This is a genomic window from Rhizobium sp. Leaf371 (assembly GCF_001424045.1).
Lineage (GTDB): Bacteria > Pseudomonadota > Alphaproteobacteria > Rhizobiales > Rhizobiaceae > Ferranicluibacter.
Genome location: NZ_LMQB01000001.1, coordinates 115,344 through 173,014, shown reverse-complemented (window position 1 = coordinate 173,014; position 57,671 = coordinate 115,344). Strand labels below are relative to the sequence as shown.

General features: G+C 65.4%; 49 protein-coding genes, 3 pseudogenes and 1 riboswitch (1 of these 53 only partly in view). Of the genes and pseudogenes, 17 read left to right on the top strand and 35 right to left on the bottom strand.

Annotated elements, in window-relative coordinates; genetic code table 11:
* Positions 1-520: the 3' portion of a Ku protein gene (locus ASG39_RS00715; protein ID WP_062591882.1), read on the top strand. Its footprint begins 272 nt before the window's first position; the window shows 520 of its 792 coding nt (coding positions 273-792); its start codon lies off the left edge, out of view; its stop codon occupies positions 518-520.
* 33 nt (positions 521-553) lie between these two features.
* Here ASG39_RS00715 and ligD read toward each other — a convergent pair whose 3' ends face one another.
* Positions 554-3,094 (bottom strand): DNA ligase D, encoded by a 2,541-nt coding sequence (ligD, locus tag ASG39_RS00710; RefSeq protein ID WP_062591879.1) that lies wholly within the window; start codon positions 3,092-3,094, stop codon positions 554-556.
* 2 nt (positions 3,095-3,096) lie between these two features.
* Positions 3,097-3,942: a Ku protein gene (locus ASG39_RS00705; RefSeq protein ID WP_062591878.1), complete on the bottom strand. Its 846-nt coding sequence runs from the start codon at positions 3,940-3,942 to the stop codon at positions 3,097-3,099.
* Between the two features lie 406 nt (positions 3,943-4,348).
* On the opposite strand from ASG39_RS00705, the gene ASG39_RS00695 reads away from it, so the two are divergent.
* Positions 4,349-5,110: an SDR family NAD(P)-dependent oxidoreductase gene (locus tag ASG39_RS00695; RefSeq protein WP_062591874.1), complete on the top strand. Its 762-nt coding sequence runs from the start codon at positions 4,349-4,351 to the stop codon at positions 5,108-5,110.
* 132 nt (positions 5,111-5,242) lie between these two features.
* Here ASG39_RS00695 and ASG39_RS00690 read toward each other — a convergent pair whose 3' ends face one another.
* Positions 5,243-7,528 (bottom strand): FdhF/YdeP family oxidoreductase, encoded by a 2,286-nt coding sequence (locus tag ASG39_RS00690; protein WP_062591871.1) that lies wholly within the window; start codon positions 7,526-7,528, stop codon positions 5,243-5,245.
* A gap of 237 nt (positions 7,529-7,765) precedes the next feature.
* Between ASG39_RS00690 and ASG39_RS00685 the strand changes: the two genes are divergently transcribed.
* The 3 genes from ASG39_RS00685 to ASG39_RS00675 all read left to right on the top strand — a co-directional run bounded on the left by ASG39_RS00685 (position 7,766) and on the right by ASG39_RS00675 (position 8,640).
* Positions 7,766-7,957: a hypothetical protein gene (locus ASG39_RS00685; protein ID WP_132531531.1), complete on the top strand. Its 192-nt coding sequence runs from the start codon at positions 7,766-7,768 to the stop codon at positions 7,955-7,957.
* A 246-nt stretch (positions 7,958-8,203) separates the two neighbouring features.
* A complete protein-coding gene (locus ASG39_RS00680) occupies positions 8,204-8,404 on the top strand; it encodes a hypothetical protein (RefSeq protein ID WP_062591867.1) in 201 nt (66 codons plus the stop codon).
* A 2-nt stretch (positions 8,405-8,406) separates the two neighbouring features.
* A complete protein-coding gene (locus tag ASG39_RS00675) occupies positions 8,407-8,640 on the top strand; it encodes a hypothetical protein (RefSeq protein WP_062591865.1) in 234 nt (77 codons plus the stop codon).
* A 54-nt stretch (positions 8,641-8,694) separates the two neighbouring features.
* On the opposite strand, the gene yjfF is transcribed toward ASG39_RS00675, so the two are convergent.
* The 10 genes and pseudogenes from yjfF to tal form a co-directional block, all read right to left on the bottom strand.
* Complete coding sequence (gene yjfF / locus ASG39_RS00670; RefSeq protein WP_062591863.1) at positions 8,695-9,663, bottom strand: galactofuranose ABC transporter, permease protein YjfF; 969 nt, start codon at positions 9,661-9,663, stop codon at positions 8,695-8,697.
* The gene (locus tag ASG39_RS00665; RefSeq protein WP_062591861.1) at positions 9,660-10,682 is read right to left on the bottom strand and encodes an ABC transporter permease; all 1,023 of its coding nucleotides are present in this window, start codon (positions 10,680-10,682) and stop codon (positions 9,660-9,662) included. The genes yjfF and ASG39_RS00665 overlap by 4 nt, the downstream gene beginning before the upstream one ends.
* A complete protein-coding gene (ytfR, locus tag ASG39_RS00660; RefSeq protein WP_062591858.1) occupies positions 10,682-12,244 on the bottom strand; it encodes a galactofuranose ABC transporter, ATP-binding protein YtfR in 1,563 nt (520 codons plus the stop codon). The genes ASG39_RS00665 and ytfR overlap by 1 nt, the downstream gene beginning before the upstream one ends.
* A gap of 247 nt (positions 12,245-12,491) precedes the next feature.
* Positions 12,492-13,085, bottom strand: a pseudogene (locus ASG39_RS24365) (substrate-binding domain-containing protein); the annotation flags it as partial.
* A gap of 1 nt (position 13,086) precedes the next feature.
* Positions 13,087-13,466 (bottom strand): annotated as a pseudogene (locus ASG39_RS24360) (substrate-binding domain-containing protein); the annotation flags it as partial.
* 1 nt (position 13,467) lies between these two features.
* The coding region (locus ASG39_RS22970) for a substrate-binding domain-containing protein (protein WP_156468009.1) at positions 13,468-13,809 on the bottom strand (342 nt) is incomplete at its 3' end.
* Positions 13,810-14,003: 194 nt separating this feature from the next.
* Positions 14,004-14,717, bottom strand: a complete 714-nt coding sequence (gene araD, locus ASG39_RS00645; RefSeq protein WP_062591851.1) for an L-ribulose-5-phosphate 4-epimerase AraD — start codon at positions 14,715-14,717, stop codon at positions 14,004-14,006.
* A 7-nt stretch (positions 14,718-14,724) separates the two neighbouring features.
* Positions 14,725-16,233 carry an L-arabinose isomerase gene (gene araA / locus ASG39_RS00640; RefSeq protein WP_062591849.1) on the bottom strand — a complete coding sequence of 503 codons (1,509 nt, stop codon included), beginning with the start codon at positions 16,231-16,233 and terminating at the stop codon, positions 14,725-14,727.
* Between the two features lie 51 nt (positions 16,234-16,284).
* Positions 16,285-17,946 (bottom strand): ribulokinase, encoded by a 1,662-nt coding sequence (locus ASG39_RS00635; protein WP_062591847.1) that lies wholly within the window; start codon positions 17,944-17,946, stop codon positions 16,285-16,287.
* Positions 17,947-18,377: 431 nt separating this feature from the next.
* On the bottom strand, positions 18,378-19,334 hold the full coding sequence (gene tal, locus ASG39_RS00630) for a transaldolase (RefSeq protein ID WP_062591846.1): 957 nt from the start codon (positions 19,332-19,334) through the stop codon (positions 18,378-18,380).
* A 303-nt stretch (positions 19,335-19,637) separates the two neighbouring features.
* Between tal and ASG39_RS00625 the strand changes: the two genes are divergently transcribed.
* The 4 genes from ASG39_RS00625 (at position 19,638) to ASG39_RS00610 (ending at position 23,248) form a co-directional block, all read left to right on the top strand.
* A complete protein-coding gene (locus ASG39_RS00625; protein WP_062591845.1) occupies positions 19,638-20,606 on the top strand; it encodes a sugar-binding transcriptional regulator in 969 nt (322 codons plus the stop codon).
* Between the two features lie 95 nt (positions 20,607-20,701).
* Entirely contained in the window at positions 20,702-21,181 is a 480-nt protein-coding gene (locus tag ASG39_RS00620) for a pyridoxamine 5'-phosphate oxidase family protein (RefSeq protein WP_062591844.1), read from the top strand.
* Positions 21,182-21,340: 159 nt separating this feature from the next.
* Positions 21,341-22,051 (top strand): GntR family transcriptional regulator, encoded by a 711-nt coding sequence (locus tag ASG39_RS00615; RefSeq protein ID WP_062591843.1) that lies wholly within the window; start codon positions 21,341-21,343, stop codon positions 22,049-22,051.
* A gap of 51 nt (positions 22,052-22,102) precedes the next feature.
* Entirely contained in the window at positions 22,103-23,248 is a 1,146-nt protein-coding gene (locus ASG39_RS00610; RefSeq protein WP_062591842.1) for a Xaa-Pro peptidase family protein, read from the top strand.
* 42 nt (positions 23,249-23,290) lie between these two features.
* Here ASG39_RS00610 and ASG39_RS00605 read toward each other — a convergent pair whose 3' ends face one another.
* The 8 genes from ASG39_RS00605 to ASG39_RS00570 all read right to left on the bottom strand — a co-directional run bounded on the left by ASG39_RS00605 (position 23,291) and on the right by ASG39_RS00570 (position 30,791).
* Positions 23,291-24,283 (bottom strand): TRAP transporter substrate-binding protein, encoded by a 993-nt coding sequence (locus ASG39_RS00605; RefSeq protein WP_062591841.1) that lies wholly within the window; start codon positions 24,281-24,283, stop codon positions 23,291-23,293.
* 13 nt (positions 24,284-24,296) lie between these two features.
* Positions 24,297-26,081: a TRAP transporter large permease subunit gene (locus tag ASG39_RS00600; protein ID WP_244481116.1), complete on the bottom strand. Its 1,785-nt coding sequence runs from the start codon at positions 26,079-26,081 to the stop codon at positions 24,297-24,299.
* Positions 26,082-26,194: 113 nt separating this feature from the next.
* A complete protein-coding gene (gene thiD, locus ASG39_RS00595; protein WP_062591832.1) occupies positions 26,195-26,995 on the bottom strand; it encodes a bifunctional hydroxymethylpyrimidine kinase/phosphomethylpyrimidine kinase in 801 nt (266 codons plus the stop codon).
* Positions 26,992-27,666 (bottom strand): thiamine phosphate synthase, encoded by a 675-nt coding sequence (gene thiE, locus ASG39_RS00590; protein WP_062591830.1) that lies wholly within the window; start codon positions 27,664-27,666, stop codon positions 26,992-26,994. Before thiE ends, thiD begins: the two co-directional genes overlap by 4 nt.
* Positions 27,644-28,387: a hydroxyethylthiazole kinase gene (locus ASG39_RS00585; RefSeq protein ID WP_062591828.1), complete on the bottom strand. Its 744-nt coding sequence runs from the start codon at positions 28,385-28,387 to the stop codon at positions 27,644-27,646. The genes thiE and ASG39_RS00585 overlap by 23 nt, the downstream gene beginning before the upstream one ends.
* Complete coding sequence (locus tag ASG39_RS00580; protein ID WP_062591826.1) at positions 28,384-29,328, bottom strand: ABC transporter substrate-binding protein; 945 nt, start codon at positions 29,326-29,328, stop codon at positions 28,384-28,386. Before ASG39_RS00580 ends, ASG39_RS00585 begins: the two co-directional genes overlap by 4 nt.
* Positions 29,325-30,122, bottom strand: coding sequence for an ABC transporter permease (locus ASG39_RS00575; RefSeq protein ID WP_062591823.1), 798 nt, complete (start codon positions 30,120-30,122; stop codon positions 29,325-29,327). The genes ASG39_RS00580 and ASG39_RS00575 overlap by 4 nt, the downstream gene beginning before the upstream one ends.
* 117 nt (positions 30,123-30,239) lie before the next feature.
* Positions 30,240-30,344: riboswitch (TPP riboswitch) on the bottom strand.
* Positions 30,345-30,509: 165 nt separating this feature from the next.
* Positions 30,510-30,791: an addiction module antidote protein gene (locus ASG39_RS00570; protein WP_062591821.1), complete on the bottom strand. Its 282-nt coding sequence runs from the start codon at positions 30,789-30,791 to the stop codon at positions 30,510-30,512.
* A gap of 493 nt (positions 30,792-31,284) precedes the next feature.
* Between ASG39_RS00570 and ASG39_RS00565 the strand changes: the two genes are divergently transcribed.
* Positions 31,285-32,103 (top strand): inositol monophosphatase family protein, encoded by an 819-nt coding sequence (locus ASG39_RS00565; RefSeq protein WP_062591819.1) that lies wholly within the window; start codon positions 31,285-31,287, stop codon positions 32,101-32,103.
* 5 nt (positions 32,104-32,108) lie between these two features.
* On the opposite strand, the gene ASG39_RS00560 is transcribed toward ASG39_RS00565, so the two are convergent.
* The 10 genes from ASG39_RS00560 to ASG39_RS00510 all read right to left on the bottom strand — a co-directional run bounded on the left by ASG39_RS00560 (position 32,109) and on the right by ASG39_RS00510 (position 45,169).
* Entirely contained in the window at positions 32,109-33,497 is a 1,389-nt protein-coding gene (locus tag ASG39_RS00560) for an amidase (protein ID WP_062591817.1), read from the bottom strand.
* A gap of 10 nt (positions 33,498-33,507) precedes the next feature.
* Positions 33,508-34,512, bottom strand: coding sequence for an oligopeptide/dipeptide ABC transporter ATP-binding protein (locus ASG39_RS00555; RefSeq protein ID WP_062591814.1), 1,005 nt, complete (start codon positions 34,510-34,512; stop codon positions 33,508-33,510).
* Positions 34,509-35,489, bottom strand: coding sequence for an ABC transporter ATP-binding protein (locus ASG39_RS00550; protein ID WP_062591813.1), 981 nt, complete (start codon positions 35,487-35,489; stop codon positions 34,509-34,511). The genes ASG39_RS00555 and ASG39_RS00550 overlap by 4 nt, the downstream gene beginning before the upstream one ends.
* The gene (locus tag ASG39_RS00545) at positions 35,489-36,367 is read right to left on the bottom strand and encodes an ABC transporter permease (RefSeq protein ID WP_082476804.1); all 879 of its coding nucleotides are present in this window, start codon (positions 36,365-36,367) and stop codon (positions 35,489-35,491) included. Before ASG39_RS00545 ends, ASG39_RS00550 begins: the two co-directional genes overlap by 1 nt.
* Complete coding sequence (locus ASG39_RS00540) at positions 36,364-37,311, bottom strand: ABC transporter permease (protein ID WP_062591812.1); 948 nt, start codon at positions 37,309-37,311, stop codon at positions 36,364-36,366. Before ASG39_RS00540 ends, ASG39_RS00545 begins: the two co-directional genes overlap by 4 nt.
* A 298-nt stretch (positions 37,312-37,609) precedes the next feature.
* Positions 37,610-39,133: an ABC transporter substrate-binding protein gene (locus ASG39_RS00530; protein WP_062591811.1), complete on the bottom strand. Its 1,524-nt coding sequence runs from the start codon at positions 39,131-39,133 to the stop codon at positions 37,610-37,612.
* Positions 39,134-39,407: 274 nt separating this feature from the next.
* Positions 39,408-42,545, bottom strand: coding sequence for an efflux RND transporter permease subunit (locus ASG39_RS00525; protein WP_062591810.1), 3,138 nt, complete (start codon positions 42,543-42,545; stop codon positions 39,408-39,410).
* 9 nt (positions 42,546-42,554) lie between these two features.
* Positions 42,555-43,832: an efflux RND transporter periplasmic adaptor subunit gene (locus ASG39_RS00520; RefSeq protein ID WP_062591809.1), complete on the bottom strand. Its 1,278-nt coding sequence runs from the start codon at positions 43,830-43,832 to the stop codon at positions 42,555-42,557.
* A 141-nt stretch (positions 43,833-43,973) separates the two neighbouring features.
* Positions 43,974-44,729 carry an SDR family oxidoreductase gene (locus tag ASG39_RS00515; protein WP_062591808.1) on the bottom strand — a complete coding sequence of 252 codons (756 nt, stop codon included), beginning with the start codon at positions 44,727-44,729 and terminating at the stop codon, positions 43,974-43,976.
* Positions 44,726-45,169 (bottom strand): ester cyclase, encoded by a 444-nt coding sequence (locus ASG39_RS00510; protein ID WP_062591804.1) that lies wholly within the window; start codon positions 45,167-45,169, stop codon positions 44,726-44,728. Before ASG39_RS00510 ends, ASG39_RS00515 begins: the two co-directional genes overlap by 4 nt.
* Positions 45,170-45,265: 96 nt before the next feature.
* Between ASG39_RS00510 and ASG39_RS00505 the strand changes: the two genes are divergently transcribed.
* Positions 45,266-46,156: an SMP-30/gluconolactonase/LRE family protein gene (locus ASG39_RS00505; RefSeq protein WP_062591803.1), complete on the top strand. Its 891-nt coding sequence runs from the start codon at positions 45,266-45,268 to the stop codon at positions 46,154-46,156.
* Here ASG39_RS00505 and ASG39_RS00500 read toward each other — a convergent pair.
* A complete protein-coding gene (locus tag ASG39_RS00500; protein WP_062591802.1) occupies positions 46,120-48,225 on the bottom strand; it encodes an EAL domain-containing protein in 2,106 nt (701 codons plus the stop codon). The genes ASG39_RS00505 and ASG39_RS00500 overlap by 37 nt on opposite strands.
* A gap of 311 nt (positions 48,226-48,536) precedes the next feature.
* Between ASG39_RS00500 and ASG39_RS00495 the strand changes: the two genes are divergently transcribed.
* On the top strand, positions 48,537-49,301 hold the full coding sequence (locus ASG39_RS00495) for an MOSC domain-containing protein (protein WP_062591801.1): 765 nt from the start codon (positions 48,537-48,539) through the stop codon (positions 49,299-49,301).
* A 21-nt stretch (positions 49,302-49,322) separates the two neighbouring features.
* On the opposite strand, the gene ASG39_RS00490 is transcribed toward ASG39_RS00495, so the two are convergent.
* Positions 49,323-51,020, bottom strand: coding sequence for an FAD/NAD(P)-binding protein (locus ASG39_RS00490; RefSeq protein WP_062591796.1), 1,698 nt, complete (start codon positions 51,018-51,020; stop codon positions 49,323-49,325).
* A gap of 219 nt (positions 51,021-51,239) precedes the next feature.
* Between ASG39_RS00490 and ASG39_RS00485 the strand changes: the two are divergent.
* Together ASG39_RS00485 and ASG39_RS00480 are read left to right on the top strand one after the other, a co-directional pair.
* A pseudogene (locus tag ASG39_RS00485) lies at positions 51,240-52,300 on the top strand (SDR family oxidoreductase).
* 142 nt (positions 52,301-52,442) lie between these two features.
* Positions 52,443-52,922, top strand: coding sequence for a MaoC family dehydratase (locus ASG39_RS00480; protein WP_062591791.1), 480 nt, complete (start codon positions 52,443-52,445; stop codon positions 52,920-52,922).
* A gap of 59 nt (positions 52,923-52,981) precedes the next feature.
* On the opposite strand, the gene ASG39_RS00475 is transcribed toward ASG39_RS00480, so the two are convergent.
* Positions 52,982-54,718 carry a PAS domain-containing methyl-accepting chemotaxis protein gene (locus tag ASG39_RS00475; RefSeq protein ID WP_062591786.1) on the bottom strand — a complete coding sequence of 579 codons (1,737 nt, stop codon included), beginning with the start codon at positions 54,716-54,718 and terminating at the stop codon, positions 52,982-52,984.
* A gap of 270 nt (positions 54,719-54,988) precedes the next feature.
* Here ASG39_RS00475 and ASG39_RS00470 point away from each other — a divergent pair, with 270 nt between their 5' ends.
* From ASG39_RS00470 to ASG39_RS00460, 3 genes are all read left to right on the top strand, one after another.
* Positions 54,989-55,762, top strand: coding sequence for an amino acid ABC transporter substrate-binding protein (locus ASG39_RS00470; protein ID WP_062591784.1), 774 nt, complete (start codon positions 54,989-54,991; stop codon positions 55,760-55,762).
* Positions 55,763-55,897: 135 nt separating this feature from the next.
* Positions 55,898-56,578, top strand: coding sequence for an amino acid ABC transporter permease (locus tag ASG39_RS00465; RefSeq protein WP_062591782.1), 681 nt, complete (start codon positions 55,898-55,900; stop codon positions 56,576-56,578).
* A complete protein-coding gene (locus ASG39_RS00460; RefSeq protein WP_062591780.1) occupies positions 56,575-57,330 on the top strand; it encodes an amino acid ABC transporter ATP-binding protein in 756 nt (251 codons plus the stop codon). The genes ASG39_RS00465 and ASG39_RS00460 overlap by 4 nt, the downstream gene beginning before the upstream one ends.
* On the opposite strand, the gene ASG39_RS00455 is transcribed toward ASG39_RS00460, so the two are convergent.
* Positions 57,308-57,616, bottom strand: a complete 309-nt coding sequence (locus ASG39_RS00455) for a hypothetical protein (RefSeq protein ID WP_156467967.1) — start codon at positions 57,614-57,616, stop codon at positions 57,308-57,310. The genes ASG39_RS00460 and ASG39_RS00455 overlap by 23 nt on opposite strands.
* Positions 57,617-57,671: the final 55 nt, after the last annotated feature.

The window sequence follows — 57,671 nt, the reverse complement described above, 5'->3', positions numbered from 1 at the left end:
CACGATCGACATTTCCACCTTCGTGCCGCGCGATGCGATCGACTGGATCTGGTACGACAAGCCGCATTTCCTTGTGCCCGAGGACAAGGTCGGGGCTGAAGCCTTCTGTGTCATCCGCGAGGCGATGAGCCGCAAAAACGTCGTCGGCATCGCCCGGCTTGTCCTCTACCGCCGCGAGCGAGCCGTCCTGCTCGTGCCGAACGGCAAGGGCATTGTGCTGTGGACCCTGCATTATGGCGAGGAGGTTCGCGAGGCGATGGCCGAGCTCGACATGAAGGCGAAGGGCGACAAGGCGGAACAGGCGGCGATCGCAAAGCGGGTCGAGAAGGACAAGGGCGCCTGGAGCCCGACGCTGGTCCAGGACCCCGTCCAGAAGAAGATCAAGGCCTTCATCAAGAGCCGTCAGAAGAAGGACGGCAAGCCGGCGACGAAGGCACGCGCGCCCGTCAAATCCTCCGGCAACGTCATCAACATCATGGACGCCCTGAAGAAGAGCCTGCAGCAGGAAAAGAGCGGCTAAGCCGCCCTGCTCCGGCTTCGCTCACCCCAGGCCTTATGGCTTCGGAAGCACTTTGGCTGCCGCAAAGAACCCGTCCCAGGGGTCCGTCTTCAGCGCCGCCAGTCGCGCCGGCATGGTCTCGACCGTGAAATAGTCGGGTCCGATCGCATCCGACAGTTCCGACCATTCGAGCGGGGCGGACACGGCGGCACCCGGCCGCGCGCGTGTGGAATAGGGCGCGACCGCCGTCGCCCCGCGGCCGTTGCGGAGATAATCGATGAAGATGCGGCCGCGCCGCTTCGCCTTGGTGGCAACCGCGAGGTAGCGGTCGGGATCCTGTCTTGCGGCGTTCGTCGCCAGCGATTTGGTAAAAGCCTTCACGGGCGCCCAGCCGGCGGAGGGTTTCAGGGGAACGACCACATGCAGACCCTTGCCGCCCGATGTCTTGACGAAGGCCGAAAGCCCCTTCGCCTCGATCTCGCCCTTGAGCATCAGAGCCGCATCGATGATGTCCGCCCAGATCACATCCTCGCCGGGGTCGAGATCCATGGTGATCATATCCGGCTTTTCCCAGGCCCGTGTCGTTGCGCCCCAGGGGTGGATCTCAAGCGCCGCCGACTGGACGAGCGCGATCAGCCCGTCGAAGTCGGTGATGCGCAGCGATGGCTCTGCCGCCTTGTCTTTCGGATCCTTGATCTGGTCGATCGCCTTGTTGATGCCGCGCCAGGCATGCTTCTGGAAGAAGCGCTGCTTGCCGTCGATGCCATCCGGACAGCGGAGCAGCGACAGCGGCCGATCGATGACATAGGGCGCCATGAACGGCCAGACCTGCGCGTAGTATTCGGCGAGCCCCTGTTTCGTCACACCCTCCTTCGGCCAGTAGAGCCGGTCGGGATGTGTGAGCGTGACGGCCGCCTTGGGCAGCGGCGCAGGCTTGCGACCCTTATCCGCCGCCGGACTTTCCTGCCGCACCTCGCCCGCCGGCTTGTCCTCGCGCAGGCCACGGAACGACGCATGCCGCAGATTGCCGTCTGCGGACCAGGCGCGGAACTCGACCTCGGCCACGAGCTTCGGCTCGACATAATGCAGGCCGCGCCGGGCATCCGCCGTCAGCTTGTCGCGGAACGGACTGTCCTTGCGCTCGATCGCCGACAGGGCCTCGAACAGCGTGTCGGCCGTCGCATGGCTGAAACCGGTGCCGACGCGGCCGACGTGCCGCAATTCGCCATCCTCGTAGACGCCGAGCGCCAGCGCGCCGATCGAATGGTCCGAGGTCGAGGATGGCGAAAAGCCGCCGATCACGAACTCCTGCCGCTCCGAGCATTTCGACTTGATCCAGCTGCCATTGCGCCCCGAGACGTATTTTCCGGATCGCTCCTTGGACACCACGCCTTCCAGGCTCAAGCGGCAGGCATGCGTCAGCACGAGATCGCCATTGTCCTCGAAATGCTCGCTGAACCGGACCGTCGGGCTGTCGGCGAGAATGAGCTTCTGCAGCAGGGTCTTGCGGTCGATCAGCGCCGCATTCGTCAGATCATGCCCGTCGAGATGCAGGATGTCGAAGGCGTAATAGATGAACCGGTCGCTCCGGCCGAGGCTCAGATCCTCCTGCAGGGCGGAGAAATCGGAGGCGCCATTGTCCTTGTGCACGACGATCTCGCCGTCGATCGACGCGGTCTCCACCGGCAGGCCGGCGAATGCCGCGGCCACCTGATCGCCGAACCGCTCCGTCCAGTCGAGCCCGCTGCGCGTCAGCAGGCGAACCTGTCCCTTTTCGATGCGCGCCTGAAGGCGATAGCCGTCGAACTTGATCTCGTGCACCCAGTGGTCGCCCGAAGGCGCCTTCGGCTTCAGCGTCGCCAGCGCCGGCGCCACGAAATCCGGAAGCGCCGCCGTCTTTGCGCCCTTCGGCCAGGCATGCGCCTGCCCCACGGCCGCCGTCGTCACCTTGGCCGGCTTTGATTTCGTGCCCTGGCCCTTCGACATACTTTTGGAATTCCAGGTATCGTCGGGATTTTTCGCTACCTCTTTCAAGTCGCGCCCCGACGTCACCGACTCCGGTCGCTCCGTGAGAATGTCGAAATCTGCGTCCCGCGCCGCCTCGTCTTCGCTCTTGATCAGCAGCCAGTTCTCGCGCGTCTCGCCCGGCTTGCCGTGCATCCGCACCAGATGCCAACGCCCCTGAAGCTTCTCGCCCTCAAGCGAAAATTCCAGATGGCCCTTTCGATAGGCCTTGGCCAGATCCCCGATCGGTGTCCAGGTGCCGCGATCCCAGACGATCACGGTCCCGCCGCCATATTGGCCTTTCGGGATCACGCCCTCGAAATCGCCATAGGCAAGTGGATGATCCTCGACATGGACCGCAAGCCGCTTGTCCTCGGGGTTGAGGCTTGGCCCCTTGGTCACGGCCCAGCTCTTCAGCACACCGTCCATTTCCAGCCGGAAGTCGTAATGAAGCCGTGTCGCATCGTGCTTCTGGATGACGAAGCGCGCGCTTCCGTCAGCCGCTTTTTTCGCGCCGGCCTTTCCGGCTTCGCCCTTCGGCTCGGGTGTCGCATCGAAGCGCCGCTTGGCGTTGTAGGTGTCGAGGCTCATGGTCAGCTCGCCTTTTTCTGCCGGGAGCCCGAAGCCTTGCCCTCGCCCTTGCCGCCCGCTTTCGCCTTGGAGCCCCCGCCCTCAAGGCTCTGGCGAAGAGCTTCCTTGAGATCAACCACATTATCGGGCTTCGGTGGCGCCTTCTTCTCGATCGTCCGTCCTTCGATCTTCGCCTTGACCAGATCGGCCAGCGCATCATTGTAGCGGTCGCTATAGCTTTCGGGATCGAAACTGCCCGACTTGGTGCCGATGATATGGCCGGCGAGCTCCAGCATCTCCTCGTCGAAATCGATCTCGGGAATCGACTTGAAGGCGGTCTTGGCCGAGCGAACCTCGTAATCGAAATTGAGCGTCGTCGCGATCAGCGTGTCGTCCTGCGGGCGGATGAGGACGGTGCGGTTGCGCCGGAAGAGGATGGCCTCGGCGATGGCCGCGACCTTCTCCTCCCGCATGGTGCGCGCCAGAAGCGCCAGCGTTTCCGCGTCGTGGTCCTCGACGGGGGCAAGATGGTAGGGCCTGTCGAAATAGAGCGTATCGATCTCATCGAGCGCGATGAAGCGTGTCACGTTCAACACCTTGTCGCTGTCGGGCATCAAGGCGGCAAGGTCGTCGCCCTCGATCGCGATATAGTCGCCATTGTCGAGCGGATAGCCCTTGATCTGATCGTCACGCTCGACCGGCTTGCCGGTTTCGCTGTCCACGAACTGCCGTTCGACGCGGTGGCCGGTCTTGCGGTTGATGATGTTGAACGAGATCTTCTCCGACGCGGATATCGCGGTGTAGAGGCCGACCGCGCACGTCAGATCCCGCATTTTCAACTGGCCTTTCCAGCTCGCCCGTCGTGCCATCCGTCGTGTCCTCGCTACCTCGTCGCCCTCTATGCGACCCAAACGGAGTGGCGGGGGAGAGGTTCCGGCCGGAACATTCCCACCCGCATTCCGTTGACCGCCATCTCCAGATTGAGGGCGAGCCCGTTTGAGCCAGAATGGTTTTTCCATGCTTCATGCCGAGACCGACCATATGGCCATCCCGATCGCGATCACGTTGAACGGAAAACAGGAGCCGCTGAACGTCGCCCCCCTGGATCACGAGACCTCCGACACATCCGCCGCCTTTCGCTCGGAGCACAATCCTGTGCCCGTGTGCGAGCCGGGTGCCCGCTGTCCGATCGCTGCCAAATAAGGAGGCAGGGACGGCCAAACGTGAGCCGCAGCGTCTCGGCGCTGCGGCAGAGACTGGAATAAGGACATTTGCATGAATCGCTTCGAAGACAAGGTCGTCATCGTCACGGGCGCGGCCTCCGGCATCGGTGCGGCAACCGCCCGCCGCTTCTCCGAGGAAGGCGCCCGCGTCGTCATGGTGGACAGGGACGGCGAAACGCTGACCAACACGGCGCAGAGCTTCCCGAAAGACCGCACCCTGGTGCAGGTGGCGGACGTCTCACAATCCACCTCCGTCGATGCGCTGGTGGAAACCGCCGTCCATCGCTTCGGCCAGATCGACGTGCTCGTCAACAATGCGGGAACGACCGAGAGCGGCAGGCCGGAGGACATCACCGACGAGGCCTGGCGCAAGGTCATGGCGACGGATGCGGACGGCGTCTTCTACGGATGCCGTGCGGCGATCCCGCATCTCGAAAAGACCGGAGGGGCGATCGTCAACACGGCCTCCGTCTCCGGCATGGGCGGCGACTGGGGCATGAGCCCGTACAACGCCGCCAAGGGTGCCGTCGTCAACTTCACCCGGGCGCTTGCCATGGATCTCGGCAAGCGCGGTATCCGCGTCAACGCCGTCTGCCCGAGCCTCACCCGCACCGGCATGACCGACGATATGATGGACGACGCGCCGCTGCTCGAGACCTTCTACGAGCGCATTCCGCTCGGTCGCGCCTGCGAGCCCGAAGAGGTCGCCGCCGTCATCGCCTTCCTGGCAAGCCCGGATGCGAGCTTCATCACCGGCGCCAATATCGCCGTCGACGGCGGTCTTTCCGCGTCGAACGGCCAGCCTCCGCAATAGGCGTGAGCATGACGATCCGGCTCTTCGCCCATTGAGGTCGAAGCAGGGTCATCCTGACACCCCATCCTTCACCCGAAACAGCCCGCCTGCCGATCCGGCACGCGGGCGCTTCTCCGTGAGCCTCGGCCCGCCCTACCGGACGATGCGCACCGGCACCGACTTTGCCGCCGGCACCTTGCTGCGCTCGGCATGCTGCCAAAGCGGAATCAGCACGTTGCACTCGGGATAATAGGCCCCGCAACATCCGTCCGGAATGTCGTAGGGCACGATCTGCAACCCGTCGATGCGGCGCGCGACGCCATCGTCGGCCACGGTTTCGAGCGCGATCATCTCGCCAGCCCGCGCCCCGATCCGCGCCATCTCCTTCTTGTTGAGAAACAGCACCATGCGCGTGCCATCGACACCGCGAAAACGGTCGTCATAGCCGTAGACGGTGGTGTTGAACTGGTCGTTGGAGCGAAGCGTCATCAGCCGCAGCACGTCCGGCCCGTCCGGGGCGAAGCTTGCCGACAGCGATTTCGGCAGCTTGAACTCCGCCTTGCCGCTTTCCGTCCGCCAGATCCGGTCGCGCACCGGCAGCGGCTTTTCCATGCCGCCGGGCGTGTGCATGCGCGCGTTGAAATCGCTGAAGAGATCGGGATAGGTCGCCTCGATCGCGTCCCGCACGGTCGCGTAATCGTCCACCCAGCGGTCCCAGGGCACGCGCGGATTGGGTGCGAGCGAGGCTTTTGCGAGTTCGGCCACGATGCGGATTTCCGACTGCAGCGTGTCGGCGGCCGGCGCATGAAAACCCTTCGATCCGTGGAAGCAGGACGTGCTGTCCTCCATCGTCACGGTCTGCGGGCCGCTCGCCTGCCGGTCGATCTCGGTTCGCCCGAGACACGGCAGGAGATAGGCGACACGGCCGTTGAAGAGGTGACCGCGATTGAGCTTGGTCGCGATCTGCACGGTCAGGCGCATGCGCGGCCACGCGTCTTCCATCAGCCCCTGTTCCGGCACCGCGCGCAAAAAATTGCCGCCGAGACCGATGAAGGCGTCGACCGTGCCGTCGATGATCCCCTTGCACGCATCGACGGTCGCAAGCCCTTCCTCGCGCGGCGGCTCGAAGCCGTAGAGCTCCTTGAGCCTGTCGAGCGGCACCAGTTCGGGCTTTTCCGATATGCCGACGGTGCGCTGGCCCTGCACGTTGGAATGGCCCCGCACAGGACAGATGCCGGCGCCCGGCCGGCCGAAATTGCCGCGTAGGAGCAACAGGTTCACCAGAACCTGGACCGTCTGGACGCCGAGCTTGTGCTGGGTGAGACCCATGCCGTAGATGCCCATCACGCTTTTCGCGCTCATATAGACGCCCGCGGCCTGCGTGATCGCGGTGCGGCCAAGGCCCGATTCCCGCTCCAGCACCAGCCAGTCCTGCGCCCTGACATAGGCGATGAAGTCCTCGGCACCGGTCGTGTGCTCGGCAAGGAATTCGCGGTCGAGCACGCCCTTGCCGCCGCGCTGCAGATCGGCATCGTCGGCCTCCAGCAGGGCCTTCGCCATGCCGACGAGGACGGCGATATCGCCGCCGGCCTTCACCTGGTGATACTGGCAGGAAATCTCGGTCGCATGCTGCGTCAGCATCTGGACCGGGTCCTGCGGATTGACGAACCGTTCGAGCCCCCGCTCCTTCAGCGGGTTGAAGGTGACGATCCGCGCGCCGCGCTGCACGGCCTCCTGCAGCTGGTGCAGCATGCGCGGGCTGTTCGATCCCGGGTTCTGCCCAAAGAAGAACATCGCGTCCGCCGTGTCGAAATCCTCCAGCCGCACGCTACCGACCGGCTGCCCGATGCTTTCCAGCAGGCCGACGGAGGTGGATTCGTGGCACATATTCGAACTGTCCGGCAGATTGTTGTTGCCGTAGAGCCGCGCCAGCAGCGCATACATGTAGGACGTTTCGAGCGAGGCACGGCCAGAGGCATAGAACACGGTGCGCTTTGGATCGTCCGCCTGGATCGCCTTCATCTCCGCGCCGATCGCGGCATAGGCCTCTTCCCATGTCGTCTCGACATAATGGTCGGTGGCGGCATCGTAGCGCATGGGGTGCGTCAGCCGTCCGGTGGATTCCAGCTGGAAATCGTCCCAGCTGCGCATTTCGGTGACGGTGTGCCGGGCAAAGAGCGCCGGGGTGGCGCGGTCGGCCGTCAGCTCCCAGAAGGTCGCCTTGGCGCCGTTCTCGCAAAACTCGGCCGGATGCGGCTTGGCGGGCTTCGCCCAGGCGCAGCTGACGCAGGCAAAGCCGTCCGGCTTGTTCTGCTTGGCAAGCCCTGGCAGGATCGAGACCGGCCGTTTGCTCTGTCGCGCCTGGCGCATCAGCGACTTCACCGACCCCCATCCGCCGGCAGGCGCAGTGTAGGTGGTGATCTTGGGCACGTTGGACATGATGCAGGCTCCAGAGGCAGGAGCATCAGAAACGACCGGAGGCCACCCCGGTTCCGCATCGACAGCAACTTCGACCACCCTCCGCCGGGTAAAAGCCGGATCAGGCGAAACGCGCTGGCAGGAACCTTCGCCGCAGCCCGCGGTTCTCTTGGGAGGGTCGGCACAAAGGGCGCCGACGCAACGGCCGCCGTCCGTCGCGACGACGGCGCTTGCCCGAGCACAAATGGAGGAATGGCCATGCAGCCGATCAAGGAACCACGGGAAAAGGACGACTATGCCGAGCGCGCGCTCGACTGCCGCGAGGCGATCGGTGCCAAGGTGCAGCAGGTGACGGAAGCCGCCATGCATGCCGGCTGGAGCCGCGACGAGATCAAGGCGGCCTTCATCGACATCGCCGAACGCTGGCAGACCACAGACCACATCGTTTGAGATAAACCGCCCGGATGATGTCCCGCACGAACGAAAACCGGCGGCCCGCAGCGGACCCTACGCGCCGAAGGCGTCGCGACGCATGATGCGACGCTGCGGGTTTTGTCCAACCGGTTTTCGGTCCCGCGGCAGATCCTCGATACCGAGACCTAGCTGTCGCGATCCTGACCTCCAGGGCGGATGGCGGGAACGGGAACATCGGGGCACGCCGCTGGTTGACCTTGCAGATCTGAACAGGAGACCGACATGGCAGACGCATTCAAGAGCACCGGCGCCGCCGGCACGATCGACCAGAAACCGCGCTGGGAAGGCCCCGAGGAGAGCCGCCCGAGCGGCTATCTCCCGGCCACGGACGACCCGGACCGCCAGCCCGACGCCAATGGCGAGACGCTGGCCGAGCCCGAGCGGGCAAAGGCCACGGATGCCGGCAAGGTGAAGGGAGACTGAAAATGACGGACAATCCCAAACCCGCTGCAGAAACCGATGCGAAAGGCGCCTTCGTGCGCCCGACGATCGGGCGCGACAACAATGGCGTGACAAGCGCGAAGCCGACCGTGATCACGGGCTCGGACGATAGCACCGTCCACAGCGGCCCGAACGGCGAAAAGCGCGAGGGAAAGGACTTCGACCTCAACTACAAGGCGCGCGATGCGAGCGACGGCGAACCCGGCAAGGCCTCCTGAAAAACCATTCCCTTTGGCGTCGAACGGCTCCGTCTTTGGCGGGGCCGTGTCGTATCAGGCCAAGGCCCGGTTGTTGCGCGACAGATAGAGAATGCCCTTCTGCAGCAGGATGAAGGCGAAGAGGAGGAAGCCGATGAGGATCTTCGTCCACCAGCTCGACAGCGACCCGTCAAAGGTGATGTAGGTCTGGATCAGCCCCTGGATGAGAATGCCGATCAGCGTTCCCGCGACGAAGCCCGACCCGCCGGACAGCAGCGTTCCCCCGATCACCACCGCCGCGATCGCATCCAGCTCGACGCCGACGGTCGCCAGCGAATAGCCGGCCGAGGTGTAGAGCGAGAAGACGATGCCCGACAGGCCGGCCAGCAGGCCCGAAAGCGCATAGATCATGATCGTCGTGGTGCCCGTGGGAACGCCCATCAGCCGCGCCGTCTGCGCGCCGCCGCCGAGCGCATAGACATTGGTGCCGAAGCGGGTGCGATGCGCGATCAGGATGCCGAGCGCGAAGACCAGGAGCATGACCCCGCCGATCAGCGTCAACCGCCCGCCGCCGGGGAGCTTCAGGTAGAAGCTCTTCATCGTGGCATAGAACGGATGGCGGATCGGGATACTGTCGATCGAGAGCACGAAGGCCATGCCGCGCGCGAGGAACATGCCGGCCAGCGTCACGATGAAGGCGGGCATTTCCAGGTGATGGATGATCGCGCCCATCAGCGCGCCGAAGCTGGTGGTGATGATCAGCACCAGAACGAAGGCGGCCAGCGGATGGATCGCGGTGTTCTCCATCATGACCGCGAGAAAGACGCCGGTGAAGGCGATGACGGAGCCGATCGACAGGTCGATGCCGCCCGACAGGATGACGAAGGTCATGCCGACCGCCGCAATACCGAGAAAGGCGTTGTCCGTCAGAAGGTTGCCGATGACCCGCGTCGACAGGATGTTGGGGAACTGGAAGGCGCAGAGCGCATAGGACAGGACGAAGATCAGGATCGTCGCCGCCAGCGGGAGATGTTTGGCTTTCATTTCGCTTTGCTCTCCGCAGGCTTGGCCGTGGCATTCGCCCTCGAGAAGAAGGCAAGCGTGCCTTGCAGCTTCGGCGATTGCAGCACGAGGATGAAGACGATGATGGCCGCCTTGATGATCAGGTTGAACTCGGGCGGGAAGCCCGACAGCAGAATGCCGGTATTGATCGACTGGATGATCATCGCGCCGAGCAGAGAGGCCGCAATCGAAAAGCGTCCGCCGAGCAACGACGTGCCGCCGATCACGACCGCGAGGATCGCATCGAGTTCGAGCCAGAGCCCGGCATTGTTGGCGTCCGCACCGCGAATATCGGCGGCCGCGATGATGCCCGCAACGGAGGCGCAGAGACCTGAAAGGACATAGGCGGCGATGAGCAGCACCGGCGTGGAAACGCCCGACAGCGTGCTCGCCCGGCGATTGACGCCGACGGCCTCGATAAGCATGCCGAGCGCGGTGCGCCGCACCAGGAGCGCGACGAAAATGCCGGCCGTGATCCAGATGACCACGGGCATGGGCATGCCGAAGAGCGAGCCGCTGCCGATGAAGATCAGGCCTTCATCGTTGAAGGTGAGGATGGCGCCGTTCGTCACCATCTGCGCGATGCCGCGCCCGGCCACCATCAGCACCAGCGTGGCGATGATCGGCTGGATGTCGAGGATGGCGACGAGGATGCCGTTCCACAAGCCGCAGAGAACACCGACGCCGACCGTGATCAGCAGCGTGGCCGGCAGCGAATAGCCGGAGGTGATGGCGGAGGCCGCGACCGCCCCGCAGATCGCCATGACGGCGCCGACGGAGAGATCGATGCCCTTGGTGGCGATGACCACGGTCATGCCGATGGCGAGCAGCGCCACCGGCGCGCCGCGGTTGAGAATGTCGATCAGCGAACCGTAAAGGCGGCCGTTCTGGACCTGCAGGTTGAAGAAGCCGGGAAAGGCGATCGACACGAGGCCGAGGATGATCGCGAGCGCGATGAACTGCGGCAGGAGCCGCTTGCCGTAGAGGCCGAGCATGGACATTACGCGATCTCCCCTGCCGCCGCCCCGGCGGCGGCCGATAGCTGGGCGGGCGTCTTCGCCGTGCCGGCAATCGTGTTGACGATGCTCTCGGTGGTGATCTCGGCGCCTGTGAGTTCGGCCACATGCTCGTGATCGCGCAGCACGATGACGCGGTGGCTGTAGACCACGAGTTCCTCGATTTCGGATGAGATCACGATGAGCGACATGCCTTTTTCGCAGAGCGTTTCGATGAGCCGGATGATCTCGGCATGCGCCCCCACATCGATGCCGCGCGTCGGCTCGTCGAGAATGAGGAAGTCGGGATTGGTCGCCAGCCAGCGGGCAAGGATCGCCTTCTGCTGGTTGCCGCCCGAAAGCAGCCGGATCGGCTTTTCCGCATCCGTGGTGCGGATGTCGAGCGCCTTGATGTATTCGGCGGCCAGCCGGTCCTGTTCGGCGCGCGGAATGGGTCTGGCCCAGCCGCGACGGGCCTGCAGCGCGAGCGCGATGTTCTCGCGCACCGAAAGGTCGCCGATGATGCCGTCCGTCTTGCGATCCTCGGGGCAGAAGCCGAATTTCTGGCGAATGGCGGCGCGCGGCGACGACAGATCCGCGGCCTTGCCGTCGATCGTCGCGGTGCCGCTATCGGCGCGGCGGGCGCCGAACATGACCTCGGCCGTTTCCGTACGGCCGGAGCCGAGCAGACCGGCAATGCCGATGACCTCGCCGGCCTTGACGTCCAGATTGAACGGGTTGATGCGCCCCTTGCGGCCGAAATCGCGGAACTGGAAGCGAACCGGACCGTCGGCGACCTTCGCGGTGCCCGCCTCGTCGTGCACTTCCGCCGCCAGCTCGCGGCCGAGCATCATGGCGATCAGCTCACGCCGCTCGAGGCTTGCCGTGTCGCGCGTGCCGACCAGTTGGCCGTTGCGCAGGATCGTGACGCGGTCGGTGATCTCGTAGACCTGTTCGAGAAAATGGGTGATGAAGATAATGCCGAGACCCCGCGCCTTCAGCCGCCGCACGACGCGGAACAGCATCGCGACCTCATGGGCATCGAGGCTGGCGGTGGGCTCGTCGAGGATCAGCACCTTGCCGGAGACATCGACGGCACGGGCGATGGCGATCACCTGCTGGATCGCGACCGAGAAGCTGTCGAGACCGGCGGTCACATCGATGTCGAGTTCGTATTCGGCGAGCAGCGCGCGCGCCTTGCGATTGACGGCGCCCGTATCGATCAGGCCGAAGCGGCGCGGCTGGCGCCCGAGAAAGAGGTTTTCGGCGACGCTCAGATTGGGAAGGAGGTTGACCTCCTGATAGACCGTGCCGATGCCGAGGCGCTGCGCGTCGAGCGTGTCGCGCGGATCGATCTCGGCGCCGTCGAGCAGGATCGTGCCGCCATCGCGGTGATAGGCGCCCGTCAGGCACTTCACCAGCGTGGACTTGCCCGCGCCGTTTTCGCCGAGAAGCGCATGCACCTCGCCGCGCCGGAGCGAGAAATCGACCTGGTTCAGTGCCTTGGCACCCGGAAACACCTTGTCGATGCGGCTGGCGGAGAGAACGGTGCCGACGTCTTGCTGCATGATCCCCATTCCATATGTCAGTGAGGCCGATGAAGGGCGCCGGTCGATGGCCCTCGCGCAGACCGTTTCGGCAGCGAACCGCCGTTTCGGCACTGGACAGGAGCAGGCGCCCACTCTCGCCGTCCCGCAGGCCCTTGAGGCCGGATGACGGAGAGAGCGGGGCCGCCGCTGAATGCCGGAAACGATCGACCGGAACCGACCGTCGGTGTGCCGCACCGATCCGGAGAGAGGTGCGGCAAGGTTGCTCTTAGTAGCCGAGGCCCTTCTTGGCTTCGTACACCTTCTGCGGCTCGTCGGCCTGGGTGTAGAGCTTGGATTCCGTCTGGATCCACTTCGGCGGTTCCTTGCCGTCCTTCTTGAAGGCAGCGAGGGCGTCGAAGGCCGGGCCGGCCATGTTCGGGGTCAGTTCGACCGTCGCATTGGCTTCGCCGGCCGCCATGGCCTGGAAGATATCCGGAACGGCGTCGATGGAGACGACGAGGATGTCCTTGCCCGGCTTCAGGCCGGCTTCCTTGATGGCCTGGATCGCGCCGACGGCCATGTCGTCGTTATGGGCGTAGAGGGCGCAGATGTTCTTGCCGCCGTTCTCTGCCTTCAGGAAGCTTTCCATGACTTCCTTGCCCTTGGTGCGGGTGAAGTCGCCGGTCTGCGAGCGGACGATCTTGAGATTGTCGTGGCCCTTCAGCGCYTCTTCGAAGCCCTTCTTGCGGTCGATGGCCGGCGAGGAGCCGGTCGTGCCCTGRAGCTCGACGACGTTGCACGGCTTGCCGGCCGTGTTATCGACCAGCCACTTGCCGGCGACATTGCCTTCATGCACGAGGTCCGACGTGACGGCGGTCATNAGCTCGACGACGTTGCACGGCTTGCCGGCCGTGTTATCGACCAGCCACTTGCCGGCGACATTGCCTTCATGCACGAGGTCCGACGTGACGGCGGTCATGTAGAGGCTCTTGTCGGCATCGACCGTGCGGTCGAGAAGGATGACCGGGATGTTCGCATCCTTGGCTTCGCCGAGCACTTCGTCCCAGCCCGTCGCAACGACCGGCGCGACGAAGATCGCATCRACGCCCTGCGCGATGAACGAGCGCAGTGCCTTGATCTGGTTTTCCTGCTTCTGCTGGGCATCGGCGAACTTCAGGTCGATGCCGCGCTTTTCGGCTTCCTGCTTCGTGACCGTGGGTTGCCTGCAGCACGACGTCATCGACCGCGTGGACCGCGCTGTNGCGGTCGAGAAGGATGACCGGGATGTTCGCATCCTTGGCTTCGCCGAGCACTTCGTCCCAGCCCGTCGCAACGACCGGCGCGACGAAGATCGCATCGACGCCCTGCGCGATGAACGAGCGCAGTGCCTTGATCTGGTTTTCCTGCTTCTGCTGGGCATCGGCGAACTTCAGGTCGATGCCGCGCTTTTCGGCTTCCTGCTTCGTGACCGTGGTTTCGGCCGCACGCCAGCCGGACTCGGAGCCGATCTGCGAAAAGCCGACCGTCATGTCGGCAGCGGATGCGCTCGAGAAAACGCAGCCAGCGAGAACCGTTGCACAGCTAAGTGCCTTAACAAACTTCATGATTTCCTCCCAAAAATCGCTCCTCAGCGATGGCCGTATATAGTCATACAATATGACTTTAGTAAAGTGGATCGGCGGGCGAAATTCCCACCTTTTGATATTTTTCACGCACATTCTGCGGTCCAAGGACTGCTCTTAACAGCGCGTGCAAAAGCACCCGCGCCGGGCGGCGCGGGTGCTTCGTTTTCAATGACTTAAGACTTCGGTGCCGGGTTGCTCTGGCCGTAATAGGCGCCGGGACCATGCTTGCGCTTGAAGTGCTTGGCGAGCAGTTCCGGCTCGATCTGCGGCAGCTTCGGCGCGAGCTGCAGCGACATCATCGCCATATGGGCGATACACTCGACGGCGACGGCGACCTCGACCGCCTTCGCCACCGTCTTGCCCCAGGTGAACGGGGCATGGCGGTTGACGAGCACGCCCGGAAAATCGAGCGGATCGGCATTGCCCAGGCACTCGACGATGACGTTGCCCGTTTCCCATTCGTAGGCCGTGCCGATCTCCTCGGCCGTCATCTTGCGGGTCACGGGAATATCGCCGTTGAAATAGTCGGCATGCGTCGTCCCGAAGATCGGGATCGACAGGCCGGCCTGGGCGAAGGCCGTCGCGTGCGAGGAATGCGTGTGCACGACGCCGCCGATCTCCTCGAAGGCCATCAGCAGGCGGCGATGCGTCGGCGTGTCGGAGGACGGGTTGAGCATCCCCTCCACCCGCTTACCGTCGAAATCGACGATGACCATGTCCTCGACCGTCATCGCCGTATAGTCCACGCCGCTCGGCTTGATCGCAAAGACGCCGCGGGCGCGGTCCACAGCGCTCGCATTGCCGAAGGTCAGGTTGATCAGGCCGTGGCGCGGCAGCGAGACGTTCGCCTCATAGGCTTCGCGCTTCAGTTCCGTATAGACCGACATGGCGCCCTCAGCCCCGGATGCCGCGGGCGAAGTGGTAGTACACCTCGTTGTTGCGCAGATCCTGCTTGAAGGCCGGCAGCGTCGTATCGTCGTTGATCAGCGCGAGCTCGATGCCGGCGATGGTGGCGAAGTCTTCCAGCATTTCGGTGGTCACGTCGTAGCTGTAGACCGTGTGGTGTGCGCCGCCGGCGAGGATCCAGGAGGTGCAGGCGGTCTTGAAGTCCGGCTTGCATTCCCAGACGGCGCGCGCGACCGGCAGCTTCGGCAGGTCGGGATGCTCGACGGACGTGACTTCGTTGACCAGCAGGCGGAAGCGGTTGCCGAGATCGATCAGCGATGCGTTCAGCGCCGGGCCCTTGACGGCGTCGAACACGAGGCGGACCGGATCGTCCTTGCCGCCGATGCCGAGCGCATGGATCTCGACCGACGGCGTGCCGCTGGCGATCGTCGGGCAGATTTCCAACATGTGCGAGCCAAGCACCTGCTCGGAGCCGGGGGCCATGTGGTAGGTATAGTCTTCCATGAAGGAGGTCGCGCCGGTCAGGCCTTCGCCCATGACCTTCAGGGCGCGCAGCAGAGCCGACGTCTTCCAGTCGCCTTCGCCGGCAAAGCCGTAGCCGTCGGCCATCAGGCGCTGCGGCGCCATGCCCGGCAGCTGCGTCAGGCCATGCAGGTCTTCGAACGTCGTGGTGAAGCCCTTGAAGCCGCCTTCTTCGAGGAAGGCGCGGATGCCGAGTTCCTGGCGGGCGTTGTAGAGCAGCGAGTCGTGACGGGCGCCGCCTTCGGCAAGCTCCGGCACGACCTTGTAGAGCTTGACATATTCGGCGGCGAGCGCCTTGACGTCTGCGTCGCTGACGGCGTTCATCCGGGCAGCGAGATCGCCGATGCCATAGGTGTTGACCGAGAAGCCGAACGCCATTTCGGCCGAAACCTTGTCGCCATCGGTGACGGAAACGAAGCGCATATTGTCGCCGAAGCGGCAGAAGCGGGCGCCCTGCCAGTCATGCCAGGCGCGAACGGCGCGGATCCAGGCGTCGATGCGCTGGTGGACTTCCGGGTCGGTCCAGTGACCGACGACGACCTTGCGGCCGAGGCGCAGGCGCGTGTGCAGGAAGCCCGCTTCGCGGTCGCCATGCGCCGACTGGTTGAGGTTCATATAGTCCATGTCGATCGTTGCCCAGGGGAGTTCGCGATCGTACTGGGTGTGGAGGTGCAGGAACGGCTTGTTCAGCTGCGCCAGCCCGCGGATCCACATCTTGGCCGGCGAGAAGGTGTGCATCCAGAGAATGAGACCGGCGCATTCCGCATCGGCATTCGCCTCGATGCAGAGCTCGGCGGCCTGTTCCGGCGTTGTCACGATCGGGCGGCAGACGATTTCGAGCGGAAAATTGCCGGTATCGTCGAGCGCCTTGGCGATCTCCTCGGCATGCGCGGTGACCTGCTGCAGGGCTTCCGGGCCATAGAGGTGCTGCGAGCCGCAGACGAACCAGATTTTAGCGGGCTTCAAACCAAACATCGTATCAGTCCTTGTTGTCTATCCTGTCGCACCGTGGAGGGTGCGGAATCATCAGCTGTTGGCGGCGTATTTGATGTCGATCAGGCTCTTCATCAGGCCGGAGAGATCGGCCTGCTTGTTGAGACCGCCGAAGCTGTCATGGAGGTCGCGGTAGAGCGCGTAGAGGTCGTTATAGACCGTCTGGTTTTGCGCGACCGGCGTGTAGCGCTCTTCGCGCAGCGAGGTCATCGCCGATTGCGCGGCCTCGAAATCCGTGTGCGCGCCGGCCAGAACCGAGGCGGCGATGGCGCCGCCCAGCGCGCAGGTCTGGCTGGAGCCGGCAACCAGCATGGTGCAGCCGGTGACGTCGGCATAGATCTGCATCAGCATCGGGTTCTTCTCGGCAATGCCGCCGGTGCAGACGACGCGATCGACCGCGACGCCATAGTCCCGGATGCGCTCGATGATGGCGCGGGCACCGAAGGCCGTCGCCTCGACCAGCGCGCGATAGATCTCGGCGCGGGTCGTGTAGAGCGTCTGCCCGAGGATCAGGCCCGAGAGGCGCTGGTCGACGAGAATGGTCCGGTTGCCGTTGTTCCAGTCGAGCGCCAGGAGGCCGCTCTGGCCGGGCTTCAACTGCTCGGCTTCCGCCGTCAGTTCGCCATGCAGCGCGCCGGAGCCGCCGCAGACGCCCTCGACCCACCATTTGAAGATGTCGCCTACAGCCGACTGTCCGGCCTCGACGCCGAAGAAGCCGGGAAGAATCGAGCCTTCCACGATGCCGCAGATGCCGGGAATGTCGCCCGGCTGCGTCTTGACCGGCACGACGGCGCAGTCGCAGGTGGAGGTGCCGATGACCTTGACCAGCGTCCCCTCCTCGACACCGCAACCGATCGCGCCGTAATGGACGTCGAAGGCGCCGACGGCGATCGGGATGCCCGCGGGCAGGCCGAGCTTCTCAGCCCATTCGGCCGACAGCGCCCCGGCCGGGGTCGCCGCGTCATAGGCCTTGTCGTAGAGCCGGTCGCGCAGGTCGGCGATCGCAGGATCGAGCATGGCCAGGAATTCCTTGTCCGGCAGCCCGTTCCACGCCGTATTGTAAAGCGCCTTGTGGCCGGCCGCGCAGACGCCGCGCACGATGTCGCGCGGGCTCCTGACGCCCGCGAGAACCGAAGGGACCCAGTCGGCCAGCTCGACCCAGGAATGGGCGGCGGCGAACACGTCCGGGGCAACCGTCAGGCAGCGCCAGATCTTCGACCACCACCATTCCGACGAATAGGTCGAGCCGACCATGGCGATATACTGAGGACGATGCTCGCCGGCGATCTCGGTGATGCGGGCGGCCTCCCGCCAGCTCGTATGGTCCTTCCAAAGCCAGCACTGCGCGTTGGGGTTCGACTGGAATTCCGGCAGCATACCGAGCGCCTGGTTGGTCGCATCCACCGGCAGCGGGCTCGATCCCGTGCTGTCCACGCCGATGCCGGCCATCTTGGAGACGTCGAAATCCGGCTCGGTCACGGCCTGTTGCAAAGCACGCGACACGCTCTCCTGCAGGCCGTAGAGATAATCGGCCGGGCTCTGGCGCGCGACATTGTGGTCGCGCGGATCGAGCAGCACCCCTTGCGTCCCGCTCGGATAATTCACGACCCCCGTGCCGTATTCCTTGCCGTCGGACGCGCGCACGATGAGGGCGCGAACCGAATTGGTGCCATAGTCGATACCGAGAGTGAACATGAAAGCTCCAGAAAAATGCGAATGTCAGCCTGTCGAAACGTCACGAACCGCGGCGACCGCAACGCGTGATCGAGACACGCGCTGGGATCGCAGCGGAGATTTCAGGAACGGTGGTGGACCTCGTCTGGATCGGCAACGTCCAGCATGCAGGACGACCCGCGCGGCCTTGCAGCCCGCCGATCCCGCATGCATCCAGATCCCGATTCCCCTCCCGAAGCCCGATTCTCCTCCCGAAAATGCCGTTTCGTCACCGGCGCGGACAGAAAAATCATATTGTAATACTTTTGTAAACAGGGAACCTGCGCTTTTCCGCATGGACAGAATATCGCCTGCGCAAGTCCGTGCAGATTGGCACGGGAGTGTGACAGCGAAAAGGCCGATGCATCGACATGCACCGGCCTTTTTGGATGGTGATCAGCGTCTCTGACCGCTCAGACGGCCAGGCGCTTGGAAACCTGGTCGCGAAGCGCGTTCAGATCCTTGGCGAAGGCGCGGATGCCTTCGGAAAGCTTCTCGGTCGCCATCGCATCTTCGTTCAGCATCCAGCGGAACGTCTTCTCGTCCATGTGGATCTTGTCCACCGGCGTGACGTTGTCGGGCGAAAGCTTGCGCTCCAGCTTGCCCTCGTCCTTGGACAGGTCTTCGAGCAGCGCGGGGCTGATTGTCAGGCGGTCGCAGCCGGCAAGCGCTTCGATCTCGCCGATATTGCGGAACGAGGCGCCCATGACGACGGTCTTGATGTCGTTGGCCTTGTAGTAGTTGTAGATCTCGCGGACCGAGACCACGCCCGGATCGGTTTCGGACGTGTACTTTTCGCCCGTGGACTTGACGTACCAGTCGAGAATGCGGCCGACGAAGGGGGAGATGAGGAAGGCCTTGGCATCGGCGCAGGCAACGGCCTGAGCCATGCTGAAGAGCAGCGTCAGGTTGCAGTCGATGCCTTCCTTCTGCAGCACTTCGGCGGCACGGATGCCTTCCCAGGTGGAGGCGAGCTTGATCAGGATGCGGTCGCGTTCGATGCCGCGCTCCTTGTAGGCAGCGATGATGGCGCGGCCCTTGGCGATCGAGCCTTCGGTGTCGAAGGACAGGTCGGCATCGACTTCGGTCGAGACGCGGCCGGGAACGAGCTTGGACAGCTCCGCCCCCACGGACACGGCCAGACGGTCGGCAACGGCGCTGACCAGCGCATCGCCCGAGGTCGACTGGCTTTTCGCCCAGGTCACGGCTTCGGCATTGATCTCGTCGAACAGCGGTGTTCCCAGTGCCTTCAGCACGATGGTCGGGTTGGTCGTGCAATCCACCGGCTTGAGGCGGGCAACGGCCTCGATATCACCGGTGTCGGCCACGACGGTCGTGATGCCGCGTAATTGTTCCAGCTTGGACATCATCTTCGCCTTTCGTCTTCTTTCGTCGGGAGGTGCGGAATGCGGCCTCAGCGGCGCGTGCATGCTGCCCTCGATAGGACTTCGCCGCTGTGCGACGCTGGGTGACACCGAACGGGGAAAACGGGCAACCGGTTCCATTTTCGGCTCGTCTGGATATGAGGAGCTTGATGACTTTTGTCAAATCGTTTATTCAAAAGTTGTGCGGTCGGCGCCCTATTTACGGCGTCATTCGGACGGCCACGAAACTTCAGCCCGCTTGCGCGACGACGCTGACGCGGCAACCGCTGACGCGGAGGGATAGACGCCTTGGCCAGACTGGACCGGACCCATCACAACATCCTGCTCGACACGCGCTCCCTGCGCCTGCGGGCGGCCTGGCTCTATTACAACAGGGGATTGACGCAGAAGGACATCGCCGAAAACCTCGGCATCAGCCGCGCGACCGTGATCCGCATGCTGGACGAGGCGGTGAAGCGGGCGGAAGTGCAGATCTGGATCAACGAGACGCCGGAGGACTGCACCGGCCTTGCGCTGCGGCTCGAGGAAAAGCTCGGGCTGGACGAGGCGATCGTCGTGCCGGGCGAAGGCGACGTGGATGAAACGGCGCGGGATGTCGGGGCGGCGCTCGGCACCTTCCTGTCGGAGGTCATCCGCGATGGCAATGTGGTCGGCGTCGGCTGGGGCCGCACGCTCAGCGCCTCGCTGCAGACCTTTCGCCCGCCGCGCATGGAGAAAGCCAAGATCGTGTCGCTGCTTGGCGGGCTGATCGAGACCTCCACCCTCAATCCGGTCGATTATTCCTGGCGTCTGGCAAGCGCGCTCGGAGCGGATTGCATGCTGATGCTGGCGCCCCTGATCGTGGACAGCGAGGAAACCAAGGCGCGCCTGATCGAGCGCTGCGGGCTGGACCGGCTGTTTGCCACCGCCGAGATGCTCGACATCGCCGTCGTCAGCTGCGGCGATTTCAGCGCCCACGGCTCCTCCCTCTCCCCGGGCTTTCTCCTGCCGGAAGATCTGAAGGCGCTGCTCGCGGCCGGCACGGTCTGCGATACGCTCTGTCATTTTCTCGACGCGGCGGGAAACAGCGTCGATCACCCGCTCAACCGGCGCGTCATGTCCGTCGGCCTCTCCGCCGTCGCCAAGGCCCGACACGTCGTCATTGCCTCGGGCGGCCGCAAGCGCGTCGCGGCAATCCGCGCCACCATGGCCCGCACCGGCTGCCACACGCTCATCACCGACGAAGCCGCGGCACGGGGTCTACTCGAAACGGCCTGAGAGCATGCCTGCGTGTGCGCGGAACATGCGACGATGGGGGAACAGAAAGCCGGTCTGCGCTGTTGTCTTCGGGAAACGAACCCAAGGAGACACACATGGCGCATACCGATGACACCGCGAAGGTCTGGGACCTGATCGACAAGATCGGCTTCTGCATGCTGGCAACCGAAAGCGGCAACGACATCCGCGCGCGGCCGATGGCGGCCTATGTCGAGCGCATGGAAAATTCCGTCTACTTCCTGACGGATGCCGACAGCCACAAGGACGAGGAAGTCGAAGCCCACCCCAATGTGTGCCTGGCCTTCGCCGACTCGAAGGGACACAAATACGTCTCGCTCTCCGGCACCGCGTCCGTCGAGAACGACCGCGAGAAGATCAAGGAACTTTGGGGTACGCCGGCCAAGGCCTGGTGGGACAGCCCGGATGATCCGAAGATCCGCATCCTGCGCGTCACCCCGTCCTTCGCCGAATACTGGGACAGCCCCGGCACCGTCATCAGCTATATCAAGATGGCCGCCGCCGCCGTGTCCAACACGAGGCCCGACATGGGCGAGAACGCCAAGGTCAATCTCTGATCGGTTTCCCGTGACCGATCACGTCCAACGGCGCGGCTTCCCAGCCGCGCCGTCTTTCGTAGTCTCTCTGACGCGTCAATGTCGACAACCTGTATTACCCCATGGTAGACATCTTACGGCTCTGCTCATCGAGGGCAGTGCCGAATGCAGGGAGGTCTCATGACGGAAGCGGTATCGCCGGAAGCGGTTCGCGCCCGCGGCTCGGGAACGCAGAGCGTCTACGCGGCCTTGCGGGCCGAAATCCTCTCCATGACGCTGTCGCCCGGCAGTCCGCTCGACGAGGTCCGCCTGTCGGAACGCTTCGGCATGTCGCGCACGCCCATTCGCGAAGCGCTGCTGCGCCTGTCCGCCGATGGTCTCGTGACGACGCTGCCGAACCGCAACACCATCGTCGCCACCATCGATTTCGCCGCCCTGCCACCCTATTTCGACGCGCTTACGCTCATGTACCGCGTCACGACCCGCGCCGCCGCCGCGCGCCGCGATGCCGTGCAGATGGCGGAGATCCGACGGCATCAGCAGGCGTTCGCCGAGGCGGTCGAGGCGCATGATGCCTATGGTATGATCGAGGCCAATCGCGAGTTCCACGTCGCCATCGCCGTGCTCGGCGGCAATCCCTATTACGTCACCTTCTTCAGCCGCCTGCTGGACGAGGGTCGGCGCATCCTGCGGCTCTATTATTCAACCTTCGACGACCGCCTTCCCCGCCAATATGTCGAGGAACATGAGGCCTTCATCGCCGCGATCGAGGCGGGCGACGTGGAGGAATGCGACCGGCTGGCCATCGCCCATGCCGCGCAGATCGTGCGGCAGATCCAGGAATATGTCGCCCGCGACATGGGCAAGGCGACGGCCATCCAAAACCTCTAGGAAGCGGGACGGCGTCACACCGCTCACCGTCAGACACACAGAAAGCCTGTCATGCCCCATCCCGATTTCGGCCTTCCCACGTTCATTTCCGATGCCGAGCGGCAGGAGCGTCTCGACAGGCTGCGCGCGCGCCTCGATGCACAGGGTCTTGCCGGCCTCCTGCTCGGATCTTCGAAAAGCCTGCAATATTTCACCGGCCTTCATTGGCATGCGAGCGAGCGCCTGCTCGGCGCTCTGGTGACCCCGACCGCGCTGCACTACATCGTTCCCGGTTTCGAGCAGAGCCGCGTCGAGACCCTGCCGCATCTGCCGGGCGACATCGCCGTCTGGCAGGAGGAGGAAAGCCCGGCCGACCTCGTCCGCCGCATCCTCGGCGCGACGGGCACGCTCGCGCTCGACGACGCCCTGCCGCTCGCGATCTATCACCCGCTGGCGACGGCCTTCGGCGCGGAACGTCTCGTGGATGGCGGGCCGGTCGTCCGCGACATCCGGATCGTCAAATCGCCCGCCGAGATCGCCATCATCCAGCATGCCATGACCCTGACGCTCGAAGTGCACAAGCGGGCGCATGCGCAGATGGCGCCGGGCGTGCGGGCCTCCGACATCGTCCGCTTCATCGACCGCGAGCACCGGGCGCTGGCCGGGTCTGGCTCTACCTTCTGTATCGTGTCCTTCGGCACCGCGACCGCCCTGCCCCACGGCGCGGATGGCGATCAGGTTCTGGCCGAAGGCGATGCGATCCTGGTCGATACCGGCACGCGGATCGACGGTTATCACTCGGATCTCACCCGCACCTATATGCTGGGCGAAGCGACGCCGGAGTTTTCGCGCGCCTGGAGCATCGAGCGGGAGGCGCAGCAGGCGGTGTTCGACGCCGCCCGCCTCGGCGCACCCTGCCACAGCCTCGACGATGCCGCCCGCGGCGTGCTGGTGCGCCACGGCCTCGGCCCCGACTATACGCTTCCCGGCCTGCCCCATCGCGCCGGGCACGGTCTGGGGCTCGAGATCCACGAGCATCCCTATATCGTGCGCGGCAACACGCTGCCGCTGCGCGCCGGCATGGTGTTTTCCAACGAGCCGATGGTCGTCTTCCCCGACCGCTTCGGCGTTCGCCTGGAGGATCACATCTACATGACCGAGACGGGCCCGAAATGGTTCACCGAACCGGCACCGGGACCGACCCGGCCGGTGGCGTAAGAGTCGGCGGCGGGCGAACCGGACGGCTTGCCCTCGCCGGCTTCAGACCGCCGCCGCCGCATCGATCCGCGCCTGACCGCCGACGACAGGCGCGAAGGCTTCCCAGACGCCACGGGCCCCCTGCCGCCATGCGGCGATATCCGGCACCTCCAGCACCTGCCCGCCATGCGACAGCGCGGTCGCCACGCTCGTCTCCTCGTCGGCGACGATCAGCCCGTTGAAATATGCAGCACCTTGCCTGGAGGCGTCGCGCAACACCTGCTGCTCCTCCGGCGAAAGCCCATTCCAGAAGCTGCCGGCGAAATAGACGACGCCGGAGGCGCGGATATGCCCGGTCAGCATCATCACCGGCACGACCTCATAGAGCTTGAAGCCGGCATAGGCGGATTTCGTCAGATCCATCGCATCGGCGACGCCGGTGGAGAGCGCGTTGTAGGTCTCGGTGATCGGAATGCCGACCGGCACGGCGCCGAAGCCCGACCAGAGTTTCGTATGGAGCGGGCTCTGGATCACGCGGATCTTCCGCCCGGCCATCTCCTCCGGCCGCAGGATCGGCTCCTTGGCAAGCAGATGCCGCGCGCCGTAATCGATGAAGCCGGTGGCGATGAAGTTCTGGGCCTCGAGCCTTTCCTGAAGGTCGGCCCCGATCGCGCCCTCGACCACCCGCGCGACATGCGCCGCATCCCGGTAGAGAAACGGCAGGTCGAGGATCTGCAGCTCCGGCACCCAGCCGGAGAGCGAGGATGCCGTGGAAAGGCTTGCCTGCACGGCGCCGAGCCGCGTCGCCTCGGCCACCTCCTTCTCCCCGCCGAGCGCGCCATTGGCGACGATGTTGAAGCGGAAGCGTCCGGGCATGCGGCTTTCCACCTGCTCGGCGATATGCCGCCAGATCCTGGTTTCCGGCTTGTCCTCGCCCAGCAGCGAGGCGACCGTGATGCTCGTGGTTTTCGCCGAGGCCGGTCGGATAAAAGCGGGCGCGAACAGGCCCGCGGCCAGGGTGGACGTCAGGAAGGTACGGCGGGTGGTCATGGACATGGGTTCGGGATCCTCAAGGACGGAAGATGAGCGCGAGGGCGGACAGGATGAACAACGAGACGAGAAGCGCTGCGAGATAGGGAAGCACGGCACGAAACAGGGCGGAGGCCGGAACGCCGGTGACGCCGGACACGACATAGACGAGCAGGCCGAGCGGCGGCGTCAGCCCGTGAATCATCAGGTTGACCACGAGGATCACCCCGAAGTGGACAGGATCGAGGCCGGCCGCCACGGCGGCCGGGAGCAGCACGGGACCGATCAGCAGGATCGCCGCGCCGATATCGAGGATCAGCCCCAGCGCCAGCAGAACGAGATTGGAAAGCAGAAGGACAGCGAGCGCGCTGCCGCCGAGCAATGTCACGACGGACTGCATGACCCCGGCGATATCATCGACCGCAAGCAGAAAAGCGAAGGGCGCGGCCGTCCCGATGAGGAGACCGATGGCGGACGCCTCGACGGCCGCCTGCCGGAACACGCCGGCGATACTTTGGACGCCGCGCTGCGCCACCAGAGCGAGGACGAGCGTGTAGACGGCCGCGAGGGCCGCAGCCTCCGTGGTCGTGACGATGCCGACGCGGATGCCGAAGACGACGATGAGCCCGAGCCCGAAGGCGGGAACGGCCGAGAGGGCCGCGCGCGCCTGCACGCCGCGCCCGACGCGCGGCATGCGCCCGTGATCGCCGGCCGTGAGCGCAATGGCGACCGCAAGGCAGAGCGCCATCAGCCCGCCCGCAACGAAGCCGCCGGTCAGCAGCGCGCCGATCGACAGATTGGTGGCAGTCGCAAGGAGCAGGAAGGCGATGGAGGGCGGAATGACATTGTCGAGCACGGAGGTCGCGGCGACGATGGCGCCGGCCTGTGCCGGCGGATAGCCATGACGCACCAGCTCCGGCTGGAAGGTCGCGGCCCCGAAGGCGGCGTTGGCCACCGACGAACCGGAGGCGCCCGAAAACAGCACGCCGGTGAGAAGCACGGTCTGCGCGAGGCCGGCGCGGCGGTGCCCGACGAGGCTTGCGGCAAACCGTACCAGCCGGTCGGCTGCACCCGACGCGGTGAGAAGCGCGCCCGTGAGCAGAAAGAACGGCACGGCGAGCAGCAGGAATTTGGACAGGCCGGCAACCGTGGTCGACAGAACGGCCGGCTCCGGCAGGCTGCTGCCGAAGGCGATTGCCACCGCAGCGGCCGCAAGGAACGCGTGCGAGAGCGGCGCCGACAGAAGGAGCCCGAGCCCCGCGACCAGCGCCAGCCAGACGCTTGGCGGCCAGGATGTGTCGATGACGAACCGGCCCGCGAGAAGATGGAGCGTCACGCCCAGCAGCGGCCCCGCCACCGCCCGCAACATGTCCCCTTGGGCGATCCGGGTGAGAAACAGCATCACCAGCAGGGCACCGCCACCGAAGAGCGGCAGAGCGAACCGCAGCGCCTCGGGAACGCCGAGCGTTGGCGACATGCCGCCGACCATGCCGACGACCGCCCATCCGCCGAAGACGAGGACCAAGCCGGCCAGCACCGAGACCGCATCCGCGCCGATGAGAGCGACCCGCTGCGGCAGGGGCGGCAGCCGCAACACCAGACTGTCGAGCCGCATGGCCAGCGGCCCGCTCAAGGCCAGCGGCGCGCCGAGGGAGATGAGAGCGATGTGCAGCCAGATTCCGAGATCTTCCGCGCCCATCATCCCGGACCCGAACCCGTAGCGCAGCACGACGCCCGAAATGACGACGCAGAGCATGACAGCAAGCACGAGCCCGGCCAGCGTCCCCAGAAGACGGTCGGCCACGCGTAAGAGGGCGCCGGCGATCCGCGCGGACGCACCGAGATCGCCTTCCCCAAACTCCCCTTGCCCGCCAATCTCCCCTCGCCCACTCGTCTCGCGAAGGCCCGCGTCGGCTTCTTCGCGGTCGCGCACGGCCGTCACGCGGTCCACCACCGATAGAAATGGTGCACGGGACCCCGTCCCTTGCCGATCGACAGGTCGCGCCCGGCTTCCAGCGCCTGATGCAGAAAGGTTTTCGACAGGCTGATCGCCTCGACCACCGCGTAGCCGCGCGCAAGATGCGCCGTGATGGCGGCCGCCAGCGTGCAGCCCGTGCCGTGATCGTTGCGCGTCGCGATCCGCGGTGCGGCGAAGGTCCGCACGCTCTCGCCGTCGAACAGGAGGTCGGTGCTATCAGGCCCATCCCCGTGCCCGCCTTTGATCAGCACGGTTCTGGCCCCGGCTTTCAGGATCGCCTCGGCCTGCTTCGTCATGCCCGCGCGGTCCTGCGCGATCGGCATTCCCGTCAAAAGCGCGGCTTCCGGCAGGTTCGGCGTGACGATCGCGGCGCGCGGCACGAGCAAGCTGCGCAGCGCGTCGATCGCCTCTTCCCGCAGCAGCCGGTCGCCCGAGGTCGCGACCATGACGGGATCGAGCACGACCGGCCCGGAAAAGCCGGCAAGGCCTGTGGCGATCGTCTCGATGGTCTCGGCCCGCGACACCATGCCGATTTTCAGCGCCCGGACATCCATGTCGCCGAAGACCGCCGCCATCTGCGCGGCGATCGTGGCGCAGGAGATGTCCTCGACCGCCGTCACGCCCATCGTGTTCTGCGCCGTCACGGCGGTGATGACGCTGGTGGCAAAGGTCTCGAGCGCGGAGAACGTCTTGATATCGGCCTGGATGCCGGCACCGCCGCCGCTGTCGGAGCCGGCAATGGTCAAGGCGATCGCGGTCATGCCCGGCTCTCCAGCGCCGCATCCACGGCAGACCGGAACGCCCGGGTCGCCTCCCCGATATCGTGCGCGCGAAAGATCGCCGAGATCACGGCGACGCCATCGGCGCCGGACGCAATCACTTGGGACACGCGCGGCAGGTCGATCCCGGCGGTGGCGCTGACGGGCATATCCGGGCGACGCGCGCGGATGGTTTCCCGCAGCGCGCGCAGGCCCTCGAGCCCGACCGGCGGATCCGGATTGACCTTGGAAAGGGTCTGAAACACCCCGCCGATGCAGGCGTAATCCACCGGCGCACGGCCCGCCCGCTCCGCATCCGCGGCCGTTTTTACGGTGAGCCCGATGATCGCGCCGTCGCCGAGCAGACGTCGCGCGGTCTCCGCATCCATGTCGTCCGCCCCGAGATGCACCCCATGCGCACCCACCGCCAGCGCCACATCCACCCGGTCGTTGACGACGAAACCGACGCCGGTGCCGGCAAGGGCCTGCAGGATGGCGCGGGCACGCTCGATCATGATGCGGGTCGACGCCGTCTTGTCGCGATACTGGATCAGCGTCGCGCCGTTCCGGGCGGCGGCAAGCGCCAGATCCGGGAGAGGCGCGATCTCCGCGAGCGATGCATCGACGATCGCGTTGAGGCGATCGTCGACCTTAGGCGGTCTCGTGACGGTCATGTCGGATCCTTGCAAGATGAAGAATGTCGGCGTCGCCGATGGTGGCGAGCGCGTCGAGAAAGAGCGGCGCGAAGGTGCCGGGCCCCTGCGCCGCGGGTGCCGCGCGTTCGGCCGCAACGCCGGTGACCGTCAGGGCCGCCGCTGCCGCGCAGAGCGCATCCGGCTCGATGGCGAGAAAGGCGGCGATGACGCCGCCCGAGAGGCAGCCGGTGCCCGTCACCTGCGCCATGAAGGGATGCCCGTTGCCGATCTCGACGGAGACGCCGTCGATCTGCAGCAGATCGACCGGACCGGTGACGATCCGCAGGATGCCGGGCGTCTCCCCGATCAGGGCCATCTCGGCGCGATTGCCGCGCACGACGGTCGGCTGCAGCGCGATCAGCTCCCGCGCGAAGGCGAGCCGGGATGGCGAGTAATCGCAGTGGACGGGATCGACGATCCACGGCTTGCCCTGGTCCCGCGCCACCGCGACGCCGAGCCGGATCGCCTCCCGCCGTTCCGCGTCCAGCGTGCCGAGATTGACGGTCAGCGCATCGGCCCGTCCGACGAAGCTTTCCACCTCTTCGAGCGATCCGGTCATCGAGGGCAGCCCGCCGATGACCGTGATGCCGTCGGCCGTGAACTTCTGCACCACGCTGTTCATGAGGCAATGCACGCGCGGCCTTGCCTTCCGCACCCGCGCCAGCAGGCTGGCAACGGTCTCTGCCGTGACCCTGCTCATTTCAGCTCCACGGCGATCTCGGCGACATCCGGCGCCTTCGCGATCAGCCCCTCGTCCTTCATGAAGGCGCCGAAGCGGGCATAACGGCCGGTATCGAGCGCGGCGGGACGCTTGGCGAACCGCGGCAGCGTGTCGAAAAAGGCGGTGCGGTTCAGCTCGTCGTTCAGGTTCGGATAGGCCTTGGCAAACAGCGCCCAGGCCTCGTCCGGATGATTGGTGAGGAAGATCGCGGCGTCCTCCACGGCCGACAGAAAACGCGGCAGCCGGTCGTCCTCGATCAGATCCCGATGCGTGACGAAAACCAGCTCGTCATAAACGGGGATGCCGTGCTCCTCCAGGAAGAAGGCGCGGCCCGGATGCCCCTCGATCTTCATCTGGGTCAGCTCGAAATTGCGATAGCCGCCGATCGTCGCGTCGACCGCGCCGGAGATGAGCGAGGGCGACAGGGAGAAATTGACGTTGACGAGCTCGACGTCGCCCTTCCCCAGCCCTTCGGCGGCCAGCATGCGCTGCAGCAGGACATCCTCGAAGCCCGAGACGGAATAGCCGACCTTCCGGCCCTTCAGATCCTTCAGGCTCTTGATCGGCCCGTCCGCGAGAACCGTCACCGTGTTCAGCGGCGTTTCCACCAGCGTGCCGAAGCGCACGAGCGGCAGGCCCGCTTCGTGATCGCGGTAGAGATTGGGCTGGTAATGGATTCCGATATCCGCCTGCTTGGCCGCAACCAGCCGCGGCACGACGGAGGGGTCGGCCGGCGGCACCAGCGTGACTTCGAGCCCGGCCTTGGCAAACAGGCCCTTTTCCTGGGCGATCACCAGGGGCGCGTGGTCGGGATTGACGAACCATTCGAGCAGCACGGTCAGCTTGTCGGCCGCTTGGGCAGAGGTGGTCGCGAAAAGGCTCGTGACGGCGAGCGTCGCCGCGATGAGAAGACGGATCATTGAGATCTCCAGGTTGAGGCGGTTTGAGATGGTCTGCGGCCGGAATGCGGGCGATCGCCCTCGCGCGCCCAGGGCGCGAGACGGGCGGTGAGGAGATCGACCAGCAGGCGCAGGATGAGGGTCATGGCGGCGAGCACGGCCATGGCGGCGAAGACGGTGGCCGTCTGCATGCGGGCATTGGCCTGCACCATGACGAAGCCGAGGCCGGCCGACGCACCCACCCACTCGCCGACGACGGCCCCGAGCGGCGCGAGCGGCGCTGCAACCCGCAGGCCGGAAACGAGGCTCGGTAGCGCCAGCGGCGCGCGCACGGACACCAGCGCCTGCCAGTGGGAGGCCTGCGTCAGCGAGACCGCGTCCACGATGTCCCGCTCCGTCCGGTTCAGCCCGTCCGCAAAGGCGGAGGCGACGGGAAAGAAGATGATCAGCACCGTCATCGCCACCTTGGAGGCCATGCCGAAGCCGAGCCAGACGACGAGGATCGGCGCCAGCACGAAGACCGGCAGCGCCTGGAGAACCAGGATCGTCGGCCAGACGAACGGCCCGATGCGCGGATGCGCCGCAAGCGCAAACGCCGTGGCCGCACCGAGGATCGCGCCGGCCCCAAGCCCGATGAGGATTTCCGACAGGGTGACGAGGCTCTGCGCCAGAAGGAAATCCCACTGGTCCCGAAACACCATGGCGACAACGAGCGGCGACGGCAGCAGATAGACCGGCGGCGAAAACACGGCCGTCCCGGCCTGCCACAGAAGGATCAAGCCGCCGAGCCCCAGCGCCGCATGAAAAGCACGCACGGCTAGCCGCCGAAATCGCGCGGCGGAAAAAGCGGACGGGAAACGAACGGCATGAGCGATCTCCACACATTGGCGACGGAGATCCAGGCGAGCGGAGAAGAGAGAAAGGGCCGTGGGCGGACACCTGTTTTCCGTTCCTACGCCGGTATGACCCGGATCAGGTTCAAGGGTCCGGGCTCAACGCCCATCTCAGCACCGTTCGGTGCCCCCCTCGGAATGTCGCCAACCTATTGAGGTCCGGATGTTTTTGTCAACACCCTTTCGCACGCTGCCATCATGCAACGGCTGAGCCGCTCGAATTGCTCGTTTTTCCCCGTTGCCATGCGTTGGCCGCTCAAGCGCATGTTCCGCACGAAAGCGTTCGGACAACCGAGCGATCCCTCTCGCCTATGCGGCAATGGAAACCTTCAGGCCCAGAGCCGTGACGACACTGAAGAGGGTCGAAAGCTTCGGGTCGCCCTTCTCGCTGAGCGCCTTGTACAGCGCTTCCCGGGTCAGACCGCTATCCTTGGCGACCGCCGACATGCCCTTCGCACGGGCGATGTCGCCCAGCGCCACCGCGACAGATTTCGCATCACCTTCTTCCAGCGCGGCTTCGAGAGAAGCCAGCTGCTGCTGATCGCTCTTCAGGTGCACCTGAAGAGCGAATTTTGTCGTTTTGAGGGGCATGTTCAAATCTCCTTCGCCCGTCTCCTGGCCTCAACGATGGCCCGGGCCTGGCTCGATTTGTCGCCACCCCATAGGAGGATGACAGACTGACGCCCTTGCCAGACGAAGGAGACGCGATAACCGGGACCTTAGGTTATCCGCAACGCGCTGATACCCTCCCCGACCGGGTTCACATCACCGAAATTGCCGGTCTCAAGTTGGCGAATGCGCAGGACGCTCCTTGCTGCGGCGTTGTGATCGCGAAGCTCGCTCACCCATTTGGCAAAGACGAGGGTTTGGCGGACGTCGACCGTCCGTTAACGGCAGTTAACAGATTCAGTCTTGTCGACCAAGGCAGCATCATGCGTTTCGGCGCCATTTCAAGGCTTGCGCGTCGGAATATTAGAAGAGTCGAAACAAACGTGCGAGCCCTCTTGCGCAGTGCACAAAACCCGCGATAGAGACGATGGATGGCGACGGGTTGCATCACCTGAAACTTCGAGGGATATCCGGCATGACGACGACGCAAAGCCGGCTTGAAAAGGCCGTGGCCGTGATCGAGGCGGCGATGGAGATGGCGCTCGGCTTCTTCGAGACGCGCGCGACGATCGCCACGGGCAGCAAGGGTTTTCAGGATTTCGTCACCGAAGCCGACACCAGCGTCGAGCGCCTCGTGCGCGAACGGCTGGCGGAGGCGTTTCCGGGCGAGGCCGTGGTCGGCGAGGAGATGGGCGGCGTGGGCGGCGATGCCTACTGGATCATCGACCCGATCGACGGGACGGCGAACTTCCTGCGCGGCTCGCCGCTCTGGGGCATCTCACTCGGCCACGTCACCCATGGCCGGCCCGATCTCGGCGTCGTCGCCATGCCGGTGTTCCGCGAGATCTATGCCGCGGCCGACGGCACCGGGCTGATGCGCAACGGCCGGCCCTTCATCCGCACCGTGCCGTTCGAAGATGTGCGCGTGATGTCGCTCGGCAACGCCTCGCCGAACGAGGCCGACGAGGTCGCCGCCCTCACGGTCGGCCTGCGCCATGCCGGCTGGGTCGTCCAGTCGATCCGCTCCACCTCCATCGGCCTGCTCTTTGCCGCGCGCGGCACCTATGACGGCCATCTGCAGATGTACACGACGATGTGGGACATCGCCGGCGGCGCCGTCATCGCGCGTGAGGCCGGGCTGGAGGTGCGCATCGGGACGCGGCCCAACACCGGCAATGGCCCCGACATCCCCTGGATCGCAGCCGGCACGACGGCCCTGATCGCCGATACCGAGCCGCTCTGGCCGCACATCGCAGTTCCGCTCGACCGCCCTGTGATCGTCGCCGCCGAATAGCCCGCTCAGTTCGGGCGCGGCCAGTTTCGGATGCCGCCGGTCATCGTCTCGAACAGTCTGGAAAGCTTGAGCACCGCAAGGTCCGCAAAGCGTGGGCCCACGATCTGCAGACCGATCGGCAGGCCGGAGGCGGAGAAGCCCGCATTGATCGAAGCCGCCGGCTGCTCCGACATGTTCCACGGCACGGTGAAGGCGATGTGCTCGAAAGGCCGCTCCGGATCGTTGGTCGGCGAGGCCCAGTCGGCAGGATAGGAGACGATCGGATTGGTGGGCGAGATCACGGCATCCACGGTCGAGAACAGGATGGCCGCGGCCTTGCGCATCTCCATCGTCTGCCCGAACCCCGCAACGGCCTGCACACCGCTGACATCGGCGCCCTTTTCGGCCCAGGCGTAGATATAGGGAAGGATCGCCGCCCGGCGCTCGGGCGGGAGATCGCGGATGTCGCCCCAGAATTTCGCCCGCCAGAAATGGTCGAGACCGTCCAGCATCGCCCGCGTCAGGACGGGTCCGACCTCGACGATCTCGGCGCCCGCCGCCTCGAAGTGCCGGGCACCGGCCAGGATCGCCGCCTTCACCTCCGGCTCGGCCTCAAGACCGCAGCCGGCATCGAGCATCAGTCCGATCCGCAGGCCCTTGATGTCGATGTCGAGATCCATCCAGTCGATGGTGACGGGCGGCAGGCTCGTCGCATCCCGCCCGTCGGGCCGCGAGAGCGTGGCCATCGCAAAGGCCGCATCCTCCACGGTGCGCGTCATCGGCCCGGCGCAGCGACCGACATAATAGGGATCGATCGGGATGCGGCCATTGCTGGGCTTGAAACCGAAGAGCCCCGTCCAGCCGGCGGGAAGGCGAACCGAGCCGCCGATATCGGTGCCGATGTGCAGCGGCCCGTAGCCGGCGGCACCGGCCGCAGCCGCACCGGCGCTCGATCCGCCGGGGTTCATCGCCGTGTTCCAGGGATTGCGGCTCAAGGGGTGGAAACTCGACAGGCCGGAAGAGAGCATGCCGTAGTCGGGACAGGTGGTCTTGGCGAAGATGACGGCGCCATCCTCCCGCAGCCGCGCGGCGACCGGCGCGTCCGCCGCAGCCGGCGTCAGGATGGTGGCCGCGGTGCCGAGCGGCACGGGGGTCCCCTTGGTGGCGATCAATTCCTTCAGCGTCACCGGGATGCCGTCGAGCGGCCCGAGCGGCTCGCCCTTCTGCCAGCGCACGGTGGAGGCTGCGGCCTGGGCGCGCGCGGCCTCCAGATCATAGGCATAAAGCGCTGCGATCGAAGGTTCGAACGCCGTGATGCGGGCCTCGACCGCCTGCCAATATTCGGACGGCGACAGGGAGCGGTTCGCAAACCGGGCGCGCAATTGCGGAATGGTGGCGTCGAGAAGGTCGGTCATATCGTCTCCATCATTCCGAAGTCTCGGCGTCCAGCAGCACCTCCGCCCGGTGACAGGCGGTCTGCCGGTCGCGCAAGTCCGGCTCGTCACCGAGGCTGCGCAGCTCCGGCCGCTCCGTCGCGCAGCGTGCGACGGCCCGCGGACAGCGATTGCGGAAACTGCAGCCGACACCCACATCGATCGGTGCCGAAACGGAGAGCGGCGGGCGGTCCGGCCGGCCGAAACGGGTCACGTCCGGCTCGGCATCGGCGAGCAGCCGCGTATAGGGGTGCAGCGGGCGGGCGAAGACGGCTTGTGCCGGCCCGCTTTCCACCAGGCGCCCGCGATACATCACGCCCACCCGGTCGGCCACGGCATCCACGACCGCAAGATTGTGCGTGATGAACAGCACGGTCACGCCGCGCCGGTCGCGCAGGTCCATCAACAGGTTGAGCACCTGCGCCTGCACCGACAGGTCGAGCGCCGACACCGCCTCGTCGGCCACGACCAGCTTCGGCTCGGTGATCAGCGCCCGCGCGATGGCGATGCGCTGGCGCTGCCCGCCGGAAAACGCATGCGGGTAGCGTGCCGCATGATCCGGCGACAGGCCGACCGCCTCAAGCATCGCCGCCACTTTGTCCCGCCGCTCGGCCCGCCCCGGCTTGCCGTCCAGCACGTGCAGCGGCTCGGCCACGATGCGACCGACCGTCTGGCGCGGATCGAGCGAGCCGAACGGATCCTGGAACACCATCTGGAAATCGCGCCGCTTGCGCTTCAGTTCGCGCGCCGAGACGCCGAACAGGTCCTCGCCCTCGAACAGGACGCTGCCGGATGTCGGCCGGTCGAGCGCCATGACGAGGCGCGCCAGCGTCGATTTCCCACAGCCGGACTCGCCGACGATCCCATGGATCGTTCCGCGATGAACCGTCATGCTGACATCGGTGAGCGCACGGGTCACATGCCTGCCGGCGAAGAGCCCGCCGCTGGCATAATCCCGCGACAGATGACGGATATCGACAAGCGGTGGCTCGATCATGGCATCGCCTCCCCGGGCGCGCGGATGCAGCGGACGCCGCGGCCGGGCACCGGATATGTCCAGCGGGGCTCTGCCGCGTGGCAGGCGTCGATGCGTTCGGGACAGCGGTCGGAAAAGACGCAGCCGGGCGGAAGGGCGGCAAAGGACGGCACGGTGCCGGGGATCGTCTGCAGCCGCCCATCCTGGGGCTGGCGCCGGGGGACGGCCCGCAGCAGGCCGCGCGTGTAGGGGTTGAGCGGCATCGTCAGCACGTCGCGCGTCAGCCCCTCTTCCAGACGCCGGCCGGCATAGAGAACGAGGGTGCGCGCGCACATGCGGGCGATGACGCCGAGATCGTGGCTGACGAGGATGAGCGCCATGCCGGCATCGCGCGTCAGATCGTCGAGGATGTCGAGGACCTCGGCCTGCACCGTGACGTCGAGCGCCGTCGTCGGCTCGTCCGCGATCATGAGGGCGGGCTTCATGGCGAGCGCGATGGCGATGCCGACCCGCTGCCGCTGACCGCCGGACAGCGCATGCGGATAGGAGCGCGACAGACGCGCGGCCTCCGGCATGCGCACGCGGTCGAGCAGCGTGATCGCCTCCCGGCGCGCCGCGCGCCAGGAAAGCCCGTCCTGGATGACCATTCCCTCGGCGATCTGGTCGCCGACCGTCATCGCCGGATTGAGTGCCGTCAGCGGTTCCTGAAAGATCAGGCCGACGCGGCGGCCCCGCACGGAACAGAGCGTTTCGTCGTCCATGGCCAGGAGATCGCGCCCCTCCAGCAGGATGCGCCCCGTCGGGCGCGCGACCGGGGGAAGAAGTCCCATCACGGCAAGCGCCAGAAGCGATTTTCCCGACCCGCTCTCCCCGACGATGCCGAGCGTTTCCCCGGCCTCCAGCGTCAGGGAGATATCGGTGACGATCGGCTGCCGTGCGCCGTCGGGGCGATCGATGGAAATGGCGAGATTTTCGATCCGGAGCAACGGTTGCGTCATCAGCGGCCCCTTTCGCGCGGATCGAGAAGATCGCGCAAGCCGTCGCCGAGCATGTTGAAGCCCAGCACGGTCAGCGCGATGGCCAGACCCGGCAGGATGGCGAGCCACGGCGCGCGGCCGAGATAGGTCTGCGCATCGGCCAGCATCCGCCCCCAGGTCGGCGCGGGGGGCGCCATTCCGAGACCGAGGAAGCTGAGGCCTGCTTCGGTCAGGATGGCAAGGCCGAGCTGGATCGTCGCCTGCACGATGATCTGGTTGGCGATATTGGGCAGGACATGATCGATCGTGATCCGGATGCCGCCCTTGCCCGCCCCGCGCGCGGCCTGAACATAATCCCGCGACCAGACCTGCAGCGCGGCGCTGGCCGTCACCCGGGCAAAGACCGGCACCATGAACACGGCGATGGCGATGATGGCGGTGGGGCGGCCGGTGCCGAGCAGCGCCCCGAGCATCATGGCCGAGAGAATGGGCGGAACCGCGAAGATCACATCGTTCGCGCGCATCATGATCGCCTCGAACCAGCCGCGCCGGGCCGCAACCGCGACGCCGAGAAGCGTGCCGGCGAGCGCACCCATGACGACCGCCAGCACCGCGATCGACAGCGAGTTCCAGGCGCCGACCATCAGCATCGAGGCGACGTCGCGCCCGAGGTGATCGGTTCCGAGCAGCCCCTGCGCCAAAGGCGGTTTCAGCTTCTGCACGATCTGCAGCTTGGCCGGCGGCAGCGGCGTCCAGACGAGCGACAGAAGCGCGATCGCACCGATGAAGCCGATCACGAGACCGCCGGTCCAGAGCTTGCCATGCGCCAGCCCCCGCCGCAGGGCCGCGGCGAAAGTCCTGCCCCGGCGCGGCGGCGCGGACGGTGCGACCGCGCTCATGTGCGACCCCGCAGGCGCGGGTCGAGCGCGAGATAGGAGAGATCGACCAGGAAATTCATGACGATGACCAGCGCGGCGAAGAACAGGACGACATCCTGCATCACGATGATGTCGCGCTGCGACAAAGCCTGCAAGGCAAGACGTCCGAGGCCCGGCAGGTTGAAGACGTTTTCGACCAGCACCGCGCCGGCGATCAGAAAGGTGAACTGCAGGCCGAGAATGGTGACAACCGGCACCAGCGCATTGGGCACCGCATGCCGCCATAGCGCCTTGCGCCGGGGCAGTCCCTTGGCGCGCGCGGTGCGCACGAAATCCTCGTTCATCACCTCGATCACCGCCGAGCGCGTGACCCGGGTCAGCACGCCCGCCTGCGGCAGCGCCAGCGCGATGGCCGGCAGAACCAGCGCGCCCAGCGCCGGCAGGACCCCCGCCTGCCAGCCGGGAAAGCCGCCGGAGGGAACCCAGCCGAACGAGACGGAGAAGACCAGCACCAGCAGCAGACCCACCCAGAAACCGGGCACGGCAATGAACATCTGCGACAGAAAGCCGACCGCGGTATCGACCACGCTATTGCGCCGGGCGGCCGAGGCGACCCCGAGCGGAATGGCGATGGCAACCGACAGGAGGATGGCAAGGAAGGCCAGCGGCAGCGTCACCACCAGCCGCTCGGCGATCAACCCGGCCACGGGCACGCCGTAGGTATAGGACATGCCGAGATCGCCGGTCGCCACACCGGCGAGCCAGGAGAGATAGCGCAGCACCAGCGGCTGATCGAGCCCGAGCTCCCGCCGCAACGCCTCCAGCGTCTCCGGCGTCGCCGACGTCCCCAGCATGATCGCCGCGGGGTCGCCCGGCAGCACGTCCATGACGAGGAAGATCAGCGCGGAGACGGCAAGAAGCGTCAGGACGAGGCTGGCGATGCGGCGGAGAAGCAGGCCGGTCATGCGATGCTCCGACACCGGACGCGGTCACATGACAGCCTCAGCGCCGCCGTAACCGCAGGGCCCGTGGCCGGCCCCTCATCCGGCTGCCGCCACTTTTTTCCCATCCGGACGGGGAGAAAGAACCTGGGCTGAGCGCCCTCCGAATCCAGGATCGCAGCGCACGACGCGTCCCCTCTCCCCGCAGGCGGGGAGAGGGTTAGGGTGAGGGGCTGCCGCGGAGGTCGGAGCGTGCCGTCGGTCCGCCTGGCACTTGCCCCCCTCACCTCCACAGCGGCCATCACACAGGGACTGCTCGCTTTCATTCCTCCCAGTAAACCTCGCTCAGCACATTCGACGGGATCGGCTCGTTTTCCCAGAGACCCTTGAGCTTGGCGTTCCACACGCCGAGCTTGGGCATGACGAAGAGGAACAGGGCCGGAACGTCCTCGGCAAGAATCGTCTGCGCATCCTGATAGAGCGCGTCCTGCGCCGCCGGGTCGGCCGTCGCCTCGATCTTGTTGATGATCTCGGAAAAGGCCGGGTTCTTGTAGTTGAAGTAGTAGGGATCGCGGGCGTAGATATCGATGTCCATCGGCTCGGCATGGGCGACGATGGTCATGTCGTAATCGGCGCCCTTCAGCACGTCCTGCACCCATTTTGCCGGAAACTCGGTCGGCTCGATGGTCATGGTCACGCCGATTTCCGCCAGCATCGCCTGCATCACCTCGGCGCTGCGCGGCGCATAGGCCATCTGCGGCGTCTTGATCGTGAAGGCGAAACCATCGGGATAGCCTGCTTCCGCCAGAAGCGCCTTGGCCTTCTCGACATCATAGGGGAGCTTCGCCGTGAGATCGACATAGGCCCGATCGTTCGGGGTGTAGTGGCTGCCGATCGCGGTGCCGAGGCCGGACCAGGCGCCATCGATCACGGTCTGCCGGTCGATCGCCATCATTAGCGCCTGGCGCACGCGCTTGTCGTTGAAGGGCTTGCGGGCATTGTTCATGCCGGCGACGACCTTGAGCTCGGTGTTGCCGATCACGGTCACGAGGTCGGCATTGTCCTTGAAGTTGTCCATCAGCTCGGGCGCGGCAAATTCGGGAAAGGCATCGACGCCGCCGGTGGTCACCGCCGCGGCCTGCGCCTGCGCGTCGGCGATGAAGCGGAAGGTCACCGTCTCCAGACGAACCTTGACGGCCTTGTTCCAGTAGTTCGGATTGGCGGCCAGCTCCACGCGGTCGCCCTTGGTCCAGCTGACGAAGGTGAAGGGGCCGGTGCCAACAGGCTTTGTCTTGTCGTCGGCCGCACTTTTCGTGCCGACCATGACCGAGGCCGGCCAGCCGAGCCAGTAGAGCAGGCTTCCCTGAGGTTTCTTCAGCTTCAGCACCAGCGTCGCCTTATCAGGCGTTTCGATCGTGTCGATGGCGGCAAAGAAGCGCTTCTGCCCGTTGGTCGAATCCGGCCCACGGGCGCGGTCGAGCGAAAATTTGGCGACCGAACTGTCGAAGGCCTCGCCATCATGGAAGGTCACACCCTCCTGCAGCGTGAACGTATAGGTCAGCCCGTCGGGCGAGATCTCCCAGCTCTTGGCGAGCTGCGGCACGATCTTGCCCTCACGGTCGATGGCGACCAGCCCCTCGAACACGTTCTGCCAGGTCACTTGGCCGATGGCGACGGGTGCAGCCGCGGTCGGATCGAGCCCCTGCGGCTCGATCGTCATGCCGAGAACGAGCGATGTCCTGGCGGCAAAGGCGCCATGGGATGAAAAGAGCAACGCCGTGGAAAGGGCAGCACTTGCAAGGATCGCGCGGATCCTCCGGGCGGGGCTCATGTCGAAAGGCATCATGCTCGTCCCTCGTTTCATGCCTGCTGAAACCAGCATGACAGAAGTGTGGCATCCGGATCGGCACGACACAACGGAAATCATGCGGCACTGCACAATTCACGCCGCGCTTATGTTCGCGCCATTCCGTCTTCGTGCAGGGCCGCAGCGGCAGGATGTCCCGCGTACTGATCTATCGGTCCGTCGCCGGCATGCTGCTGCTGGCGGCCAGCCTCCTGCTTTTCGCCAACGCGCGCGATGCCCTGCGGCGCGCCCGCGCGACGCGCGGCTCGGGACCCTACGTCGCGGCCGGCACCGGCGCTTCCGCGCCGGGCTTCGGCTGGCGGCCCTTGAAGATGCGGCGCACGGTGACGAACAGCAGCGGAATGAAGAAGATCCCGATAAAGGTCGCCGCGATCATGCCGCCCATGACGCCGATGCCGATCGAGTTCTGCGCGCCCGATCCGGCGCCGCTCGCGATCGCCAGCGGCGTGACGCCGAGGATGAAGGCGAGCGAGGTCATCAGGATCGGTCGAAGGCGCTGGCGGGACGCTTCCATCGTCGCCGAGACGAGATCCTTTCCCTGGGCCTGCTGCTCCATGGCGAATTCGACGATCAGGATCGCATTCTTCGCCGCGAGCCCGATGGTCGTCAGAAGACCGACCTTGAAATAGACGTCGTTGGATTCCCCCATGATAGTGGCGGCAAACAGCGCCCCGAATATGCCGATCGGCACGGCGAGCATGACGGCGAAGGGAATAGACCAGCTCTCGTAAAGCGCGGCGAGCGCGAGGAACACGACGAGGCCGGAGATGAGGTACAGTTGCGTTGCCTGGCTGCCCGACAGCCGCTCCTGCGCCGAGAGCCCGGTCCATTCATGCGCAAAGCCCGCGCCCTGCTCCGCCATGATCGTATCGATGACGTTCATGGCGTCGCCGGAACTGACGCCGGGTGCGGCCGAGCCCTGGATCTCCACCGCGGACGAGCCGTTATAGCGCTCGAGACGCGGCGAGCCGAACGACCAGCTGCCGCTCGCAAAGGCGGAGAACGGCACCATGCCATTGTCGGAGTTGCGGACATACCAGGTGTCGAAATCTTCCGGCTGCATGCGGAAATTCTGGTCACCTTGCAGATAGACCGGCTTCACCCGTCCGCGATCGATGAAATCGTTGATGTATTTCCCGCCCCAGGCCGTGGACAAGGTCGTATCGATATCGGACAGGCCGAGATTGAGAGCGCTTGCCTTTTCCTGGTCGATGTTCACCTGATACTGCGTCTGGTCCTCCTGCCCGTTCGGCCGGGTTCCCTGCAAGAGCGGGCTCTGACCGGCCGCGGCCAGCAGCTTGTTGCGCATCGCGATCAGCGCCTCATGCCCTTCGCCGTTAATGTCCTGGAGATAGACGTCGAAGCCGCCGGAGTTGCCGAAGCCCGGAATGGCGGGTGGCGCAAGCGCGGTAACGGAACCGTCCTGGATTTTCGAGAAGGCTTTTCGCGCCCGGGCGACGATGGCGGACGCGCTGCCATTGGGATCGCTCCGCTGATCGAAACCCTTCAGCCGCACGAAGGTGAGGCCGACATTCTGTCCCTGTCCGCCGAAGCCGAAGCCCGCAGCACCGAACACGCCGTCGACATAGGCCTTCTCCTGATTGAGGTAGTAATCCGTCACCTGCCGCATGACCTTGATGGTGCGGTCCTGCGTGGCGCCCGGCGGCAGCTGGACGCTGGTGATGAGGATGCCCTGGTCTTCTTCAGGCAGGAACGAGCTCGGCAGCCGGTTGAAGAGATAGACGACGGCGCCGATGATGAGGAAGAACACGAAGAGGAAGGCGAACGGTCGGCGGATCATGCCGGAAATGCTGCGCTGATAGCCATTGGTCGTGCGGTCGAAACCCCGGTTGAAGACTCCGGAAAGCCCCTTTTTCTTCGCCCCCTCCTTCGGCTTCTTCAAAAGGGTCGCGCACAGCGCCGGCGTCAGCGTCAGCGCCACGACGACGGACAGGACCATGGCCGAGACGATCGTCACCGAGAACTGCCGATAGATGATGCCGACCGAGCCGGAGAAGAACGCCATCGGAATGAAGACGGCCGACAGCACCGTGGCGATGCCGACCAGCGCGCCGGTGATCTCGTTCATGGACTTGATGGTCGCCTCGCGCGGCTCCAGCCCCTCCTCCTCCATGATGCGCTCGACGTTTTCGACGACGACGATGGCATCGTCGACCAGAAGCCCGATGGCCAGCACCATGGCGAACATGGTGAGCGTATTGATCGAGTAGCCGAAGGCGGAGAGCACTCCGAACGTGCCGAGCAGGACGACGGGCACCGCGAGCGTCGGGATGAGCGTGGCACGAAGACTTTGGAGAAACACCAGCATGACCACGAAGACCAGCACGATCGCCTCGATCAGCGTCTTGATCACATCCTTGATCGACAGCCGGACGAAGGGCGTGGTGTCGTTGGCATAGGCGACCTCGACATTCTGCGGCAGCGTTTCGCGCAGATTGTCGATGGCGGTCGTCACGGCCTCTGCCGTGTCCAGCGCATTGGCGTTGGCGGCGAGATAGATGCCGAGGCCGGAGGCGTTCTTGCCATTGTACATGCCGGACGTGTCGTAGCTCTCGGCGCCGAGCTCGACGCGGGCGACGTCGTTCAGACGGACGAGCGAACCGTCGGGAAGGCTCTTGATAATGATGTTCTCGAACTGCTCGGGCGTCTGCAGCCGGCTCTTGGCGGTCACGGTCGCATTCAGTTGCTGGCCCTGGCGCTGCGGCAGGCCGCCGAGCTGCCCGGCCGAAACCTGCGTGTTCTGCGCCTCGATGGCGCTCGAAACGTCACTCGCCATCAGGCTGTACTTCACCAGCTTGGCGGGATCGAGCCAGATGCGCATCGCATAGCCGGAACCGAAGATGCGCGTGTCGCCGACGCCGGGCACGCGCTTGATCGTGTCGTTGAGCGTGCTGTCGATGTAATCGGACAGGTCGAGCGAGGAGAGGCTGTTATCGGTGGAGACTAGGGCGACGACCATCAGGAAGCCGGTGGAGGCCTTGGCGACCGTGATGCCGCTCGACTGCACGCTTTGCGGCAGCTGCGATTCCACGAGCTGGAGCTTGTTCTGCACCTGCATCTGCGCGACATCCGGGTCGGCGGCATTGGTGAAGGTGAGCGAGATCGTCGCCGAACCCGTCGATTGCGAGGTCGAGGTCATATAGTCGAGATTGTCGATCCCGGTCATGCCCTGCTCGATGACCTTGGTCACCGAGTTCTCGACCGTCTGCGCGTCTGCCCCGGCATAATTGGCGCTGATCCGCACCGATGTCGGGGCGATCTGCGGATATTGCGAGATCGACAGCGTGGTGATGGCGAGGACGCCCGCCAGCATGATGCAGATAGAAATGACCCAGGCGAAGATCGGCCTGTCGATGAAGAAACGCGACATGGGCCGACCTCAATTCTTTGCAGCAGGCAGGACGGGAGCAGCGGAGGCCTCTTTCGCCGGCGCGGCGGCCGTCGAACCGGCCTCGGCCTTGACGGGTGCCGGCCCTCCGGTCTGCTGGGCCTGTTCGAGTTCGCCGGTGGCGTCGTTGACGATGACGTTCGATGTCGTCACGTCCTGGCCGGCACGCACGCGCTGGCCCCCCTCGACCACGACGTTCTCGCCGTCCTTGATGCCCTCGGCGACCAGCCAGCTATTGCCGATGCTGCGATCGACCGTCAGCACGCGCTGCTCCACCTTTCCCTCCGGGGAGACGAACAAGGCCGTTGCCTCGCCCTTGGTGTTGCGCGAGACGGCGCGCTGCGGCACCAGATAGCTGTTCTGACGGATGCCCTCCTGAATCATGGCGCGGACATAGACGCCCGGCAGGAGCAGTTGCTGGGGATTGGGAAACTCCGCCCTGACGGTGACCGAGCCCGTGGTTTCCTCGACCGCGGCATCGAGAAACTCGATCCGGCCGGTCCGGTCATAGTCGGAGCCGTCCTCCAGCTTCAGCTTGACGCTGACATTGGCGCCCGTCGTCTTCAGGCGCCCGTCCTCGATGGCGCGCCGCAACTTCAGGAGGTTGGCGCTCGATTGGGTCACATCGACATTGATCGGGTCGATCTGGCGGATCGTGGTCAGTGACGTCGTCTGGTCGGCGGTCACCAGCGCCCCGACCGTGACGGTGGACGCCCCGACGCGACCGCCGATCGGCGCACGGATCTTGGTATAATCGAGGTTGATGCGGGCCGTCTCGAGCGCCGCCTTCGCCGAGGCGACATCGGCATTGGCCTGCGCCAGGGCGCCCTGCGCCTCGTCGAGATCCTGCTGGCTCACCGCGTCGCTGCGGCTGAGGCCCTTGTAGCGATCGACCTTCGCCTGCGCGCTCGGCACCGCGCCGTTCGCCTTGGCGACGGCCGCGACCGCGCTGTCATAGGCCGCCTGATAGGTCGCGGGGTCGATCTCGTAAAGCACATCGCCTTCCTTGACCGATCCGCCCTCCTGGAAATTGCGCTTGCGCACGATCCCGCCGACCTGCGGCCGGACTTCGGCGATCAGCGATGCGGCCGTGCGTCCCGGCAGAAGCGCCGTAATGGCGACGGAGGTCGGGTGCAGCGTCATAACGCTGACCTCGGGCTTCACCGCCGGCGCGTTCGCAGGCTTCTGCTCGGTCTTCTCGTTGCACCCGGCAAGGGCGAAAAGCGCACCGAACAGGACCGCGGGCAGGACATGGCGGATATGGGACACGTGGGAAATCTCCGGAGGCGACGGAACGGACATAGGCCGAACCCCACGCCAGACATCCCCATGATTGCGGCAATCTTCAGCAGATCCTGATATTTTTTCGATTGAGGCGTTTTGGCGCGTCCAACACGCAGCCTCAAGGTCTCAGAGCGAGGCGGTGATGCCACCATCGACATAGAGGACATGGCCGTTGACGAAAGAGGATGCGGCGGATGACAGGAACACGCAGGCGCCGACCAGTTCGTTCACCTGCCCCCATCGCCCGGCCGGCGTGCGCTTGCCGAGCCAGGCCGAGAAGTCCGGGTCCGCGACCAGGGCTGCGTTCAGCGGCGTCTCGAAATAGCCGGGCGCGATCGCATTGCACTGGAGCCCGTAGCGCGCCCAGTCCGTCGCCATGCCCTTGGTGAGGTTCGCCACGGCACCCTTCGTCGCCGTGTAGGGCGCGATCGAGGGACGTGCGAGCGCGCTCTGCACGCTGGCGATATTGACGATCTTGCCGGCGCCACGCGCGATCATATGCCGCGCCACCGCCTGCCCCACATGGAAGACACTGGCGATATTCGTCTGCAGCAATCGCTCGAAGGCCTCCGGCGGAAAGTCTTCGAGCGGCGCCCGATGCTGCATGCCGGCATTGTTGACGAGAATGTCGATCGGCCCGACCTCTGCCTCGAACCCATCGATGGCCGCCCGCACCGCATGGTGATCGGTCGCGTCGAAGACGAGGCTGAGGGCTTTTGGCACGGCCGCAGCCGCAGCCTTCAGCTTTGCCGCATCGCGCCCGTTGAGCACAACCTGCGCACCGGCGGCCTGCAGCCCCCGCGCAAGCGCCAGCCCGATGCCTTGCGAAGACCCCGTGACCAGCGCGCGACGTCCGGTGAGATCGAAAAGGGCAAGGCTCATGACGGGATCTCCGTCTCATGGGTCGAACGCGACCGGACTGTTTCCGGAGCGGAGGAAAGCTGCGCCTCAATCGCCGCCGTGTCGATCACCGACCAGACCTCCGCGATCCGGCCGGCGCAATAGGCATAGAAGACATGTTCCGTGAACCGGACGGTCCGACCGTTCACCGGCAGCCCCAGGAAAGCGCCGATCGGCGTGCAGTCGAACGCAAGCCGGCTGGCGATGACGGGGGGATCGGCGACCAGCTGGACGATCCGGAAGGCGAGATCCGGGATCTCCCGAAAATCCGTCTCCAGCATCGCCCTGTAACCGGCAAGGCCGAGCGGCCGGCCATTGTGCCGGACGTCCTCGCCGACGAACTGCGACAGCGCGTTCCAGTCCTGACGGTTGAGACAGTCGATATAGTCGCGATACAGTCTCGAAAGATCAGTGCCCGTCATGGCAATCTCCGCTATGTCCCAGATGAGAGGGAGCGCGGTCGGGAGAGCCCCGGAGGGGCGCGGCGAGAGCGCTTGCGCGAGAGGAGTTAGAGCACCATGTCGTTTTTCGAAGCCATCGATCCCGTGTTTTCGACCTATGTCTTCGGCAATGGGCCGGTGAAGCAGCTGGCAACCGGCTTCGACTGGGTCGAGGGCCCGGTCTGGTTCGGCGACCTCAATTGCCTGCTGTTTTCCGATATCCCCAACGACCGCATCCTGCGCTGGTCGCCGGATGGCGGCCTGTCCACCTTCCGCGCGCCGTCGAATTTCTCCAACGGCCAGACGCGCGACCGCCAAGGCCGCCTGATCACCTGCGAACACGGGACGCGCCGGGTGACGCGAACGGAATATGACGGCGGGATCACCGTCATCGCCGACCGGTTCGAAGGAAAGCGCCTGAACTCCCCGAACGACGTCATCGTCGCCTCCGACGGTGGCATCTGGTTCACCGATCCGATCTACGGCATCTTCAGCGATTACGAGGGCCACCGCAGCGCGCAGGAACTGCCCTGCAACGTCTACCGGGTCGATCCCTCGGGCGAGATCCGCGCGATGCTCACCGATTTTCGCTCGCCGAACGGCCTGGCCTTCAGCCCGGACGAACGCCGGCTCTACGTCGCCGATACCGGCCTGCCGCACAGCGACGACCCCTGCCATATCCGCGTCTTCGATGTCGCCGAGGACGGCCGGCTCTCGGGCGGCGCGGTCTTCCATGTCATTTCGCCGGGCGCTGCGGACGGCATCCGGCTCGACAGCGAGGGCAATGTCTGGTCGTCCGCCGGCGACGGCGTACACTGCATCGCGCCGGACGGGCATTTGATGGGCCGCATCCTCCTGCCGGAGCGGGCGTCCAATCTCTGCTTCGGCGGCCGCGAGCGCCATCGCCTGTTCATCACGGCGACGACAAGCCTCTACGTCGTCGCTCTCAACCGCAACGGCGCGCTCTGACGATCCATCTCAGATGCCCGGATCACCGCCTCGGTCTCGCCGCGCGGGCGGGGACGGCCGAGAAAATAGCCCTGCACTTCGCCGAATCCTTCGCGGCGGAGCGCCTGCAGCTGCTCTTCGCTCTCCACACCCTCGGCCAGCGTCGTGGCGTTGAAGCCGGAGCCGATGCCGACGACGGCGCGGATGATGGCAAGGCTGCCGGCATCCGTCTCGATGCTCGACACGAAGCTCTGGTCGAGCTTGATCTTGTCGAAGGCGAAAGCGCGCAGATAGGAAAGCGAGGAATAGCCGGTGCCGAAATCGTCGATGGCGATGCGCAACCCGAGCGCCTTCATCGCGCGCAGGAGCGGCAGGCTTTGCCCGACGTCGGACAGAAACACCGATTCCGTGATCTCGATTTCCAGTCGTTCGGGCGCAAGGCCGCTGGTGTCGATCGCCCCGCGCATCGTCTCCAGCAAGGAGGCATCGCGAAACTGCGAGACGGAAAGATTGACCGCAACCCGCAGATGGGCCGGCCAGAGCGCGGCCGTGCGGCACGCCTCGTTCAGCACCCATTCGCCGATCGGCACGATCAGCCCGGTTTCCTCGGCCACGGGAATGAAGTCGAGCGGCGCGACCAGTCCACGCTCCGGATGGTTCCAGCGGATCAGCGCCTCGAAACCGGCAAGCTCTGTCCCCTCCATCCGGTAGATCGGCTGGTAGTAAAGCTCGAACTGCCCCTCCTCCAGCGCGTGGTGCAGCGCCAGCGTCATCTCGTGACGCCGCTCGGCTCTCAGCCGCATTTCGGGACGATAGACACAGGAGGTCGAGCGCCCGCCTTCCTTGGCCGCATAGAGCGCGAGATCGGCATCCCGCATCAGTCCGTCGTCGTCGGTCGAGTGATCCGGCGCGCAGGCGATACCGATGCTGCAGCTGACGTGCTCGGCGATGCCGTCGAGGTCGAACGGCCGACGAAGCTCCGCAAGCAGCCGGTCGGCCACCTCCTCCGCCGAGCGGCCATCCTGAAGCTGCAGCACGATGGCAAACTCGTCACCGCCGAGCCGCGCCACGAAATCGCCCGCCCGCACGATGGACAGCAATCGGTCGGCGACCTGGCACAGCAGGGCATCGCCTGCGGCATGTCCCCGGCTGTCGTTGATGTTCTTGAAATGATCGATATCGAGATAAAGCAGCGCCACCGGCGCGTCCGCCGTCGCAAGGCGGGCTGCACGCCGGATGTGATCGCTGAAATGGGCCCGGTTCGCAAGGCCGCTCAGGGAATCGTGCATCGCCATGAAGGCAAGCCGGGCTTCGATCTTGCGCTCTTCGGTCACATCCTGGGAAATGCCGAGCACGTAGCGGAGCCGCTCTCCGTTGCTGGCGGGCAAGGTGCGCTTGGCGGTGTGCAGAATGCGCGTGGTGCCGGCGAGATCCTCGATGGTCTCCTCGAAGGTCAGCGTTCCCTCCGTCTCGAAAGCCCGGCGGTCCTGGTCGCGAAACAGCTCCACCTGGCGCGCGGGAAAGATGCTGCGGTCGGTTTTCCCGGCGATCTCTTCGGGCGGCGTGCCGAATGCGGCGCTGCAGGCCGCATTGAAGAGCACGTATCGCCCGTCATCCGCCATGTCCTTGACGAAGACCGCAACCGGCAGGTTCTCGATGATGCTGTCGAGCAGGGTCCGCGTTTCGTCGGTCTTCTGGCGGGCGGCATTCACCTCCGTGCGGTCCTGGACGATGGCGAGGATCGCCTGCCGTCCTTCGAACTGCAATTCGCGGCCATAGGTCAGCACGTCGAGCGCCGTTCCGTCGGCCTTCAGATGCGTCCACCGTTCGGCCCGGTCGACGTCGCTGCGCGCCGTGACGGCTTCGATCATCCGCTGGCGCTCCCACGGGGGACGGATGTCGAGAACGGTCATCCGGTCATAGGCCTGCCGGCCGTAACCGTAGAGCGCGACCGCCGCGTCGTTGACGGTGAGAAACCGGTAGGTGCGCGGGTCGTAGATCCACATCGGCGAAGGATGTGTCTGAAACAACATGCGAAAGTCATCCGTCTCCACAGGCAGTCGCGCAGATGCTCCCAGAACGCTTACCATCGAGATGTCCCGAACCTTGTGGTCAAACGATAGAACTATCAGTGAAAGCTGAATGAATACAGAATGATAGAAAGTCCAAGGATTGAGCAGACGCCGCAATTTTGTGCATAATATTAGAAAAGACTTCCAAAAGCGATCTCTGCCTCATCAAGAAACGGCGGTCAGGACGAAAAAACATCATCCCCGATCGCCCTGGCAAGCTTCTCCGCTTCGCATGGGAACCTGCGGCAGCCGGGCGCATTCCCTCGATGGAGGCATCGGCAGATCTTGCTCGCTCTGCATCCCTCACCATGGCCGGGAGACCGCATCCTTTGCATTTCGTTGGACGTATCGCCGAACTCTGGCGCTATCCCGTCAGTTCGCTCGGCGGGGAGCGTATGGACTGTCTCGACATCGCGGTGGCGGACGATGAGTCGGGCGGCCTCGACTATCCGACCGGTGGCGTTGCCGCCAATCGCGCCTTCCTGATCTTCGATCCGGAAACCCGCGAGCCTGCGGCACCGGAATCGAGCCCGCGCTGGCGCAAGGCCCTCCACCTCGTCTCGCGCCTGCGGCCGGACGGCATGGCGGAAATCGGTTTTCCCGACGGCGCGTTTCTGGCGGCCGACGCGCCGGACATGGACGAGCGCCTGTCCGACCATTTCGGCTTTCCCGTCGGTCTCGCGGAAACGCGGGGCACAGGCCGAAGCTGGCCCGTCATCGCGCCGCGCTACACGGCAAGCCCGCTCCACATCCTCACCACCGCCTCGATCGACGCCATTCGCGCCGGCGATCCCGCCTTGGCGCTGGACGCACGCCGGTTCCGGCCGGATCTCCTGATCGACACCGAGACCGAACCGGGTTTCGTGGAGAACGACTGGATCGGACGCCGCGTCGTCATCGGCACGCTGGAGATCCGCGTGAGCGAAGGCACGAAGCGGTGCGGCATGACGCTCGTCTCCCAACCCGGCCTGCCGGAACAGCCGGACGTCCTGCGCCATATCCTGCGCGGCAACCGGCGCAATCTCGGCGTCTATGCCGACATCGCCGCCCCCGGTCGCGTGACCCTCGGCGACGAGGTGTGGATCGACCCGTGAGCCGTGTCCGCGGTCGACGCGCTACGCCGCGTTCATATCGAACCCGATCAGGCCGCCCGACCGTTCGCCGTTCACGTCACTGAGGATCGCCGTGGAGACGATGCCACCGAGTTCGTGGGCGCTGGTGATGCCCTGAATGAAGGGCAGCTTGTGCAGCAGGAAGGCGATCGACACGCAGTAGAGGTTGCGGTTGACAGGCGCCTCCAGGATCGGACGGAAGACATCGTCGAGATCCACCCCTCCCGTGCGCACCACGGCCGGCGTGTCCGGCATATCGATCAGCACGGACGAAACGGGCGTCGTCGCCTTGCGCACGAAACCGTGCTGGACGAGGCTCGGGAACGGGATATCGCGGGCCGAAAGCGTATGCTGCCCCGTCGCATCGATGAAGGAATCGAACACCTCCCTGCGGCCGTCGAACAGAACGACGGCGCCGCGCTCGACGCTCTCATTGTCGATATCGGAGTCTCGGCCGAGGCGAAGCACCTCCAGCTTTCCGGCACGCCGCAGCGCCAGCAAGCGCCGGATCGACTGATGCGGCACGGTCGCGTAGTCGTCGATGAACACGGTCTTGAAGTGCTTGTGGAAGCGCTTCAGATCGTCCTCGTTGAAATGCGGCACGGCCCGCGCGATGACCTCATGCATCCGCAGGATCGCATAGCGCCAGCCGATCGTGTGCTGTTCAAGCTCGTTCTTCTCGGCTTCCGCAAGGTTCGCCGCAGCCCAGACGAAGGCGTCGGCCCCCTCCCGGTCTGCGAAATAGGCCGGCGCCAGCGTCTCCACCGTCAGCATCCCCAGTCCGATCCGTGCGGCATAGGCCGGATCGGCCGCGAGCAATTCGGCACGGAAAAGGTCGAAGATCGGATCGAGCAGATCCCCTCGGCCGCTGGCAACCAGCGCATCCACCGCCTCCGGCGTGCAGATCGACAGTGGCAGATACGGATAGGGACAATAGAAATCGGCTTCCGGCAGCACGCCCTTGCGCGACATCAGCGCGGCGGCGAACGCCTCAGTTCCGGGCGACGGGAAATATTCGAGCGATCCGGCGGCATCGAGATAGAACGCCCCATGGGCGGTTGCGACCGAGATCAGTGCATCGATGGCACTCAGCGACGTGCCGAGAATGCCGACCCGGCCCGGCGGAATGGTCTTCAGCACCGGTGCCGGCCAGGGCGACATGAAATAGCCGGGGCGCGTCTCGGTCGTCTCCGGCCAGTCATGACCCGTCGCCATCACCACATGGTCGAAAGCATAGTGCTTTTCGCCCTCCGGACCGGTGGCGGTAACGGCGATGTCGGCGGGGTGAAGATCGATATCATCGACCCGATGCAGCGCCTTGATCTCGATGACATGCCCAGCCTTCCGGCCTTCGATCACGCATTGACGGAACTGGTCCTGGAAGAACTCGCCGAGCACGATGCGCGGATAGAAGGAACGTTCTGCGATGGCGCTGCGCGTCACGTTCATGCGCTCGAGCTCCGCATCCGGCTGACGGCGGAGCCAGGTCACGAGCGTCTCGTAGATCGGCGGCAGCTCGATGCTGGCGATATTGGCGAGCATCGCCTGGTCGTTGATATCGGGATGGTAGGGCGTCCCCTTGCCCGGATCGGCTTCGCTTTCGAACACCGTGATGTCGAGCGGCTGCAGGGAGGAGACGAGGCCGTGCAGCGTGTAGATGCCGGTCGGCCCAGACCCGATAATCGCAATTTTGATTGTCATGAAAACACCGGAACTCGACGGTTGCAGAGGAAGGACGGCTGATGGGCGATGAGGCCCGATGTCACGGCCGAGGTCCGGGACGACAGCTAACCAGACGCCGCAGGGAATGTTCCAGAAGAGGCGGCGCGCTGCCGTACGGTGCGCATCCTCCACAAGATAGGGCGGGTGGACAGAAAGGAAGGGATGCCTATCTCCGGCGTGAACGCAAGGAGACTGCACATGCAAAACAAGGCTTTGATCGTAGGCGCCAGCGGCGTGGTCGGAAGCGCCACGGCGAAGGTCCTGGCCGAGGCCGGCTGGACGGTCACCGGGCTCGCCCGCAAACCCGGCCGCCAGCAGAACGTCACGCCGCTCGCCGCCGATCTTCTAGATGCGGCCTCGCTGGCTGCTGCTCTGGCCGATGTCGCCCCGACCCATGTCTTCATCGCCAGCTGGCTGCGCCAGCCGACGGAGGCCGAGAACATCCGGGTGAACGCGGCCATGGTGCGCAACCTCCTCGATGCCGTGCGGCCGGCAAAAAGCGTGCGCCACGTCGCGCTCGTCACCGGGCTCAAGCACTATCTCGGGCCGTTCGAGGCCTATGGAAAAGGCACGCTGCCGCAGACGCCGTTTCGCGAGGAGCAGGACCGGCTCGATATCGAGAATTTCTATTATGCGCAGGAGGACGAGGTGTTTTCGGCCGCCGGCCGCGACGGCTTCGACTGGAGCGTCCACCGCCCCCACACCATCATCGGCAAGGCGGTCGGCAATGCGATGAACATGGGAACGACGCTCGCCGTCTACGCCGCGATCTGCCGCGAGACCGGCCGCCCGTTCCGCTTCCCGGGCGTGGAAACCCAGTGGAACGGCCTGACCGACATGACGAGCGCGACCGTGCTCGCCCGCCACATGCTCTGGCCTCCACGACGCCGGAAGCGGCTAACGAGGCCTTCAACGTCGTCAACGGCGACGTCTTCCGCTGGAGCTGGATGTGGCAGCGCATCGCCGGCTCCTTCGGCATCGAGGCTGCGCCGTTCGACGGCACGGTCCAACCGCTGGAGACGCAGATGGCCGATGACGCGGCGATCTGGCGCAGGATCGCCGAGCGGGAGAACCTCGTGGAGCACGACATCGACCGGCTGATTTCGCCCTGGCACACGGATGCCGACCTCGGCCGGCCGATCGAGGTCGTGACCGACATGTCGAAGAGCCGCCGCATGGGGTTCACCGTCTACCAGCCGACGGACGATGCCTTCGTCAGCCTGTTCGACGACTTGCGCAGCGAGCGCCTGATCCCCTGAACGGGCAGACCTCTCGACAAACAGCACCAGGGCAGCACCAGGGCAGCACCGGGCGTCGAGCATTGTCCGCGCCGCCCGGTGCTGCTAGGGAGAACATGAGAAATCCCTGATGGAGGGATAGCGGAGGTCTGGGAGGACCGACATGAACGAGCAGAAACCGCGTCTCTTTCTGGACGATCTCGCGATCGGCATGGCGTTTACGAGCGAGACCGTCGCGGTCACGGCAGAGGAGATCCGCAGCTTTGCCGGCCAGTTCGATCCGCAGCCCTTCCATCTCGATGACGCGGCCGCGCGGTTGACGCTGTTCGGTGGTCTCGCCGCCAGCGGCTGGCACACCGCGGCGCTGACCATGCGGCTCATCGTGGAAAGCCTGCCCTTCGACGGCGGCCTCATCGGCACGCGCTGCGAGCTGGCCTGGCCACTGCCGACCCGCCCGGGCGACCGTCTGCGGGTCGAAGGCGAGATCGTCGAGATCACCCCGTCCCGCTCGAAGCCCGACCGCGGCACCGTCGTCACGCACAGCCGGACGCTGAATCAGGATGGCGGTGTCGTGCAAACCCTGACGGCAAGCCTCCTCGTCTTCCTCCGCCCGGCGACGGAGACGAATATGGGAACGAACTAAGCTTTCTTCGCCGGAGCGGGATGGCACGTCCTGCCCCCGCCCAATGGCGACATCGCGCCTTAAGCGGCAAAGCTCCTCTGCCCGGGCCTTGCCTCCGTCTGCGGATGACGCGACGAGTCCGATCCGTCCAGCGCACGCTGGGCGGTGCGTCGGTTGAGCTTGAACACGCTCACCAGCGCGGCCAGGGCGTCGGCCCCGTCGGCCAGCGCCCGGCTGATATCGGTGGTCCGCTCGCTCATGGCCGCATTTTCCTGCGTCATCCGGTCGAGATCGTTGACCGCCCTGTTGATCTCGCGCAGGCCGACCGACTGTTCCTTCGCCGCGGTGGCGATCGCGTCGACGTTCTGGTCGATCCGGCGCACGAAGACGTCGATCTCCTTGAGCGCCTCGCCGGTCTTGCCGACGAGACGGACGCCCTCCAGCACCTCCTTGCCGGAATTGGTGATCAGCACCTTGATCTCCTTGGCCGCCTTGGCCGAGCGCTGGGCGAGCTCTCGAACCTCCTGCGCGACGACCGCAAAACCCTTGCCGGCCTCGCCGGCGCGGGCTGCCTCGACGCCGGCATTCAGCGCGAGAAGATTGGTCTGGAAGGCGATCTCGTCGATCACGCCGATGATCTGGCTGATCTCGCGCGAGGCCTGCTCGATCCGCTGCATGGCCGTCACCGTTTCCTCGACCACTGCCGCCGACGCACCGGTCGAAACGCGCGCATTCTGCACCAGCGTGCGGGTCTCCTGCGTATTCTCGGTCGAGGAGTTCACCGTTGCCGTTACCTCGTCCAGCGCGGCGGACGTCTCTTCCAGGGCCGCCGCCTGCTGCTGCGACCGCTCGGCAAGGCTCTCGGCCGCCTGGCGCATCTCCTGGCTGCTGTCGTTCAGCGCGCGGGTCTGGCCGAGGACGTTCGTCAGCGTCTTCTGGAACTCGCCGATCGACGTGTTGAAGTCGCGGCGCAGGCTGTCGAACTCGCCGACGAAGGGCTCGTCGAGCGTGATGCGGATATTGCACTGGGACAGGCGCTCCAGCGCCGCGCCGAGTTCCTCGACGGCATGCATGCGGTCCGTGACGTCGATCGCGAACTTCACCACCTTGAAGACCCGTCCGGCATCGTCGAAGATCGGATTGTAGGAGGCCTGAATGAAGACCCGCTTGCCACCCTTGCCGATGCGCAGGAACTGGTCCGTCACGAAGGTGCCGCGGCGCAGGTCCTCCCAGAACGCCTTGTATTCGGGCGATGCGGCATAGGCCGGATCGCAGAACATCGCGTGATGCCGCCCCGCGATCTCGGACAGGTCATAGCCGAGGGCGGATAGGAAATTGTCGTTCGCGCGCAGGATCTCGCCCTGCGGCGTGAATTCGATGATGGCCTGCGCCCGCGACAGCGCCATGAGCTTGCCGCCATCTTCCGCACTCTGTATCTTGGATGCCGTGATCTCGGTCGCGATCTTCACCACCTTGTAGGGCCTGCCGTTCCGCTTGACCGGATTGTACGACGCCTCGATCCAGACCTCGCGGCCGCCTTTGGCCAGGCGCTTGTATTGCTGCCGCTGGAACATTCCGCCGGCAAGCGCGGCCCAGAAGTCCCGATACGCGGCGGATGCGGCTTCCTCCGGGGAGACGAACATGCTGTGATGGCGGCCGACGATCTCGGAGAGGCCATAGCCCAGCGCCTGGCAGAAATTGTCGTTCGCGCTCAGAATCCGGCCCGTCAGGTCGAACTCGATGATCGCCTGCGACTGGCTGATGGCATGAAGAACCGACTTGGCATCGAAGCCGAGAGACTGGGACAGGGGACGCATGGGCTTCTCCGAAGTGCTGCCGGCCAAACCGGCGCGGTGAATTGTCAAAATCCGACATATTCGTAAAGAAAGCTTTGCCTAACATAGCGGAATAGGGAAACTTCGCTACCTGCCGCCCCATTGTGCCGGTGGAAAGAGCAAGATTTTCGCATTTGCCCGTTTCATTCGCAGTTTTCTTTCAATCCATCGCGCCTATTTCCTGCGATGAGAGAGCTTGGCCGGCCATCGTGCCGAGACGACCGACATCGCTTCAGAAGGACGCAAGACACCATGAACTGGCTCAAGACCATCGCCACCGCCGCCATTCTTCACGCCGCTGCCCTTGCACCGGCGCTTGCCGGCGAAAACCTTTCGGCCATCAAGACGGCCGGCGTGCTGAAGATCGGCACGGAAGGAACCTACGCGCCCTTCACCTTCCACGATGCCGGCGGCAAGCTGGTGGGCTTCGACGTCGAGATCGGCGAGGCCGTGGCCGCCAAGCTCGGCGTCAAGGCGGAGTTCATCGAAGGCAAATGGGACGGGCTGATCGCCGGCATCGACGCCGGGCGCTATGATACGGTCATCAACCAGGTCGGCATCACCGACGCGCGCAGGCAGAAGTACGACTTCTCCGAGCCCTATATCGCCTCCAAGGCCGTGCTGATCGTCCGTCAGGACAATGACGACATCAAGGGTTTCGCCGACCTGAAGGGCAAGACCTCGGCACAGTCGCTGAGCAGCAACTTTGGCAAGATCGCCCAGAGCGCCGGCGCCGAACTGGTCGGCACCGACGGTTTCGACCAGTCGATCCAGCTGGTGCTGACGCGCCGGGCCGACGCGACGGTCAATGACAGCCTGTCCTTCCTCGACTTCAAGAAGCAGAAGCCGGACGCGCCGGTGAAGATTGCCGCGGAACAGGAAAATGCCGATTACTCCGGCATCATCATCCGCAAGGGCGAGCCGGAACTTCTCGCCGCAATCAACAAGGCCCTGGCCGACATCAAGGCCGACGGGACCTACAAGACGATCTCCGACAAATATTTCGGCCAGGACGTCTCGCGCTAAACACCGCCTTGTCCGGCAAAGCCTCTTTGCTTCGCCGGCCGGCAATGCGATCTTACACACGGAAAGCATGTCCGGCGAACCCCTGGGGGTTCGCCGGACATGCTTGTTTCGGCATCGCGCCGTTGAGGAGATAACGTGCCGCACTGGCTGCAACTCATGATCGATTCGCTCCCCACGCTTCTGTGGGCGGGTGCGAAGTTTACGGTCCCCCTCACCCTCCTCTCCTTTTTCCTCGGCGCGATCCTCGGGCTGATTACGGCCGTGACGCGCCTGTTCGCGCCGACGCCGCTTGCCCTGATCGCCCGCTTCTATGTCTGGGTCATCCGGGGAACGCCGCTCCTCGTCCAGCTGTTCGTGATCTTCTATGGCCTGCCGAGCATCGGCATCCTGCTCGATGCCTTTCCCGCAGCGCTGATCGGCTTCACGCTGAATGTCGGCGCCTATAGTTCCGAAATCATCCGGGCCGTCATCTCCTCGGTTCCCAAGGGTCAGTGGGAAGCGGCCTATTCGATCGGCATGACCTGGAACCAGGCGATGCGGCGCACCATCCTGCCGCAGGCGGCGCGCGTGGCGGTGCCGCCGCTGTCGAACACGTTCATCTCGCTGGTCAAGGACACCTCTCTTGCGGCGGCGATCACCGTGCCGGAACTGTTTCAGTCGGCCCAGCGGATCGTCGCCACGACTTACGAACCCCTGATCCTCTATATCGAGGCGGCGCTGATCTACCTCGCGCTGAGTTCGGTTCTGTCCTCGCTGCAGGTGCGGCTGGAGCGGCGGTTCGCGCGCTATGGCGGCATGATGGAGTCCAACCGATGATCGAGCTTCGCCACATCGAAAAACGCTTCGGCGATGCCGTGATCCTGAAGGACATCAACCTGACGATCCCCGAAGGCAGCGTGACCGCGCTGATCGGCCCCTCGGGCGGCGGCAAGAGCACCCTGCTGCGCTGTATCAACCTGCTCGAAATCCCGAGCGCCGGCGCCATCCGCATCGGCAGCGAGGAAACGCGTTTCGAAAAGGGCAAGAAGCCGGGCTGGCACGACATCCAGAAGATCCGCCAGCAGACCGGCATGGTGTTCCAGAATTTCCAGCTCTTCCCGCATCGCACCGCCATCGAGAACGTGATGGAGAGCCTGACCACCGTGCTGAAATGGCCGGCCGACAAGGCCCGCACCCGCGCGATGGAGCTTCTGACGAAGGTCGGCATGGCGGAAAAGGCAGAGGCCTGGCCGGCTACGCTTTCGGGCGGGCAACAGCAGCGCGTGGCCATCGCCCGGGCGCTCGCCCCCTCGCCGCGCGTCCTGCTCTGCGACGAGCCGACCTCCGCACTCGATCCGGAGCTTGCGGCCGAAGTGGTGGACGTACTGGGAACGCTGGCACGCGAAGGCACCACCATGGTCATGGCAACGCATGATCTGCGCCTCGCCTCCCGGCTTGCCGATCAGGTCATCTTTCTCCAGGCCGGCGATATCGTCGAGGCGGGCCCGGCACGGACGGTCTTCGACACGCCGCAACACCAGCGCACCCGCCAATTCGTCTCGTCGATCAGCGCGGCCCAGGTTCTGTAAGACCCGAATCCACGCTCGGCGCGCCCTCCATGGCGCGTCGAACCTGCCGGCTGTTGAGATGGAATGCGCGGGTCGTTTCCGATGGCGCAGAAGCGATGCGCGCGGCGGCGGCCGCGAGAAACGCGTCCCCATGCGCCTCGGCGAACGCGACGCAGACATCCCCGGCCGCAGACGATCCGCGCAGCGTTCGAAACACGTTGCGATGCACGACGAAGCGGTAGCCGCCATCGACATGAAATTCGACGGCGTCGATCTCTCCCCGCCAGAGCGCGCCCAATACAGGCATGTTTCCCGTGTCTCCCGTACATCCCGGGCCCAAGGTAGCACGCGGACAGAGCCCG

Bases quoted from the DNA above. Each gene is read 5' to 3' on its own strand.
- tal (WP_062591846.1), bottom strand. From the start codon at position 19,334: ATGATGTCCAAGCTGGAACAATTACGCGGCATCACGACCGTCGTGGCC.
- ASG39_RS00555 (WP_062591814.1), bottom strand. From the start codon at position 34,512: ATGATCGAGCCACCGCTTGTCGATATCCGTCATCTGTCGCGGGATTAT.
- ASG39_RS00550 (WP_062591813.1), bottom strand. From the start codon at position 35,489: ATGACGCAACCGTTGCTCCGGATCGAAAATCTCGCCATTTCCATCGAT.
- ASG39_RS00455 (WP_156467967.1), bottom strand. From the start codon at position 57,616: ATGCCTGTATTGGGCGCGCTCTGGCGGGGAGAGATCGACGCCGTCGAA.
- thiE (WP_062591830.1), bottom strand. From the start codon at position 27,666: ATGACCGTCACGAGACCGCCTAAGGTCGACGATCGCCTCAACGCGATC.
- ASG39_RS00570 (WP_062591821.1), bottom strand. From the start codon at position 30,791: ATGCCCCTCAAAACGACAAAATTCGCTCTTCAGGTGCACCTGAAGAGC.
- ASG39_RS00705 (WP_062591878.1), bottom strand. From the start codon at position 3,942: ATGGCACGACGGGCGAGCTGGAAAGGCCAGTTGAAAATGCGGGATCTG.
- ASG39_RS00585 (WP_062591828.1), bottom strand. From the start codon at position 28,387: ATGAGCAGGGTCACGGCAGAGACCGTTGCCAGCCTGCTGGCGCGGGTG.
- araA (WP_062591849.1), bottom strand. From the start codon at position 16,233: ATGTTTGGTTTGAAGCCCGCTAAAATCTGGTTCGTCTGCGGCTCGCAG.
- ytfR (WP_062591858.1), bottom strand. From the start codon at position 12,244: ATGCAGCAAGACGTCGGCACCGTTCTCTCCGCCAGCCGCATCGACAAG.
- ASG39_RS00505 (WP_062591803.1), top strand. From the start codon at position 45,266: ATGTCGTTTTTCGAAGCCATCGATCCCGTGTTTTCGACCTATGTCTTC.
- ASG39_RS00540 (WP_062591812.1), bottom strand. From the start codon at position 37,311: ATGACCGGCCTGCTTCTCCGCCGCATCGCCAGCCTCGTCCTGACGCTT.
- ASG39_RS00475 (WP_062591786.1), bottom strand. From the start codon at position 54,718: ATGCGTCCCCTGTCCCAGTCTCTCGGCTTCGATGCCAAGTCGGTTCTT.
- ASG39_RS00580 (WP_062591826.1), bottom strand. From the start codon at position 29,328: ATGATCCGTCTTCTCATCGCGGCGACGCTCGCCGTCACGAGCCTTTTC.
- ASG39_RS00500 (WP_062591802.1), bottom strand. From the start codon at position 48,225: ATGGTAAGCGTTCTGGGAGCATCTGCGCGACTGCCTGTGGAGACGGAT.
- ASG39_RS00525 (WP_062591810.1), bottom strand. From the start codon at position 42,545: ATGTCGCGTTTCTTCATCGACAGGCCGATCTTCGCCTGGGTCATTTCT.
- ASG39_RS00680 (WP_062591867.1), top strand. From the start codon at position 8,204: ATGGCAGACGCATTCAAGAGCACCGGCGCCGCCGGCACGATCGACCAG.
- ASG39_RS00610 (WP_062591842.1), top strand. From the start codon at position 22,103: ATGCCCCATCCCGATTTCGGCCTTCCCACGTTCATTTCCGATGCCGAG.
- ASG39_RS00560 (WP_062591817.1), bottom strand. From the start codon at position 33,497: ATGACCGACCTTCTCGACGCCACCATTCCGCAATTGCGCGCCCGGTTT.
- ASG39_RS00695 (WP_062591874.1), top strand. From the start codon at position 4,349: ATGAATCGCTTCGAAGACAAGGTCGTCATCGTCACGGGCGCGGCCTCC.
- araD (WP_062591851.1), bottom strand. From the start codon at position 14,717: ATGTCGGTCTATACGGAACTGAAGCGCGAAGCCTATGAGGCGAACGTC.
- thiD (WP_062591832.1), bottom strand. From the start codon at position 26,995: ATGACCGCGATCGCCTTGACCATTGCCGGCTCCGACAGCGGCGGCGGT.
- ASG39_RS00605 (WP_062591841.1), bottom strand. From the start codon at position 24,283: ATGTCCATGACCACCCGCCGTACCTTCCTGACGTCCACCCTGGCCGCG.
- ASG39_RS00675 (WP_062591865.1), top strand. From the start codon at position 8,407: ATGACGGACAATCCCAAACCCGCTGCAGAAACCGATGCGAAAGGCGCC.
- ASG39_RS00480 (WP_062591791.1), top strand. From the start codon at position 52,443: ATGAACGAGCAGAAACCGCGTCTCTTTCTGGACGATCTCGCGATCGGC.
- ASG39_RS00530 (WP_062591811.1), bottom strand. From the start codon at position 39,133: ATGATGCCTTTCGACATGAGCCCCGCCCGGAGGATCCGCGCGATCCTT.
- ligD (WP_062591879.1), bottom strand. From the start codon at position 3,094: ATGAGCCTCGACACCTACAACGCCAAGCGGCGCTTCGATGCGACACCC.
- ASG39_RS00665 (WP_062591861.1), bottom strand. From the start codon at position 10,682: ATGTCCATGCTCGGCCTCTACGGCAAGCGGCTCCTGCCGCAGTTCATC.
- ASG39_RS00510 (WP_062591804.1), bottom strand. From the start codon at position 45,169: ATGACGGGCACTGATCTTTCGAGACTGTATCGCGACTATATCGACTGT.
- ASG39_RS00620 (WP_062591844.1), top strand. From the start codon at position 20,702: ATGGCGCATACCGATGACACCGCGAAGGTCTGGGACCTGATCGACAAG.
- ASG39_RS00690 (WP_062591871.1), bottom strand. From the start codon at position 7,528: ATGTCCAACGTGCCCAAGATCACCACCTACACTGCGCCTGCCGGCGGA.
- yjfF (WP_062591863.1), bottom strand. From the start codon at position 9,663: ATGAAAGCCAAACATCTCCCGCTGGCGGCGACGATCCTGATCTTCGTC.
- ASG39_RS00615 (WP_062591843.1), top strand. From the start codon at position 21,341: ATGACGGAAGCGGTATCGCCGGAAGCGGTTCGCGCCCGCGGCTCGGGA.
- ASG39_RS00490 (WP_062591796.1), bottom strand. From the start codon at position 51,020: ATGACAATCAAAATTGCGATTATCGGGTCTGGGCCGACCGGCATCTAC.
- ASG39_RS00460 (WP_062591780.1), top strand. From the start codon at position 56,575: ATGATCGAGCTTCGCCACATCGAAAAACGCTTCGGCGATGCCGTGATC.
- ASG39_RS00565 (WP_062591819.1), top strand. From the start codon at position 31,285: ATGACGACGACGCAAAGCCGGCTTGAAAAGGCCGTGGCCGTGATCGAG.
- ASG39_RS00685 (WP_132531531.1), top strand. From the start codon at position 7,766: ATGCAGCCGATCAAGGAACCACGGGAAAAGGACGACTATGCCGAGCGC.
- ASG39_RS00635 (WP_062591847.1), bottom strand. From the start codon at position 17,946: ATGTTCACTCTCGGTATCGACTATGGCACCAATTCGGTTCGCGCCCTC.
- ASG39_RS00470 (WP_062591784.1), top strand. From the start codon at position 54,989: ATGAACTGGCTCAAGACCATCGCCACCGCCGCCATTCTTCACGCCGCT.
- ASG39_RS00545 (WP_082476804.1), bottom strand. From the start codon at position 36,367: ATGAGCGCGGTCGCACCGTCCGCGCCGCCGCGCCGGGGCAGGACTTTC.
- ASG39_RS00515 (WP_062591808.1), bottom strand. From the start codon at position 44,729: ATGAGCCTTGCCCTTTTCGATCTCACCGGACGTCGCGCGCTGGTCACG.